This is a genomic window from Niallia sp. FSL W8-0177, from assembly GCF_038006285.1.
GTDB classification, from domain to species: domain Bacteria; phylum Bacillota; class Bacilli; order Bacillales; family Cytobacillaceae; genus Niallia; species Niallia circulans_A.
On the sequence record NZ_JBBOUX010000001.1, the window covers coordinates 2,881,970 to 2,939,640 of the forward strand.

The 57,671-nt window shown below is 36.5% G+C and carries 48 protein-coding genes, 22 tRNA genes, 3 rRNA genes and 1 riboswitch (2 of these 74 running past the window's edge); of the genes, 22 read left to right on the top strand and 51 right to left on the bottom strand.

What is annotated here, in order from left to right:
• The 29 genes from NST77_RS14165 to NST77_RS14305 all read right to left on the bottom strand — a co-directional run.
• A protein-coding gene (locus NST77_RS14165) for a glycogen/starch/alpha-glucan phosphorylase (RefSeq protein ID WP_341123128.1) crosses the window boundary here: on the bottom strand, positions 1-1,561 show its 5' portion. Its footprint begins 842 nt before the window's first position; 1,561 of the gene's 2,403 nt are visible here — the first part of the coding sequence; the start codon lies at positions 1,559-1,561; its stop codon lies off the left edge, out of view.
• Positions 1,551-3,005 carry a glycogen synthase GlgA gene (glgA, locus tag NST77_RS14170; protein WP_341123129.1) on the bottom strand — a complete coding sequence of 485 codons (1,455 nt, stop codon included), beginning with the start codon at positions 3,003-3,005 and terminating at the stop codon, positions 1,551-1,553. Before glgA ends, NST77_RS14165 begins: the two co-directional genes overlap by 11 nt.
• Positions 3,002-4,030: a sugar phosphate nucleotidyltransferase gene (locus tag NST77_RS14175; RefSeq protein WP_095332536.1), complete on the bottom strand. Its 1,029-nt coding sequence runs from the start codon at positions 4,028-4,030 to the stop codon at positions 3,002-3,004. Before NST77_RS14175 ends, glgA begins: the two co-directional genes overlap by 4 nt.
• Positions 4,031-4,053: 23 nt before the next feature.
• Complete coding sequence (locus tag NST77_RS14180) at positions 4,054-5,199, bottom strand: glucose-1-phosphate adenylyltransferase (protein ID WP_095332538.1); 1,146 nt, start codon at positions 5,197-5,199, stop codon at positions 4,054-4,056.
• Positions 5,147-7,087, bottom strand: coding sequence for a 1,4-alpha-glucan branching protein GlgB (glgB, locus tag NST77_RS14185; protein ID WP_095332540.1), 1,941 nt, complete (start codon positions 7,085-7,087; stop codon positions 5,147-5,149). The genes NST77_RS14180 and glgB overlap by 53 nt, the downstream gene beginning before the upstream one ends.
• 619 nt (positions 7,088-7,706) lie before the next feature.
• Positions 7,707-7,778: transfer RNA gene (locus NST77_RS14190), tRNA-Glu, on the bottom strand.
• Between the two features lie 2 nt (positions 7,779-7,780).
• A tRNA-Ser gene (locus NST77_RS14195) sits at positions 7,781-7,871 on the bottom strand.
• A gap of 6 nt (positions 7,872-7,877) precedes the next feature.
• Positions 7,878-7,952, bottom strand: a tRNA-Asn gene (locus NST77_RS14200).
• A gap of 9 nt (positions 7,953-7,961) precedes the next feature.
• Positions 7,962-8,038: transfer RNA gene (locus tag NST77_RS14205), tRNA-Ile, on the bottom strand.
• 5 nt (positions 8,039-8,043) lie between these two features.
• Positions 8,044-8,117 (bottom strand) — tRNA-Gly (locus NST77_RS14210).
• A gap of 14 nt (positions 8,118-8,131) precedes the next feature.
• Positions 8,132-8,207: transfer RNA gene (locus tag NST77_RS14215), tRNA-His, on the bottom strand.
• A gap of 36 nt (positions 8,208-8,243) precedes the next feature.
• Positions 8,244-8,319: transfer RNA gene (locus tag NST77_RS14220), tRNA-Phe, on the bottom strand.
• Positions 8,320-8,327: 8 nt separating this feature from the next.
• Positions 8,328-8,404: transfer RNA gene (locus NST77_RS14225), tRNA-Asp, on the bottom strand.
• Between the two features lie 3 nt (positions 8,405-8,407).
• Positions 8,408-8,481: transfer RNA gene (locus tag NST77_RS14230), tRNA-Met, on the bottom strand.
• Positions 8,482-8,504: 23 nt separating this feature from the next.
• A tRNA-Ser gene (locus tag NST77_RS14235) sits at positions 8,505-8,597 on the bottom strand.
• A gap of 9 nt (positions 8,598-8,606) precedes the next feature.
• Positions 8,607-8,683 (bottom strand) — tRNA-Ile (locus tag NST77_RS14240).
• 13 nt (positions 8,684-8,696) lie between these two features.
• Positions 8,697-8,773, bottom strand: a tRNA-Met gene (locus NST77_RS14245).
• A gap of 22 nt (positions 8,774-8,795) precedes the next feature.
• A tRNA-Ala gene (locus NST77_RS14250) sits at positions 8,796-8,871 on the bottom strand.
• A gap of 15 nt (positions 8,872-8,886) precedes the next feature.
• A tRNA-Pro gene (locus NST77_RS14255) sits at positions 8,887-8,963 on the bottom strand.
• A gap of 8 nt (positions 8,964-8,971) precedes the next feature.
• Positions 8,972-9,048, bottom strand: a tRNA-Arg gene (locus NST77_RS14260).
• A gap of 16 nt (positions 9,049-9,064) precedes the next feature.
• Positions 9,065-9,153 (bottom strand) — tRNA-Leu (locus tag NST77_RS14265).
• A gap of 9 nt (positions 9,154-9,162) precedes the next feature.
• Positions 9,163-9,237, bottom strand: a tRNA-Gly gene (locus NST77_RS14270).
• 22 nt (positions 9,238-9,259) lie between these two features.
• Positions 9,260-9,344 (bottom strand) — tRNA-Leu (locus NST77_RS14275).
• A 24-nt stretch (positions 9,345-9,368) separates the two neighbouring features.
• A tRNA-Lys gene (locus NST77_RS14280) sits at positions 9,369-9,444 on the bottom strand.
• A 6-nt stretch (positions 9,445-9,450) separates the two neighbouring features.
• Positions 9,451-9,526 (bottom strand) — tRNA-Thr (locus NST77_RS14285).
• Between the two features lie 21 nt (positions 9,527-9,547).
• A tRNA-Val gene (locus NST77_RS14290) sits at positions 9,548-9,623 on the bottom strand.
• 9 nt (positions 9,624-9,632) lie between these two features.
• Positions 9,633-9,749 (bottom strand): 5S ribosomal RNA (gene rrf, locus NST77_RS14295).
• A gap of 159 nt (positions 9,750-9,908) precedes the next feature.
• Positions 9,909-12,844, bottom strand: a 23S ribosomal RNA gene (locus tag NST77_RS14300).
• A 355-nt stretch (positions 12,845-13,199) separates the two neighbouring features.
• A 16S ribosomal RNA gene (locus tag NST77_RS14305) occupies positions 13,200-14,747 on the bottom strand.
• Together the 16S, 23S and 5S rRNA genes with 21 tRNA genes alongside form the textbook arrangement of a ribosomal RNA operon.
• Positions 14,748-15,291: 544 nt before the next feature.
• Between NST77_RS14305 and NST77_RS14310 the strand changes: the two genes are divergently transcribed.
• From NST77_RS14310 to nspC, 4 genes are all read left to right on the top strand, one after another.
• Positions 15,292-15,984, top strand: a complete 693-nt coding sequence (locus tag NST77_RS14310; protein WP_095330622.1) for an MgtC/SapB family protein — start codon at positions 15,292-15,294, stop codon at positions 15,982-15,984.
• Between the two features lie 257 nt (positions 15,985-16,241).
• Positions 16,242-16,317, top strand: a tRNA-Ala gene (locus NST77_RS14315).
• A gap of 262 nt (positions 16,318-16,579) precedes the next feature.
• Positions 16,580-17,779 carry a saccharopine dehydrogenase family protein gene (locus NST77_RS14320; protein WP_341123130.1) on the top strand — a complete coding sequence of 400 codons (1,200 nt, stop codon included), beginning with the start codon at positions 16,580-16,582 and terminating at the stop codon, positions 17,777-17,779.
• Positions 17,780-17,789: 10 nt separating this feature from the next.
• On the top strand, positions 17,790-18,929 hold the full coding sequence (gene nspC / locus NST77_RS14325) for a carboxynorspermidine decarboxylase (protein ID WP_123258107.1): 1,140 nt from the start codon (positions 17,790-17,792) through the stop codon (positions 18,927-18,929).
• Between the two features lie 88 nt (positions 18,930-19,017).
• On the opposite strand, the gene NST77_RS14330 is transcribed toward nspC, so the two are convergent.
• From NST77_RS14330 to NST77_RS14345, 4 genes are all read right to left on the bottom strand, one after another.
• Complete coding sequence (locus NST77_RS14330) at positions 19,018-20,739, bottom strand: ATP-binding protein (protein WP_095330618.1); 1,722 nt, start codon at positions 20,737-20,739, stop codon at positions 19,018-19,020.
• 1 nt (position 20,740) lies between these two features.
• Positions 20,741-21,913 carry a beta-ketoacyl synthase N-terminal-like domain-containing protein gene (locus NST77_RS14335; RefSeq protein WP_341123132.1) on the bottom strand — a complete coding sequence of 391 codons (1,173 nt, stop codon included), beginning with the start codon at positions 21,911-21,913 and terminating at the stop codon, positions 20,741-20,743.
• Positions 21,914-22,139: 226 nt separating this feature from the next.
• A complete protein-coding gene (tlp, locus tag NST77_RS14340; RefSeq protein ID WP_047942182.1) occupies positions 22,140-22,373 on the bottom strand; it encodes a small acid-soluble spore protein Tlp in 234 nt (77 codons plus the stop codon).
• Between the two features lie 84 nt (positions 22,374-22,457).
• Positions 22,458-23,453, bottom strand: a complete 996-nt coding sequence (locus NST77_RS14345) for a zinc-dependent alcohol dehydrogenase family protein (RefSeq protein WP_341123133.1) — start codon at positions 23,451-23,453, stop codon at positions 22,458-22,460.
• Between the two features lie 188 nt (positions 23,454-23,641).
• Here NST77_RS14345 and NST77_RS14350 point away from each other — a divergent pair, with 188 nt between their 5' ends.
• Complete coding sequence (locus tag NST77_RS14350; protein ID WP_095330613.1) at positions 23,642-24,424, top strand: SDR family oxidoreductase; 783 nt, start codon at positions 23,642-23,644, stop codon at positions 24,422-24,424.
• Between the two features lie 161 nt (positions 24,425-24,585).
• Positions 24,586-25,335 (top strand): NADPH-dependent oxidoreductase, encoded by a 750-nt coding sequence (locus tag NST77_RS14355; RefSeq protein WP_123260657.1) that lies wholly within the window; start codon positions 24,586-24,588, stop codon positions 25,333-25,335.
• Between the two features lie 253 nt (positions 25,336-25,588).
• Here the strand turns inward: NST77_RS14355 and NST77_RS14360 are convergent, their stop codons facing one another.
• Positions 25,589-25,957: a hypothetical protein gene (locus NST77_RS14360; protein WP_341123134.1), complete on the bottom strand. Its 369-nt coding sequence runs from the start codon at positions 25,955-25,957 to the stop codon at positions 25,589-25,591.
• A 125-nt stretch (positions 25,958-26,082) separates the two neighbouring features.
• On the opposite strand from NST77_RS14360, the gene gsiB reads away from it, so the two are divergent.
• From gsiB to NST77_RS14375, 3 genes are all read left to right on the top strand, one after another.
• On the top strand, positions 26,083-26,454 hold the full coding sequence (gsiB, locus tag NST77_RS14365) for a glucose starvation-inducible protein GsiB (protein WP_123258113.1): 372 nt from the start codon (positions 26,083-26,085) through the stop codon (positions 26,452-26,454).
• 533 nt (positions 26,455-26,987) lie between these two features.
• Complete coding sequence (locus tag NST77_RS14370) at positions 26,988-27,902, top strand: HD-GYP domain-containing protein (RefSeq protein ID WP_338068401.1); 915 nt, start codon at positions 26,988-26,990, stop codon at positions 27,900-27,902.
• A complete protein-coding gene (locus tag NST77_RS14375; protein WP_123260655.1) occupies positions 27,899-28,219 on the top strand; it encodes an 8-amino-7-oxononanoate synthase in 321 nt (106 codons plus the stop codon). The genes NST77_RS14370 and NST77_RS14375 overlap by 4 nt, the downstream gene beginning before the upstream one ends.
• 452 nt (positions 28,220-28,671) lie before the next feature.
• Here the strand turns inward: NST77_RS14375 and NST77_RS14380 are convergent, their stop codons facing one another.
• The 3 genes from NST77_RS14380 to ade form a co-directional block, all read right to left on the bottom strand.
• Positions 28,672-28,815, bottom strand: coding sequence for a hypothetical protein (locus NST77_RS14380; protein ID WP_341122616.1), 144 nt, complete (start codon positions 28,813-28,815; stop codon positions 28,672-28,674).
• A gap of 22 nt (positions 28,816-28,837) precedes the next feature.
• Positions 28,838-30,142 carry an IS91 family transposase gene (locus NST77_RS14385; protein ID WP_083967595.1) on the bottom strand — a complete coding sequence of 435 codons (1,305 nt, stop codon included), beginning with the start codon at positions 30,140-30,142 and terminating at the stop codon, positions 28,838-28,840.
• 188 nt (positions 30,143-30,330) lie between these two features.
• Entirely contained in the window at positions 30,331-32,067 is a 1,737-nt protein-coding gene (gene ade / locus NST77_RS14390) for an adenine deaminase (protein WP_123258115.1), read from the bottom strand.
• 380 nt (positions 32,068-32,447) lie between these two features.
• Here ade and NST77_RS14395 point away from each other — a divergent pair, with 380 nt between their 5' ends.
• Positions 32,448-33,014 carry a chromate transporter gene (locus NST77_RS14395; RefSeq protein ID WP_095330602.1) on the top strand — a complete coding sequence of 189 codons (567 nt, stop codon included), beginning with the start codon at positions 32,448-32,450 and terminating at the stop codon, positions 33,012-33,014.
• A 1-nt stretch (position 33,015) separates the two neighbouring features.
• Entirely contained in the window at positions 33,016-33,555 is a 540-nt protein-coding gene (locus NST77_RS14400) for a chromate transporter (protein WP_095330600.1), read from the top strand.
• A 132-nt stretch (positions 33,556-33,687) separates the two neighbouring features.
• On the opposite strand, the gene NST77_RS14405 is transcribed toward NST77_RS14400, so the two are convergent.
• From NST77_RS14405 to NST77_RS14415, 3 genes are read right to left on the bottom strand one after another with little or no spacing between them, the layout of a single operon-like run.
• Positions 33,688-34,254: a 5' nucleotidase, NT5C type gene (locus tag NST77_RS14405; protein ID WP_095330598.1), complete on the bottom strand. Its 567-nt coding sequence runs from the start codon at positions 34,252-34,254 to the stop codon at positions 33,688-33,690.
• A 20-nt stretch (positions 34,255-34,274) separates the two neighbouring features.
• Entirely contained in the window at positions 34,275-35,375 is a 1,101-nt protein-coding gene (gene ribD, locus NST77_RS14410) for a bifunctional diaminohydroxyphosphoribosylaminopyrimidine deaminase/5-amino-6-(5-phosphoribosylamino)uracil reductase RibD (RefSeq protein ID WP_095330596.1), read from the bottom strand.
• Positions 35,376-35,387: 12 nt separating this feature from the next.
• Entirely contained in the window at positions 35,388-36,125 is a 738-nt protein-coding gene (locus tag NST77_RS14415; RefSeq protein ID WP_095330594.1) for a GTP cyclohydrolase II, read from the bottom strand.
• Positions 36,126-36,410: 285 nt separating this feature from the next.
• On the opposite strand from NST77_RS14415, the gene NST77_RS14420 reads away from it, so the two are divergent.
• From NST77_RS14420 to NST77_RS14430, 3 genes are all read left to right on the top strand, one after another.
• Complete coding sequence (locus tag NST77_RS14420; RefSeq protein WP_047945042.1) at positions 36,411-37,685, top strand: IS110 family transposase; 1,275 nt, start codon at positions 36,411-36,413, stop codon at positions 37,683-37,685.
• 755 nt (positions 37,686-38,440) lie between these two features.
• Positions 38,441-39,316 carry a TetR/AcrR family transcriptional regulator gene (locus tag NST77_RS14425; RefSeq protein ID WP_164464113.1) on the top strand — a complete coding sequence of 292 codons (876 nt, stop codon included), beginning with the start codon at positions 38,441-38,443 and terminating at the stop codon, positions 39,314-39,316.
• 90 nt (positions 39,317-39,406) lie between these two features.
• Entirely contained in the window at positions 39,407-40,396 is a 990-nt protein-coding gene (locus tag NST77_RS14430; RefSeq protein WP_095330590.1) for a potassium channel family protein, read from the top strand.
• A gap of 168 nt (positions 40,397-40,564) precedes the next feature.
• On the opposite strand, the gene NST77_RS14435 is transcribed toward NST77_RS14430, so the two are convergent.
• From NST77_RS14435 to NST77_RS14445, 3 genes are all read right to left on the bottom strand, one after another.
• Positions 40,565-40,897 (bottom strand): four-helix bundle copper-binding protein, encoded by a 333-nt coding sequence (locus NST77_RS14435; protein ID WP_095330588.1) that lies wholly within the window; start codon positions 40,895-40,897, stop codon positions 40,565-40,567.
• A 173-nt stretch (positions 40,898-41,070) separates the two neighbouring features.
• On the bottom strand, positions 41,071-42,417 hold the full coding sequence (locus NST77_RS14440; RefSeq protein WP_095330586.1) for a glucose-6-phosphate isomerase: 1,347 nt from the start codon (positions 42,415-42,417) through the stop codon (positions 41,071-41,073).
• A 199-nt stretch (positions 42,418-42,616) separates the two neighbouring features.
• The gene (locus tag NST77_RS14445; RefSeq protein WP_095330584.1) at positions 42,617-43,780 is read right to left on the bottom strand and encodes an iron-containing alcohol dehydrogenase; all 1,164 of its coding nucleotides are present in this window, start codon (positions 43,778-43,780) and stop codon (positions 42,617-42,619) included.
• A gap of 222 nt (positions 43,781-44,002) precedes the next feature.
• Here NST77_RS14445 and NST77_RS14450 point away from each other — a divergent pair, with 222 nt between their 5' ends.
• Complete coding sequence (locus tag NST77_RS14450; RefSeq protein ID WP_095330582.1) at positions 44,003-44,236, top strand: DUF378 domain-containing protein; 234 nt, start codon at positions 44,003-44,005, stop codon at positions 44,234-44,236.
• Positions 44,237-44,329: 93 nt separating this feature from the next.
• Here the strand turns inward: NST77_RS14450 and NST77_RS14455 are convergent, their stop codons facing one another.
• The 5 genes from NST77_RS14455 to NST77_RS14475 form a co-directional block, all read right to left on the bottom strand.
• Positions 44,330-45,553 carry an ornithine--oxo-acid transaminase gene (locus NST77_RS14455; protein ID WP_095330580.1) on the bottom strand — a complete coding sequence of 408 codons (1,224 nt, stop codon included), beginning with the start codon at positions 45,551-45,553 and terminating at the stop codon, positions 44,330-44,332.
• Positions 45,554-45,769: 216 nt separating this feature from the next.
• The gene (yugI, locus tag NST77_RS14460; RefSeq protein WP_341123136.1) at positions 45,770-46,174 is read right to left on the bottom strand and encodes a S1 domain-containing post-transcriptional regulator GSP13; all 405 of its coding nucleotides are present in this window, start codon (positions 46,172-46,174) and stop codon (positions 45,770-45,772) included.
• Positions 46,175-46,386: 212 nt separating this feature from the next.
• Entirely contained in the window at positions 46,387-47,559 is a 1,173-nt protein-coding gene (locus tag NST77_RS14465) for an aminotransferase (protein WP_095330576.1), read from the bottom strand.
• Entirely contained in the window at positions 47,559-48,059 is a 501-nt protein-coding gene (locus tag NST77_RS14470; RefSeq protein WP_123258119.1) for an Lrp/AsnC family transcriptional regulator, read from the bottom strand. Before NST77_RS14470 ends, NST77_RS14465 begins: the two co-directional genes overlap by 1 nt.
• Positions 48,060-48,204: 145 nt before the next feature.
• Positions 48,205-48,465 (bottom strand): DUF1871 family protein, encoded by a 261-nt coding sequence (locus NST77_RS14475; protein WP_095330572.1) that lies wholly within the window; start codon positions 48,463-48,465, stop codon positions 48,205-48,207.
• A 171-nt stretch (positions 48,466-48,636) separates the two neighbouring features.
• Positions 48,637-48,743, top strand: a riboswitch (SAM riboswitch).
• A gap of 155 nt (positions 48,744-48,898) precedes the next feature.
• Here NST77_RS14475 and NST77_RS14480 point away from each other — a divergent pair.
• The 5 genes from NST77_RS14480 (at position 48,899) to NST77_RS14500 (ending at position 53,736) form a co-directional block, all read left to right on the top strand.
• Complete coding sequence (locus NST77_RS14480; protein ID WP_095330570.1) at positions 48,899-49,912, top strand: methionine ABC transporter ATP-binding protein; 1,014 nt, start codon at positions 48,899-48,901, stop codon at positions 49,910-49,912.
• Positions 49,902-50,579: a methionine ABC transporter permease gene (locus NST77_RS14485; protein WP_061799039.1), complete on the top strand. Its 678-nt coding sequence runs from the start codon at positions 49,902-49,904 to the stop codon at positions 50,577-50,579. Before NST77_RS14480 ends, NST77_RS14485 begins: the two co-directional genes overlap by 11 nt.
• Before the next feature lie 32 nt (positions 50,580-50,611).
• Positions 50,612-51,433, top strand: coding sequence for a MetQ/NlpA family ABC transporter substrate-binding protein (locus NST77_RS14490; RefSeq protein ID WP_341123138.1), 822 nt, complete (start codon positions 50,612-50,614; stop codon positions 51,431-51,433).
• 276 nt (positions 51,434-51,709) lie between these two features.
• Positions 51,710-52,255, top strand: coding sequence for a polymer-forming cytoskeletal protein (locus tag NST77_RS14495; RefSeq protein WP_341123139.1), 546 nt, complete (start codon positions 51,710-51,712; stop codon positions 52,253-52,255).
• A 206-nt stretch (positions 52,256-52,461) separates the two neighbouring features.
• The gene (locus NST77_RS14500; RefSeq protein ID WP_341123141.1) at positions 52,462-53,736 is read left to right on the top strand and encodes an Nramp family divalent metal transporter; all 1,275 of its coding nucleotides are present in this window, start codon (positions 52,462-52,464) and stop codon (positions 53,734-53,736) included.
• 162 nt (positions 53,737-53,898) lie between these two features.
• Here the strand turns inward: NST77_RS14500 and NST77_RS14505 are convergent, their stop codons facing one another.
• A complete protein-coding gene (locus NST77_RS14505; RefSeq protein ID WP_341123142.1) occupies positions 53,899-54,414 on the bottom strand; it encodes a superoxide dismutase family protein in 516 nt (171 codons plus the stop codon).
• Positions 54,415-54,542: 128 nt separating this feature from the next.
• On the opposite strand from NST77_RS14505, the gene NST77_RS14510 reads away from it, so the two are divergent.
• Entirely contained in the window at positions 54,543-54,932 is a 390-nt protein-coding gene (locus NST77_RS14510) for a kinase-associated lipoprotein B (protein WP_047942213.1), read from the top strand.
• A gap of 43 nt (positions 54,933-54,975) precedes the next feature.
• Here NST77_RS14510 and kapD read toward each other — a convergent pair whose 3' ends face one another.
• On the bottom strand, positions 54,976-55,593 hold the full coding sequence (gene kapD / locus NST77_RS14515) for a 3'-5' exonuclease KapD (protein ID WP_047942214.1): 618 nt from the start codon (positions 55,591-55,593) through the stop codon (positions 54,976-54,978).
• Between the two features lie 381 nt (positions 55,594-55,974).
• Complete coding sequence (locus tag NST77_RS14520) at positions 55,975-56,181, bottom strand: hypothetical protein (protein ID WP_095330561.1); 207 nt, start codon at positions 56,179-56,181, stop codon at positions 55,975-55,977.
• A 226-nt stretch (positions 56,182-56,407) separates the two neighbouring features.
• On the opposite strand from NST77_RS14520, the gene NST77_RS14525 reads away from it, so the two are divergent.
• Positions 56,408-57,671, top strand: partial view of a Na+/H+ antiporter subunit A gene (locus NST77_RS14525; RefSeq protein WP_163187782.1) — the 5' portion only. 1,127 nt of this gene lie beyond the right edge of the window; only the first 1,264 of its 2,391 coding nucleotides appear in the window; it begins with the start codon at positions 56,408-56,410; its stop codon lies off the right edge, out of view.

Consider the following 57,671-nt stretch of genomic DNA (forward strand, 5'->3'; position numbering starts at 1 on the left):
TCTTCTCCTTAATTATCTTTGCAAGTCTTTCCTTATTACTTTGCTTAATTACTGCGAGATTTTCTTGTAAATTAGCATCTTCTTGATAATTTAATAATTCCCTTAATAATTCTGGCTGATCGACCCATTTATCACCAATTGTATTAGAAATTAAGTTTGTAAGCTTAGGATTAGCCTTTATTAGCCACCTTCTATGTGTAATTCCATTCGTTTTATTATTAAACTTTTCTGGATAGAAGGTAAAAAAATCAGCCATTTCTCTTTTCTTCAAAATCTCAGTATGGATTTCCGCTACTCCATTTACACTATAGCTACCAACTAATGCTAAATGAGCCATCTTAATCATGCCGTGGGCAATTATCGCCATTTTTTCAATTTTCAAAAAATCTCCAGGGTACTTTTTCCATAATTCCATACAGAAACGTTCATTTATTTCATCGATTATCATATAAATTCGGGGTAACAGGGGTTGGAAGATATAGATTGGCCATTGTTCTAATGCTTCAGATAACGTGGTATGATTGGTGTAAGAAATAGTATTTGTAGTAATTTTCCAGGCTTCATCCCAGCCTAATCCTTCCTCATCCATTAATATTCTCATTAGCTCCGGGATTGCCAAAACGGGATGTGTATCATTTACATGGATGCTTATATAGTGATGCATTTCACTAATATTTTTATATTGTTGCTTATAATTTCGAATAATGGATTGCAAGCTTGCAGAAACTAAAAAGTATTGTTGTTTTAACCGTAAGATCTTTCCCTCATCATTGGAATCATCTGGATATAAAAAGCCAGATATCGATTCTGTTTCTCTTTTGTAACGCATTATATCCTTTACATCTTTTGCGACTAAGGACGATGGTTCAGCATTCCATAGCCTTAATGTATTAACAGTCGTTGTATGATAGCCGATGACCGGTACATCATGGGGAACTGCTGTTACAGTTTCGGCATTTAGATGCCGAAACTGTAACTTTCCATTCTTCTCATACATATCAATATTTCCCCAGAAATAAATATCAACAGCTAAGTCTTCCTTTCGAACTTCCCAAACCTGGCCTTGCTTTAGCCATTGTTCTGGCAATTCAAGTTGGTATCCATCAACAATTCGTTGTTCAAATAAACCATGTTTATAACGAATCCCCATACCATGCCCTGGTAAGTCTAATGTAGCTAAAGAATCCAAAAAGCATGCTGCTAACCTTCCTAATCCACCATTGCCTAATCCGGCATCGTGTTCCATATCTTCCACTTCAAAAAAGTTAATTCCAAGATCTCCCAGACCTTCGATAACAACTTGATCAATACCTAAGTTAATTAAATTATTATGAAGCAATCTTCCTAATAAAAATTCAATAGAAAGATAATATACCTGTTTCCCGTTATTGTTACGACTTTGTTCATTCGTCTGAATCCAATTTGAGCTTACATATTCTCTAATCATATGCCCTAACGTTTGAAAATGATCACTACTTGTTGTATCTTCAAAGGTCTTTCCATAAGTCATTTCAAGCCTTTGTAAAAAATATCTTTTAAAGCGTTCTTTATTAGAAAACATGGGATTCACTCCTCGAAATAAGCTCTGCATATAACTGATTATATTTAAATGCAGATTGAGCCCAGCTATTATCCATCGACATGGCATTCTTCATTAACTTATGCCATACCTCTTTTTCCTCTTTATAAAAATGAATGCCTCTCCTAATCGTGTATAGCATATCATGGGCATTGAAATTGGTGAAACTGAATCCATTTCCTTCCTCTGTCCATTCGTTATAAGAGAAAACAGTGTCATTCAGCCCTCCTGTCTCTCTCACAATAGGGATATTCCCGTATCGTAAAGCAATTAGCTGCCCTAATCCACAAGGCTCAAATTTGGAAGGCATTAAAAACAAGTCTGCACCTGCGTACAGCTGATGGGCTAAATTTTCATCAAAGCCAATATAAGCTTTACATTTGTCAGAATACGTATATTCCATCTCACGGAAAAAGTTCTCAAATTCAGGATCTCCTGTTCCTAATACGAGAAACTGTACATCTTCTTCCATTATTTCATGAAATATATGTCTAACTAATTCTAATCCCTTTTGACTAGTTAATCTAGTAATCATACAAATGATTGGAATTTCTAGATCTTCCTTCAATCCAAATTTTTGTTGGATGAATCGCTTATTTTCTTGCTTTTTATCTAAAGTAGTAACAGTATAATTTGCTGCAATTACCGGATCTGTTTCTGGATTATATGTTTCTTCATCAATCCCATTTATAATTCCATATAAATCCGGCTCTCTCTGCTTTAATACATTATTCAGCTTCTCACCATAATATTCTGTTTGAATTTCGTTTTTATAGGTAGGACTTACTGTCGTTATCTTGTCAGCAGCGATAAGTCCCCCTTTCATCAAATTAACATTTCCGTAGAATTCAAGATTATTTGTTGTGAAGTAATAATCGTTTAGATTGAATAAATCACCAAGAACCTCTCTTGGCAATATTCCTTGAAACTGAAGATTATGTATGGTGAATACAGTCTTAATATTGCTATATTCTTTTTTCCACTTATAGTCTACATCCAATAAGAAAGGAATCATAGCTGTATGCCAATCATGGCAATGAATAATATCAGGATAGTCAGCTAAATAGGGTAAACTCTCTAGTACGGCTCGATTAAAGAATGCAAAGCGTTCTCCATCATCACCATAACCATATAAACCACTTCTCTTAAAATACCATTCATTATCAATGAAATAAAAAGTAATTCCATCTACTTCTAATTCTTCAATTCCACAGTATTGATTTCGCCAACCTACTTGCACAAAGAAATAGCATCTTTTCTTAACATTAGCAAGTAAATGGGCTGGAATATCTTGATACTTTGGCATAATTACTGCTACATCCGTACCTTGCTTCTTTAACTCTTTAGGAAGAGAACCAGCTACATCTGCCAGTCCCCCTGATTTTATAAATGGTACACATTCTGAAACTGCAAATAATACTCTCACGAATTCATCAACGCTCCTTGCACTGTTCCTTTTCTAACTACAAAGGGAGAACTAGCAGTACCAATCATCACAGTACCACTTTCTACAACCACATCTTTATCTAAAATAACCGAGTCTAGGTCACAATTTTCCCCAATTGTACACTTTTGCATAATAATACAATTTTTCAAGCTTGAACCTTTTCCAACCTTAACCGCTCGAGAAATAACACTATTTGTAATATCGCCTTCAATAAAACATCCATTTGCTATCATGGAGTTTTTCACTTCACCTGTACTTGTATATCGTGTAGGTGGTTCATCTTTAACTTTTGTAAATATTGGTCTTTCTTTTATAAAAAGCTGATTCCAGACTTTGGCTTTTAATATATCTTTACTTACATGAAAATAACTAGATATTGAATCTATTTTTTCGGCATAGCCGTTATATTCATATTCACATATTTTTAGCTGATTATTCATATCTAACACAACATCATTCATACATGTATAACCTGTAACTGCTCTTGTTTCTATTAAATCAATTAGCTTTGATTTCTTAATTAGATATATTTCTAATGAACTTCCATTATTCGTAATCTCCGTTATATCACAGCCAGAAGAGAGATGCCGCTCTAATACAGGATTAAAATTCATATTAAACACAGTAAAACAATTTGCAACTAGAGCATATTCTTGCTTGCTTCTCTGAAAATAATCCATATTTGCCGCAAAATGATTAAAAGAACCTATTCCATCTGTATTTGTTTCGGTCAAAGATGCCGGGAAAAAGAACAATCCATCTCTCTTTCTATCTAAATCCCAGTTTTTTCCCGATCCTAAATGATCCATTAACGAGCGATACTGATACTTTGGAAAAATTGCAACACTACCTATTCCAGAGTTCACCATATTGGAAAGGACAAAATCTATTAAACGGTACCGTCCGCCTATCGGAAGTGCAGCAAGTGTGCGATGTGAAGTTAATTCTTCTAAATCTTCCTTATGTGTTGTTGCATCAATAATGCCCAGCATAGATCTTATCATCTTAATCCCTCCTATCTAGTTTGTTAGGAAATCACTTCATTAACCATTTCTTCTGTTACAAGGACTACTTCATTTGAGTCTTTTTTTGGTTTAATGACCATTCCATCTGGTATGGTTATGTCAGAAGGGACAATAGCCTTTTCAATATAAACATTATTACCAATCTTCGCATCTGGCATGATAACTGAACTCCGAATAATTGTCCCTTCTCCTACAGTAACACCTTGAAAAACAATTGTTTTCTCTAAATTGCCACTAATAATACACCCTTCATTCACCATCGACTCTTTCACATGTGCATCACTAGAAATATACTGTGGTGGATGATTGGGATTTACTGTATAAATTCTCCAATTATAATCAGATATATTTAATTCACAATTATCATCCAATAAATCCATATTTGCTTCCCATAGACTTTGAACAGTTCCAACATCTTTCCAATACCCTTTAAATGGATAAGCAACCACCTTTTTCTGTTTTTCTATGAGTAAAGGAATAATATCCTTTCCAAAATCATGGGAAGAATTTTTATTTAAATTATCTTCTACAAGTAATTCCTTCAAAACACGCCATTTAAAAATATAGATTCCCATCGAAGCTAAATTATTTTTTGGATGTTTAGGCTTCTCTTCGAATTCTACAATGTTCATCTCTTTATTTGTATTCATAATTCCAAATCTACTCGCTTCTTCCCATGGTACTTGAATCACAGAGATAGAAGCGTCTGCTTTTTTATCTATATGATATTCAAGCATCTCTTCATAATTCATTTTATAAATATGGTCTCCTGACAAAATAAGAACATATTCAGGATCATATTGAGACAAGTAGTTCTGATTTTGATAAATAGCACTTGCTGTTCCTGTATACCATTTCACTTCTGATGACTCACTATATGGAGGTAATACGGTTACTCCTCCATTAACACGGTCTAAATCCCATGCACTTCCTATTCCAATGTATGAGTTTAAAACAAGCGGCTGATATTGCGTTAAGACGCCAACAGTTTCTATTCCCGAATTGGAACAATTACTTAAAGTGAAATCGATAATTCGATATTTACCTCCAAAAGGGATTGCTGGCTTTGCTAGACTTTTTGTTAAGGAATAAAGTCTACTCCCCTTTCCTCCTGCTAATAGCATTGCGACGCACCGTTTCTTTCCCATTTCCCTTTCTCCCCTTCCGGTGTTGAACTGGACGTAAAATGATTATACTGAAAGCTGGTATCGTTAGTTGAACAGAATAAGGTTTTCCATGAAACTCTACTTTTTCTGCTTTTATTACCTTTTTATTTATATAATTAGCTCCACCAAATCTATCAGTGTCACTATTTAATATTTCTCGGAAAGAGTTATTTAAAGGAACGCCGACTCTGTAATTTTCATATGTATGATAAGTGAAATTACAAATGACGACTAAATAATCTTCTTCTTTTTCTGCCTTGCGTATAAACGAGAAGATAGACTGTTCTCTATTATTTACATCAATCCAATCAAAGCCATCATTGATATGATCCAACTGATACAAAGGTTTGGACCTTTTATAGATTTTTAGTAATTCCTTCATATACTCATTTGCTTTTTGATGCATCTCATAATCTAGCAGCATCCAATCTAACTGTTCTTTATCCTTCCATTCAGCAAAATGTGCGAATTCATTTCCCATAAATAATAATTTTTTTCCTGGATGTGCCATCATATATCCTAAGAGGAGTCGGAATTGAGCAAACTTTTGCCAATAATCTCCTGGCATCTTATCTACTAACGATTTCTTTCCATGAACAACTTCATCATGTGAAAATGGTAAAACAAAATTTTCGGAAAAGGCATAATGTAGGGAAAAGGAGACTTTATCATGTACTTGCTTTCGATTAACTGAATCAGTTTCCATATAGGTTAAAATATCATTCATCCAGCCCATATTCCATTTGTAGTGAAATCCAATGCCACCATAATGAACTGGTGCAGTTACTTGAGGCCAATCAGTAGAATCCTCTGCAAACATTAGAACCGTTGGATCGTATTGACAAACTGTTTGATTCAGTTTTTGGAGGAAATCGATTCCAAATTGGTTCACGCTATTTTCATTTGAATTTGGCCAATAAATAATATTAGAAACAGCATCAACTCTAAATCCATCTACATGGAAATATTCCATCCAAAAAATTGCATTTGAAATTAAAAAGCTTTGGACTTCATTTTTTCCTAAATCAAAATTGGCTGTTCCCCAAACATAATTTTCTCTATCCACAGGATTCTTATAATCATATTGACTAGTTCCATCAAATTGATAAAGACCATGCTCATCTTTACAAAAATGTCCAGGTACCCAATCTAATATCACGCCGAGCCCATGTTGATGACATTGATCAATGAAATACATCAAATCCTTTGGCTCTCCAAATCTACTTGTTGCAGAATAGTATCCTGTACCTTGATATCCCCAGGAGATATCGAGTGGATGTTCTACTAAGGGCAGCACTTCCAAGTGAGTAAATCCTTGTTCCACAACATATGGAATTAATTCATCAGCAAGTTCTCTATAGGTATAAAGATCTCCATCCTCATGGATTTTCCATGATCCTAAATGGACTTCATATATAGCAAGGGGTTCATTTAAATAGTTCTTTTTTGTCTTTTTTTGTTTCCATTTTGTATCGTTCCACTTATAACCTTCCAAGGAATAAACAATGGAAGCTGTATTAGGTCTTACCTCGGAAAGAAAAGCATAAGGATCAGCCTTAAGAAATACTCTTCCATCAGGTGCAGTTATTTTATATTTATACATAACACCCGTTAAATCCCTCTCTACATTTAGAAGCCACACACCTTCCTTATTAATTTTTTCAAGGGAATAACCTTCACCATTCCAATTATTAAAATCCCCAACCAATTGAATACTTAGAGCATTTGGAGCCCAAACACAAAAACTGGTATAAATCTCTCCATTTTTATGATGAATATGAGATCCAAATAATCTATAGCTCTCAAATAAGTTTCCTTCGTGAAATAAATGTAGTTGAAATTCTGTTGGATATACTGTCTCCACTGTCATCCTACTTTCTATTACAAATAATATTAAGTGTGTAAATTTTACACTTTGTACATTGCAATTCCCTTTTTTTTTGCTTCTAAAACAATTTACGGTATTCCTTGCTAAAAAATTAGTCATTTAATTTAATTTGATTAATTTTAATATTCTATCAATAGAAGGGAAATCCTTTTTTGTTTTTAAAATTTTATGATACTATAAATCTTTTTATGTTTAATTGACTCATTTAGATTGTGAACTTTTAACATAGTTTTTTTATGAAGAGAATTCTAAAATAAATGTCTAACATAAGGAAGGATAAGGATAATAAGTAAAAGGGAAGAAGAATATTTAAAAGAACAAATAGGGAAAGAAATCAACCTTTTTTTTGAAGCACCAGATAAAAAAATCTAGCAACTGATCTGTTTAGAGGTCCCGATACTGGATTTCTTTCTGACTTTGATTTAAAGAATCCAGGGAATAGATTATTTACAAGTGAGGATAAATGGGAAGAAAATCTAAGGAGCGGAAAATTTTAATTGATACAAACTTATAAGGTCTCCTTAACTATAGAGAATTTATCAAAAAGAACCTTATCTTATAAGAAATAAAAAAACTGATAGCAAATGCTATCAGTTTTTTATGACCCGTACGGGATTCGAACCCGTGTTACCGCCGTGAAAGGGCGGTGTCTTAACCACTTGACCAACGGGCCAATGGCGGAGAAGGAGGGATTTGAACCCTCGCGCCGCTTACGCGACCTACACCCTTAGCAGGGGCGCCTCTTCAGCCTCTTGAGTACTTCCCCAAAAAATGGCTCCGCAGGTAGGACTCGAACCTACGACCGTTCGGTTAACAGCCGAATGCTCTACCACTGAGCTACTGCGGAATATTTTTATGGTGGGCCTAAATGGACTCGAACCATCGACCTCACGCTTATCAGGCGTGCGCTCTAACCAGCTGAGCTATAGGCCCATATATGGAGCGGGTGATGGGAATCGAACCCACGACATCAGCTTGGAAGGCTGAGGTTTTACCATTAAACTACACCCGCATATTTTATTTTAATGGGGCGACTAGTGGGAATCGAACCCACGAGTGTCGGAGCCACAATCCGATGCGTTAACCACTTCGCCATAGCCGCCATTATACATATTATTCATTTTAGATTGCACTAAAATGGTGGCTCAGGACGGAATCGAACCGCCGACACAAGGATTTTCAGTCCTTTGCTCTACCGACTGAGCTACTGAGCCAATTTATATGGCGGTCCGGACGGGACTCGAACCCGCGACCTCCTGCGTGACAGGCAGGCATTCTAACCAACTGAACTACCGGACCAGATTGCGGGGACAGGATTTGAACCTGCGACCTTCGGGTTATGAGCCCGACGAGCTACCAGACTGCTCCACCCCGCGATAATATTATAATTTAATTTTTATGGAGGAGGAAGGGGGATTCGAACCCCCGCGCGGTTTGACCCGCCTGTCGGTTTTCAAGACCGATCCCTTCAGCCGGACTTGGGTATTCCTCCTCAATAATATGGTGGACCTTGTAGGACTCGAACCTACGACCGGACGGTTATGAGCCGTCTGCTCTAACCAACTGAGCTAAAGGTCCATGGTAATATGTATGGTAGCGGCAGAGGGGATCGAACCCCCGACCTCACGGGTATGAACCGTACGCTCTAGCCAGCTGAGCTACGCCGCCATCATATTAAGAATTATAAAATTGGTGGAGCCTAGCGGGATCGAACCGCTGACCTCCTGCGTGCAAGGCAGGCGCTCTCCCAGCTGAGCTAAGGCCCCATGTAATGAGAATAGTGGTCGGGAAGACAGGATTCGAACCTGCGACCCCTTGGTCCCAAACCAAGTGCTCTACCAAGCTGAGCTACTTCCCGAAATATAATGGCGCGCCCGAAAGGAGTCGAACCCATAACCTTCTGATCCGTAGTCAGACGCTCTATCCAATTGAGCTACGGGCGCATTAATATAAAAACAATGGTGCCGAGGACCGGAATCGAACCGGTACGGTAGTCACCTACCGCAGGATTTTAAGTCCTGTGCGTCTGCCAGTTCCGCCACCCCGGCATTGTTTTATGGAGCGGAAGACGGGATTCGAACCCGCGACCCCCACCTTGGCAAGGTGGTGTTCTACCACTGAACTACTTCCGCATGTATTTAACTGATAATAAATTGGTGCGGGTGAAGGGAGTCGAACCCCCACGCCTTGCGGCGCTAGATCCTAAGTCTAGTGCGTCTGCCAATTCCGCCACACCCGCTTAATACTATTTTAAGTTTACTAATGGTGAGCCATGGAGGATTCGAACCTCCGACCCTCTGATTAAAAGTCAGATGCTCTACCGACTGAGCTAATGGCTCATTAGATGGTGCCGGCTAGAGGACTTGAACCCCCAACCTACTGATTACAAGTCAGTTGCTCTACCAATTGAGCTAAACCGGCATATAATAATCGTCAAAATAATGGTGGAGGATGACGGGATCGAACCGCCGACCCTCTGCTTGTAAGGCAGATGCTCTCCCAGCTGAGCTAATCCTCCATATATAATGCCTGGCGACGTCCTACTCTCACAGGGGGAGAACCCCCAACTACCATCGGCGCTGAGAAGCTTAACTTCCGTGTTCGGTATGGGAACGGGTGTGACCTTCTCGCTATCGCCACCAGACTTTTCTCAAGACACATTTTATTATACATGTTTTTGAGACTTTTTCAAGTATAATTTTAGAAAATTATTCCCTGAAAACTAGATTATGGTAAGAAGAAAGAAACAAGTAATCATTTTGTTCAGCTCTAATGCCATAAACAGGCATTTCCGCTTTTCATTTTAGTTAAGTCCTCGATCTATTAGTATCAGTCAGCTCCACATGTCGCCACGCTTCCACCTCTGACCTATCAACCTGATCATCTTTCAGGGATCTTACTAGCTTGCGCTATGGGAAATCTCATCTTGAGGGGGGCTTCATGCTTAGATGCTTTCAGCACTTATCCCTTCCGCACATAGCTACCCAGCGATGCCTTTGGCAAGACAACTGGTACACCAGCGGTGCGTCCATCCCGGTCCTCTCGTACTAAGGACAGCTCCTCTCAAATTTCCTACGCCCACGACGGATAGGGACCGAACTGTCTCACGACGTTCTGAACCCAGCTCGCGTACCGCTTTAATGGGCGAACAGCCCAACCCTTGGGACCGACTACAGCCCCAGGATGCGATGAGCCGACATCGAGGTGCCAAACCTCCCCGTCGATGTGGACTCTTGGGGGAGATAAGCCTGTTATCCCCGGGGTAGCTTTTATCCGTTGAGCGATGGCCCTTCCATGCGGAACCACCGGATCACTAAGCCCGACTTTCGTCCCTGCTCGACTTGTAGGTCTCGCAGTCAAGCTCCCTTGTGCCTTTACACTCTACGAATGATTTCCAACCATTCTGAGGGAACCTTTGGGCGCCTCCGTTACTTTTTAGGAGGCGACCGCCCCAGTCAAACTGCCCACCTGACACTGTCTCCCACCCCGATCAGGGGTGCGGGTTAGAATGTCAATACAGCCAGGGTAGTATCCCACCAATGCCTCCACCGAAGCTAGCGCTCCGGCTTCCAAGGCTCCTACCTATCCTGTACAAGCTGTACCAAAATTCAATATCAGGCTGCAGTAAAGCTCCACGGGGTCTTTCCGTCCTGTCGCGGGTAACCTGCATCTTCACAGGTACTATAATTTCACCGAGTCTCTCGTTGAGACAGTGCCCAGATCGTTACACCTTTCGTGCGGGTCGGAACTTACCCGACAAGGAATTTCGCTACCTTAGGACCGTTATAGTTACGGCCGCCGTTTACTGGGGCTTCAATTCAGAGCTTCGCACTAACGTGCTAACCCCTCCTCTTAACCTTCCAGCACCGGGCAGGTGTCAGCCCCTATACTTCGCCTTGCGGCTTCGCAGAGACCTGTGTTTTTGCTAAACAGTCGCCTGGGCCTATTCACTGCGGCTCTCGCAGGCTTGCACCCGCAAGAGCACCCCTTCTCCCGAAGTTACGGGGTCATTTTGCCGAGTTCCTTAACGAGAGTTCTCTCGCTCACCTTAGGATTCTCTCCTCGCCTACCTGTGTCGGTTTGCGGTACGGGCACCCTAAATCTCGCTAGAGGCTTTTCTTGGCAGTGTGGAATCAGGAACTTCGGTACTATATTTCCCTCGCCGTCACAGCTCCGCTTATGTGGTAATGGGATTTGCCTCATTACCAGCCTAACTGCTTGGACGTGCTAATCCAACAGCACGCTTACCCTATCCTCCTGCGTCCCCCCATTGCTCAAACGATTTAAAGGTGGTACAGGAATATCAACCTGTTGTCCATCGCCTACGCTTTTCAGCCTCGGCTTAGGTCCCGACTAACCCTGAGCGGACGAGCCTTCCTCAGGAAACCTTAGGCATTCGGTGGATGAGATTCTCACTCATCTTTCGCTACTCATACCGGCATTCTCACTTCTAAGCGCTCCACCAGTCCTTACGGTCTAGCTTCAACGCCCTTAGAACGCTCTCCTACCACTGACATCAAAGATGTCAATCCACAGCTTCGGTGATACGTTTAGCCCCGGTACATTTTCGGCGCAGAGTCACTCGACCAGTGAGCTATTACGCACTCTTTAAATGGTGGCTGCTTCTAAGCCAACATCCTGGTTGTCTAAGCAACTCCACATCCTTTTCCACTTAACGTATACTTTGGGACCTTAGCTGGTGGTCTGGGCTGTTTCCCTCTTGACCACGGATCTTATCACTCGTAGTCTGACTCCCAAGAATAAGTATTTGGCATTCGGAGTTTGTCTGAATTCGGTAACCCGATGGGGGCCCCTAGTCCAAACAGTGCTCTACCTCCAATACTCTAAATCTTGAGGCTAGCCCTAAAGCTATTTCGGAGAGAACCAGCTATCTCCAAGTTCGATTGGAATTTCTCCGCTACCCACACCTCATCCCCGCACTTTTCAACGTGCGTGGGTTCGGGCCTCCATCCAGTGTTACCTGGACTTCACCCTGGACATGGGTAGATCACCTGGTTTCGGGTCTACAACCACATACTATTTCGCCCTATTCAGACTCGCTTTCGCTGCGGCTCCGTCTCTTCAACTTAACCTCGCATGTAATCGTAACTCGCCGGTTCATTCTACAAAAGGCACGCTATCACCCATAAAAGGGCTCTAACTACTTGTAGGCACACGGTTTCAGGATCTATTTCACTCCCCTTCCGGGGTGCTTTTCACCTTTCCCTCACGGTACTGGTTCACTATCGGTCACTAGGGAGTATTTAGCCTTGGGAGATGGTCCTCCCTGCTTCCGACGGGATTTCTCGTGTCCCGCCGTACTCAGGATACACTCAAGAGGGAACGAAGTTTCGACTACAGGGTTTTTACCTTCTACGACTGACCTTTCCAGATCGATTCGTCTACCCCGTTCCTTTGTAACTCCATATAGAGTGTCCTACAACCCCAAGAGGCAAGCCTCTTGGTTTGGGCTAATCCCGTTTCGCTCGCCGCTACTCAGGGAATCGCGTTTGCTTTCTCTTCCTCCGGGTACTTAGATGTTTCAGTTCCCCGGGTCTGCCTTCAGTACCCTATGTATTCAGGTAAAGATTCTATCCCATTACGGATAGAGGGTTTCCCCATTCGGAAATCTCTGGATCAAAGCTTACTTACAGCTCCCCAAAGCATATCGGTGTTAATCCCGTCCTTCATCGGCTCCTAGTGCCAAGGCATCCACCGTGCGCCCTTTCTAACTTAACTTAGTTTCGACCAAAGATAAGCGGCGTATCTCTTCGTCAGCTTCTTCACTCTGCTCCTCACGTACTGTCGTACGCTCTGGTGCTCGTTCGGTCGCTTCCTTGACCTACTTGCTTCTCTTTGCTCTCCAATCTTTGAAGGAGTATTCGTTTAATACGACTACTTTCCAAAGAAGTAATTCTCTAAAATAGAGAATCTAAGATGGCGATTACTCGGTTTCTTTCTTGGTTCTTACATAATCTAGTTTTCAAGGAACAATCAGGCTTATTAAGCCTTTCATTTTGAGGAATTGCTCCCTCAAAACTGAACAACAAATCGTCAACAATCTTTGATGGAATGTAAATTCCATTTTCCTTAGAAAGGAGGTGATCCAGCCGCACCTTCCGATACGGCTACCTTGTTACGACTTCACCCCAATCATCTATCCCACCTTAGGCGGCTGGCTCCAAAAGGTTACCCCACCGACTTCGGGTGTTACAAACTCTCGTGGTGTGACGGGCGGTGTGTACAAGGCCCGGGAACGTATTCACCGCGGCATGCTGATCCGCGATTACTAGCGATTCCAGCTTCATGTAGGCGAGTTGCAGCCTACAATCCGAACTGAGAATGGTTTTATGGGATTTGCTCGACCTCGCGGTTTTGCTGCCCTTTGTACCATCCATTGTAGCACGTGTGTAGCCCAGGTCATAAGGGGCATGATGATTTGACGTCATCCCCACCTTCCTCCGGTTTGTCACCGGCAGTCACCTTAGAGTGCCCAACTGAATGCTGGCAACTAAGATCAAGGGTTGCGCTCGTTGCGGGACTTAACCCAACATCTCACGACACGAGCTGACGACAACCATGCACCACCTGTCACTCTGTCCCCCGAAGGGGAACGTCCTATCTCTAGGAGTGTCAGAGGATGTCAAGACCTGGTAAGGTTCTTCGCGTTGCTTCGAATTAAACCACATGCTCCACCGCTTGTGCGGGCCCCCGTCAATTCCTTTGAGTTTCAGCCTTGCGGCCGTACTCCCCAGGCGGAGTGCTTAATGCGTTTGCTGCAGCACTAAAGGGCGGAAACCCTCTAACACTTAGCACTCATCGTTTACGGCGTGGACTACCAGGGTATCTAATCCTGTTTGCTCCCCACGCTTTCGCGCCTCAGCGTCAGTTACAGACCAAAGAGTCGCCTTCGCCACTGGTGTTCCTCCACATCTCTACGCATTTCACCGCTACACGTGGAATTCCACTCTTCTCTTCTGCACTCAAGTCCCCCAGTTTCCAATGACCCTCCACGGTTGAGCCGTGGGCTTTCACATCAGACTTAAAGGACCGCCTGCGCGCGCTTTACGCCCAATAATTCCGGACAACGCTTGCCACCTACGTATTACCGCGGCTGCTGGCACGTAGTTAGCCGTGGCTTTCTGGTTAGGTACCGTCAAGGTACAAGCAGTTACTCTTGTACTTGTTCTTCCCTAACAACAGAGTTTTACGATCCGAAAACCTTCATCACTCACGCGGCGTTGCTCCGTCAGACTTTCGTCCATTGCGGAAGATTCCCTACTGCTGCCTCCCGTAGGAGTCTGGGCCGTGTCTCAGTCCCAGTGTGGCCGATCACCCTCTCAGGTCGGCTACGCATCGTCGCCTTGGTGAGCCGTTACCTCACCAACTAGCTAATGCGCCGCGGGCCCATCTGTAAGTGACAGCGTAAACCGTCTTTCAGCTTTTCCTCATGAGAGGAAAAGGATTATCCGGTATTAGCTCCGGTTTCCCGAAGTTATCCCAGTCTTACAGGCAGGTTGCCCACGTGTTACTCACCCGTCCGCCGCTAACTTTAAAAGCAAGCTTTTAAAGTCCGCTCGACTTGCATGTATTAGGCACGCCGCCAGCGTTCGTCCTGAGCCAGGATCAAACTCTCCAATAAAGAGTTGATTAGCTCATTGCTAAACTCTAGCTTTTTGTTACTTTTTGTTCTATAACGTTAGTTATAAAACGATTATTGTTGACGTTTGTTTGTTCAGTTTTCAAAGAGCAATTTAGTTAGTCACTCAAGAAGCGACTTTCCTAATATAACATCTATCAACTTTCATTGTCAATAGTTTTTTTAAAATCTTTTTCGTCATTTACTTTAACATTTCGTGTTGTTTCAGCGACGGATATTAATATAACATTGTTTGAATTTAACCGTCAATACTTTTTTAAAAAATATTTCATAATTAAAAAGAAGTATCATTTCTATAAGAAGAATGTTTTTCTTCAAATAACATACACTTTATTAATATTTAGTGTTTACAATAAACCATTATAGGATATTATACTTTAGGTTTTTAAAAATCGTAAGATTGTATTTCGATTTTTTTCCCTTGCACATTGTAGCCTTGTTTAATTTCCTGTTCTTTATATAGTGAGAATTAATAATCAACCACGACACTTGACTACAATAAATAAATACAGGAGAGGAAACATAGATGGATATCAATATAGATTTTTTATTAAAAATAGGTATTTCAGCTGGTCTCGGATTGATCATAGGATTAGAGCGAGAAATTAAACGTAAACCTGTTGGTCTAAAAACCAGTCTTGTAATAAGTATTGTTAGCTGCTTATTAACTATTATTTCGATTGAAGCAGCCTATAAATTCCCTGGTAGTGATCAAGTTAACATCCAAATGGATCCCTTGCGTTTACCGGCTCAAATTGTTTCTGGGATCGGTTTTTTAGGTGCTGGAGTTATACTTAGAAGAGGAAATGATAGTATTTCCGGATTAACTACAGCAGCATTAATATGGGGAGCAGGAGGCATAGGTATTGCCGTTGGAGCTGGTTATTATGTAGAAGCTTTAATTGGTGTCGCTCTTCTATTAATTAGTGTTAAATTCATACCAATTTTTATGAGTATGATTGGTCCTCGTCAGCTGAGAGAAAAAGAAATTAAAGTAAAACTAAAAGCTGATCAAAAAGAAAACGTCTCAACTATTATTAAAGCGATACGTAATTTAAGAACAGGAATAAAACATATACGAATTAAAGACTTAGAAACGGGAGAACATTCAATTTACCTTATTATCATAGTTGATCAAAAAAGAGAAATAACTGATGTTTATAGAGATATTTCTGAAATTCATGGTGTGAAGGAAATTGAAATAGAGAGTTTAAATTGATTCAATCATTAAAAAGAAGAAGGTTCATATACTCCTCATTTGAACCATCTTCTTTTATCCAGCCTATAATAGTAGGTAATAGACATACCCTTACATATATTCCTTCATTATATTGAAATTTTTCAGCTCTATAATTCTAAATAAATCTAAGCTAATCGATTAGATTAATATAGTGTTCTATTCATTCCAATTCAATAATTCATTCAACCACTTGAAGTTTTTATTTAATTTTGTATAATGTATATAGATATTATTATGGGGGCTTAGCTCAGCTGGGAGAGCGCTTGCATGGCATGCAAGAGGTCGTCGGTTCGATCCCGATAGTCTCCACCATATTTTTCATACTCTAACGACGACAATAGTCGTTTTTTTTATTTTCTTTTCACAAAAGGGGAAAAGTATCCTCTTGTTCCCACAATAAATCATTTGCTAAAGCCCTTCTATTCTCTCCTAACTTTACAACTGGATTTCCAGTCTATAAATTTTCATTAAATTTTTTTTATATTTTACTGGATTATATAGATTATTTGACGCACATTATGTATAATCAGCCTTATTGAAATTTTTTAGGTAGTATTAAAGGAGGTTATTCATGTTGGGAAAAGCATTAATTATTGGTGCTGGCGGAGTGGCAAGTGTTGTCGCACATAAATGCTGTCAAGTACCGGATGTATTCGAAGAAATTTGCATTGCAAGCAGAACACTTTCAAAGTGTGAAGCAATTAAAGATAAAATTGATGGTGGCAATACAAAGGTTTCTGTTGCCCAAGTAGATGCCGATAAAACGGAAGAAGTAATTGAGTTAATCAATAGCTTTAAACCAGAAATCGTAATCAACGTTGCCTTACCATACCAAGATTTAACTATAATGGATGCGTGTCTAGCTACAGGGGTACATTACTTAGATACTGCAAACTATGAACCACCTGAAACAGCTAAATTTGAATATAAATGGCAATGGGAATATAAGCAAAAATTTGAAGAAGCTGGCTTAACTGCTCTTCTTGGAAGTGGGTTTGATCCAGGAGTAACAGGTGTTTTCACGGCTTATGCACAAAAACATCATTTTGATGAAATTAATTATATTGATATTGTTGATGCTAATGGTGGAGACCATGGCTATCCATTTGCTACAAACTTTAATCCAGAAATCAACATTCGTGAAATTACAGCGAACGGAAGATATTGGGAAAACGGCAAATGGATCGAAACACCACCGCTTTCTGAAAAAAGAGAATATGATTTAGACCAAATTGGTCCTAAAAATATTTATCTTTTATACCATGAGGAACTAGAATCATTAGCAGTAAATATTAAAGGACTTAAGAGAATCCGTTTCTGGATGACTTTCTCTGATAATTATCTAAACCACTTAAAGGTTCTTGAAAATGTTGGAATGACATCTATTGAACCAATCAATTATGAAGGAAAAGAGATTATCCCATTACAGTTTTTAAAAGAAATTCTTCCTGATCCTGCATCACTTGGACCAAGAACAAAAGGAAAAACTAATATTGGCTGTATCATTCAAGGTACAAAAGATGGAAAGCCTAAAACTTATTATGTATATAATATTTGTGATCACCAAGAGTGTTATCGCGAGGTAGGATCTCAAGCAATTTCATATACAACTGGTGTTCCAGCGATGATTGGTGCCATGCTTATCATGAAAGGTCAATGGAAGCGTCCAGGCGTATACAATGTAGAGGAATTTGATCCAGATCCATTCATGGATGCTTTAAATAAATATGGATTACCATGGCAGGAGAACTTCTCTCCAACTCTTATAGATTGAGAGGAATGAAATGAAAAAGATTGATTTTACACAAGCTCCATCACCAAGTTACGTAGTGGACGAGCGTCTTTTAACAAGAAACTTAGAAATTTTACAGTCTGTACAGGAACGTACAGGAGCAAAAATTCTACTTGCATTAAAGGGTTTTTCCATGCATTCTGTATTTCCTCTAGTAGGTAAATACTTAGCAGGAGTAACATCCAGTTCGTTATTCGAAGCTAGACTTGGCTATGAGAAAATGGGAAAAGAAGTACATGCGTATGCACCTGCATATGCCGAAAGCGAGTTTGATGAATTACTTCAATATACTGACCATATCGTCTTTAATTCGCATAGTCAGTGGAATCGGTTTAAAGATAAGGTGCAAAATGCTGAGAAGAAAATTGATGTAGGTCTTCGAATCAATCCTGAATACTCAGAAATTGAGACACAGCTTTATAACCCATGTGCTCCATACTCTCGATTCGGTATTACCTTGGATAACTTTAATCCAGAAGAATTAGATGGAATAGATGGACTTCATTTTCATACGATGTGTGAGCAAAATTCGGATACTTTAAAACGCACGATAAAAGTAGTCGATGAGAAGTTCGGCGAATATATAAAAAAAATGAAGTGGATTAATTTTGGTGGAGGACATCATATTACTCGTCCAGATTATGATATTGAAACTTTAGTTGAATCCATATTATTTATAAAAGAAAAATATAATGTAGATGTTTATTTAGAACCAGGTGAAGCTATTGCTTTGAATACAGGTTACTTAGTATCCACTGTCCTTGATATTGTTCATAATGGAATGGATATTGCTATACTTGATACATCAGCAACCTGTCATATGCCAGATGTACTTGAAATGCCCTATCGACCTAATATTATTGATGCTGGAGAGCCTGGCGAAAATGAATATACCTATAGACTTGGCGGCATGACCTGCTTAGCCGGAGATGTTATTGGGGATTACTCTTTCAAAGAGCCACTAAAGCCTGGCGATAAAATTGTCTTCTGTGACATGGCCCACTATACAATGGTTAAAAACCATATGTTTAACGGTGTTAATTTACCTTCTATTGCTTCTTATAATGAAGAAGAAGGCTTAAAAGTTATTCGCCAGTTTGTCTTCGAAGATTACAGTAATCGCTTATCTTAATTGAAACGATTCTAAAAGCGGATGTTTAAAAGAGGTTTTCTCCTTAAACATCCGCTTTTTATTTGTTACTTCAACTCTCTATACCACTTTAAAGAAAACAAGGTAAGACAATGGTAACTGCGGTTCCCCATCCTTCTTTACTTTTCACTACCATATCTCCCTTATTTTGCTTGAGAAGCTTTAGACATATCGTTAAGCCTATTCCAGTTCCTTTTTCTTTGCTTGTATAATATGGTTCTCCAATCCTAGCTAGCCTTTCTTTACTTATTCCGTCTCCATTATCAATTATTCTAATTCTACAAAAATCATCTTTTTGGTCGAGTATCGCTTTCACTTTCCCTGTTTGAGGTGCAACTGCCTCTATACTATTTTTCAATATATTTAATAAAACTTGTTTAAATTGAGAATTATCAATAGAAGCTATTAATTCTTTATTCTCCCTATTTTCTAAGATGATCTCTTTATTTTGTTCATTAGCCAGAGCATGAAATAGGACTTTTAGATTTTTTAATTCTAAAAATACTTTTGTACTCGGAAGAGCATTATTATCATTTGCTTTCGCCTCAGGCTTACTAAGTATAAGCAACTCTTTTAAGACTTCATTAATCCGATCAATTTCATCTAGTAATATCGTTTCATAACCCGATGCATCGTTTTTTTCCTTCAAAAGCTGGATAAACCCTCTAATAGTTGTCAACGGATTTCGAATTTCATGGGCAACACTAGCAGCCATCTCTCCTACCACTTTTAATTTTTCAGAAGAAATCATTAGTTGTTCATTATGCTTCTGATCCGTAATATCATGTCCAAAATAAATATGATATTCTTCTCCAGTACTATGTATAAGTTCTTTTTTCCCCCAAGTAATAAAATAGTTCTTCCCGCTGCTATCGACAAATCGATGTGGTTCGTCTGTCTCCATATTAATACGTTTTTCTATATAAGAAAATGGACGCCCTAACCAATTATTGTTTTCAAGCGATAATAGTTCTAAGAAGGACGGATTCATCTTTACTATTTGTTCCTTCTTATTTTTAACTAATAAATAATTCGGGTTTATATCCATAATAGCTTCGAGTAACTCACTTTGCCTCGATAACTCTGCATTCATATTATTCAAGTGTGTCGATTGCATTTGAAAAAAGCTTAAAAATAAAATAACGGCCGCGATCAAAGAGTTAAAACTAGAGAAAAATAATGGAATAAAAATAAAACCACTAAATACACCATTAATATAGATGATTAAAACAGCGATTACAAATTTGATATAAAAGCTTTTATAAATGGGATCCCTAATTTTAAAGGAAATCACCAATAAAATGATAGTGTTCAAATATAATAAAACAATATTTAAGATGAATAATACATTCCACTTTCCGTAAATCGGGAGAATATACTTAGATGAAAGTAAATTTCCATCCATTATAATAAAATCCTTCACACCAAGGCTAGTAAAATTAATAAAATAGGCAAATAAACTATATAAAATTAAAACGTATAAAAATGGTTTATTAAACAATACTCTAAATCGTTTAAACTCTTTATGTTCACTTACTAAATAATATGAAAAATAATACATAACTGGCATTATACAAATGGTTCCTAGCCGGAATATTTTAAATAAGAGTTCGATTGTCCCCTGACTTAAGAAATCTCCTGCATATAAAACTGCGATATCCATTTGCCAGAAGGAGAGCATACATAAGAAAAGAGATAAGGCTTTTGTTAATTGAGACTGTGAATAAAAAATAATAGTCACAGAAATAATGAGTGGAACTAACGAAACCATCAATAATAATATAGCTTCCACTTTATGCTCCTCCTTTTGTTATCATCGCGCACCCATTATTTCCTCCATATCCATGTGCTGTTACTAAAACGCGATCAACATCTTCTGTAATTAGCTGTGTCACTATTGGATAATCTCGATAATAATCATTTATTTCCTGACTTATGGTTGCAGGAATAAAGCTTTTTTTGATACTTATTAAAGAAGCTATTATTTGAAAAAGCGGCGAAACTCCCATAGCATGCCCGACCGTTCCCTTAATGGATGTAATAGGAATCTTAGATCCTTCAAAAAACCTCTTATATACACCGATTTCAATATGATCATTTTCCATTATTCCTAAAGCCTGACTATTTATGTAGGTTGGCATATTCTCCTGTAAACATTCAGCAACTGCTTTTTCCATAAGCAAACCTGTTGAGTCTGACTGAAAAGGAGAGATAGCGTCCTGTGTTACACTTGTAGCTTCTACTTTTCCTAATATGGATGCATGACGCTGAATGGCAACTTGCTCATTTTCAACAATTAAAACACCTGCTCCTTCCGAAATCGAAAATCCTTTCCCACCTGAAAATGGCCCAAAAGAGGGTTGAGGTTTATTTCCAGCTTGTAAAACACGATGTGGAAGGAACCCTTTTATTATAGGAACACAAATTGATTCATCACTAGCACCAACTATGCAAACATCAATTTGGTTTGACTCAATTAATATTCTCGCTAAATTTAATGCATCTATACCCGATGTACAACTATTTGCCAATGATAATGCTATACCATTTAACTGCAAATAAGCACTAATACTAGAAGATAGAGAATTAGCATTCATATTTCCAATAGTATAAGGAGAAAGCCTCTTGCCTTTTTCCAAAGAAAAAGTAGCTTTACTGATTTCTGCTAAGCCACCAGCCGAAGAACCGACAATGACTGCTGTTCGATAGTCTCTAACGCTTATATTGGCCTGTTCTATTGCTTCTTTACATGCATGGAGAATCATTCGAACAGGTTTAGACATTTTTTCTTGCCTTTTATGTACCTTGTTTATTTGCTCTTCCTTCACTCTACCTGTGTATATGTATTTCCCTTCATATTTCTCCTGTTTCAACATACTTTTATTACTTTGAAGCACTGTCATAAACTCTACTATATTGGAAAATCCTGCTCCTATTATTCCCATTCCAGTAATAACTGCTTTCATCTTAATTCTCCTATAAAAGTATTCATATATATATTACTATGAAAATCGTTTTACAGCAGTAAATTCCGAGAAATTTCTAAATTGCCACAAAACAAATAAAAAACTGCACGAAAGCATTTCCACCTTATAAGATAAATTGGCTAATTTCTTCAAGTACAAAATAATTAGCTTTATTCTATCTTATAAAGTTAAAATCTAACGTGCAGCCTATGCTAATCCTTTTTACTTACTGATACCCATTTTCTCTATCAGATGCTTCATCTTGGATTTCTTCTCTAAACGACTGAACTGCAGCTTCTCTTCTTTTATTCTTTTGTTGAATCATTTCTTTTTCATCAGAACTAGCATTTACCAGCGTTTCTTCCGCTTTATCAATATTTTCTAACGTGTTTTGTACCATGTCCTGTAATTTTTCTACATTATCAGAACGATTATCAGGGTTGGGCTTTTGATAACTCATGATGATTCCTCCTTCCTAATACACTACGTATGTATTTTGGTTATCTACGGAATTTTTTATACAAAGCTTCTCAACAAATGTAGCCTACCATTTATTTACAACCACTACTTTTCCGACAGCATTGCCTGATTCTAGATATTCATGCGCTTTACTTATTTCCTCGAAAGAAAATGTTTTTTTATCAAGGAAGGGCTTTAACTTATTTTCTTCTACTATCTTCGTAATATTGCGTAAAATATTCCCATACTCTATTCGCGAATCCTCATTAAGCATCTTGAGAAGCATAAATGTTACATGTAACGAAAGCCCTTTCGAATGTAAAGGAGTTAAATCATGTGTGGATCTAGCAGCAATTGTTAGAACACTTCCATTTAAAGCAGCTGCTTCAAATGAATGGTCTAGATTTCTACCGCCGACAGTATCAAAGATCAGCGGATAGCCTTTTCCAGCTGTATATTTATCAACATATTCTTTCACTGATACTTCTCGATAATTAATAATATGGTCTGCACCTATTTTTTTAACAATCGCTTGTTTTTCCATGGTTGAAACGGTTGTAGAGACATCGGCTCCAACCCATTTAGCGAGCTGAATGGCGATATGACCTACTCCGCCTGCTCCACCGTGAACAAGGATTTTATCTCCTTTCTTTAAACAACCTTTAGTAAATAAAGATTCCCATGCTGTTATCCCAACAAGGGGGATTGCAGCTGCTTCTTCCATGGTGATATTTCTTGGTTTATGTGCTATGAGTCGATAATCAGCAATCATATATTCAGCCAATGCACCTTGCATTCCCTTAAAACCGCCAGCACATCCATATACTTCATCGCCAATTTGAAAGGATGGTACTGCCTCTCCTACTTCTTCAATAACACCCGCTACATCTCCGTGTAAAATAGCGGGAAAAGCCGGAGAAACTCCCGGTACCGCTCCACCTCTCACTTTAAGATCAATAGGATTGACACTGGTAGCTTTTACCTTTATACGTACTTGATCTGGCAATAAATCAAGTGTTTCTATTTCCTTCAGCTTAAATACCGTAGAATCACCAAATGCTTCAATTATCATCGCTTTCAATGAAAATCATCTCCTTTCTCTCCATATTACCGAATCCAATCAATTTTTTTGAAAATTTAGTATTAAAATTTTTATTATTTACTTACCAACTCATAAAACGTTTCTATTTCATTAAAAATGGATATTAGTATCTTATATCTATCATAATAACAATATCATTAGCGATATTGATCGAGGAGGATACTAAAATGAATGACCTTGAAAATAAAGTAGCAATAATTACCGGTGCAGCTTCGGGGATTGGAAAAGCAGCAGCCATCTCACTTGCAAATAAAGGAATGAAAGTAGCGCTAGTGGACTTAAATGCTGATGATCTAGAAGAAGTGAAAGCAACAATTAATAAAAAAGGTCAAGAAGCGATCTCCTTAGAAGCGAATGTCGCAGAGCCTCCTTCCATTCAACAAGCTATTGAGGAAACCGTAAAAAAGTGGAATAGAATAGATACGGTTTTTATTAATGCGGGAATTAACGGAGCTGTGTCTTCTATCGAAGATCTTACACCCTCTGAATGGGATACAACCATTGAAACAAATTTGAAAAGTACTTTTTTAACTGTTAAATATAGCATTCCCCATATGAAAACCCATGGGGGCAGTATTATTATAACAAGCAGTATTAATGGAAATCGCATTTTTAAAAACTTCGGAATGTCTGCTTATAGTACATCGAAAGCTGGTCAAGTCGCATTTGGAAAAATGGCAGCATTAGAATTAGCTCAATACAAAATAAGAGTAAATATGATATGCCCTGGAGCAATTGATACAAATATAGAAAAGAATACTTTTAAAGATGAAGAACACTTAAAAGAAATAACCATCCCTGTTGAATATCCAGACGGGAACCAACCATTGGCCCAGCAATCCGGAAGCGCTCAGCAAGTAGCTGATCTAGTTTATTTCTTAAGTTCTGATTTATCTAATCATATTACTGGAACAGAAGTATATATAGATGGAGCTGAATCTCTCTTATAAAATTCCTAAAACCTACCTATTATCTGGTAGGTTTTTTTATAGGTTAAAAGCTATTTATCCATCTCATATGTAGATATCATGACTCTACCGAACTCAAAGAGACATTTTTTCTTTGTGCTATGCTAGAATAAAGAAAATGCGAAAAAAGGGAGAATTTATAGATGAATGAAATCATACAACATTTAAAAAAACATCGATCTTATCGTAAATATCAAGATAAAGAAATAAGTTTAGAAACACTGCATTCAATTATAGAAGCAGCACAAAGTGCCCCTTCTTGGACTAATGGACAGCATGTTACAGCTATCTTGGTTCGTGATGGGGATAGAAAGAGACATTTAGCTGAATTATGCGGGAATCAAAAGCATGTTGAAAATGCTCCAGTATTTCTTATATTTTGTGCTGATTTCTATCGAGCAAAGCTAGCTAGTGAAATGGAAGGAAAAGCATTTAAAGCAATTGAAGATGTTGATACACTCTTAATTGGGGCGACAGATGTTGGCCTGGCTATGCAAAATGCCATTACTGCTGCCGAATCACTCGGGTTAGGAACAGTTCCCATAGGTGGTATACGACGAAACTCTTTGCAGGTAATTGACTTCTTGCAATTACCTAGCTATGTCATTCCAATTGCCGGACTTTGTCTTGGATACCCTGATGGAGATCCAGGATTAAAGCCTCGACTACCTTTGGAAGCTGTTCTTCATGAAGAAAAGTATGATAGAAATCAACAGGAACTGCTTGAAAAATATAATGAAACATATAGCGAGTATTTAAAGAACAGAGGGGAAACTCCAGCGGGATGGACCAATCGCATTGCAAACTTCTATGATAAATCCTACTACCCAAGTAATGCTAAAATGATTAAACAACAAGGATTCCTAGCGAAAGATATGCAAGATAACAATTAAAATGAAAGTAGCTATTATTAAAATGGTTCTCATATACCCGTTTTGTAATAGCTATTTTTTTATTTTATTTAGGAAAACTTATTTCAAAAGTAGCCCTTTTTCTAACATACGCACCATCCATTTCGCGATATAGAGTCAAAAACTTCTTAATTATCCCTTGAGATACTATCCTTTTCTTCCATCTAAAAAAAGCAGTTATTCCTCTCCTTCACTAAAGGAAGAGGAATAACTGCTTCTCTTTTTTTGTATCAGCTTAGATTACTTCTGGAAGAATAAAATAATTCGCTAGTTTAGCATTTACATGTGTCTGCCAATGATGTAACGGCACTGCATTCTTCTCTAATATTTTATAGGCATGAACCCATGCACTCATCTCTGCATTTACACGATAAGACCAATCATGCAACCACTTATCATGATCAAGGTCGCCATTCACATAATCAATAACATGGCCAATTTCATGTGCAAGTGCATAGATATTTTCCAATGAAAATTGATAAGGAACTGTTATATACATATTTGTATTAAAACTAATTTTTTTTGTCGAATCATATTCAACCTTGCACCCTAATTCTTCCGCAACCTTTACTACGTTCATAAATTTTTCTCTCGTAACTTTCATTCACATTTATCCCCTTTACCAAAATTTTCTACACTAAAAAAATATATATTTATGTTTATTATGTTCAAATTCGGCTATATAACCAATGTAACGTTAATTAAAAATCTTTAATAGGAGTGATAGAAATGGCAGACAACAAAATGAGCAGAGAAGAAGCAGGTAGAAAAGGCGGAGAAGCTACTTCTAAAAATCACGACAAGGATTTTTATCAAGAAATCGGACAAAAAGGTGGACAAGCTACTTCTGAAAACCACGACAAAGAATTCTACCAAGAAATCGGTAAAAAAGGTGGAGAAACCACTTCTGAAAACCATGACAAGGAATTCTACCAAGAAATTGGTAAAAAGGGTGGAGAAACCACTTCTGAAAACCATGACAAGGAATTCTACCAAGAAATTGGTAAAAAGGGTGGAGAAGCTACTTCTGAAAACCACGACAAAGAATTCTACCAAGAAATTGGTCGAAAAGGTGGAAATTCACGTAACGACAATAATTAATGGATACAGTAATATCCACTCACCCATAGTAGGATATGGGTAACAATCAAATAGAAATTCCACCAAAACAAGTTAATTAACTAAAGTAATGAAGGATAAAAACTGAGCAACAACCATTTAAGGGGCTGACCTGTACAAGATCAAATCTTTGTATTAGGTCAGTCCTTTTACATTATTATATTATATCATATTTTATTCAGAAAAGTTATTCAAAAGATTTGATTTTGATATTTGTTAGCACTTAATAAATATCAAAAAACGCTTTTCCCATCCTTTTCTTTTCCATATTATATCTTTGTTCAGGAAATTTGTAATTTAATGCTATTATTCCCATAAAACATTTGATAAAATATTTTTGTTAAGTTTTACAAAATTCGTTGATCACTCCCTTTAACACGATAAATATAATATAATCTAATATACCTATTAAAATAACATTATTTATGATTTAAAATAACTATAATTGAGATTTTTATAGATTATATTAATCTATTTTATTGTAAATAGAGAGAGGGAGTAAAATCGTGGGCATCATGAATGCAGGTGAGTTTATAGAAACCGTTTATTTTAAAGGTCTCCAAATTTCGTTAATGGCCGCTGGAGATGGGACCGAAGTAATCTATCATAGATTACAACCCGGTTCTAGTTGGGCAATGACTCCTGAAGATAACTGGGATGGTTTTGAGTATTTTTATATACTTTCTGGTAAACTATCCCATCGGACTGATGAAAATATTATTGAAATGAAAGCAGGTCAAGCATTTTTTGAGAGCCCAATTCAAAAATATAGTATTTTTACCGCTGAGGAAATTACTGAATTTATATATATCACAAGTCAACCAGTTTTTCATTATTATAGTCAATGTTCCAAAGATTTAATGGAACTTGCTATTTCCATAGAAGAAAAAGATGGTTATACAGTAGATCATTGTGAAAGAATTAAAAACTATTCAATGTTAGTAGGAGAGGCATTAAACCTTAATCGAAAACAGATAACAAGATTAAACTTAGCATCTTTTTTTCATGATGTAGGTAAAGTTAGAGTTCCTTTAGAGATTTTACAAAAACCTACTAAACTAACAGAAGAAGAATGGGAAATTATGAAGAAACATACCACATTTGGTAGAGATTTATTAGAAGAAACAAAGATACCTGTTCTTTGTGAGGTTGGATTAATTGTGGAACAACACCACGAAAGATATGATGGAAAAGGTTATCCGAAAGGTCTGAAAGAAGATGAGATTACCATCGAATCTGCAATTATATCGGTTGTTGATTCCTTTGATGCAATGACTACAGACAGAGTATATAAAAAAGGTAAATCTGCCGAAGAAGCTTTTCAAGAAATTTTAAATAACCGGGGTACTATGTATCACCCCAAAGTGGTCGATACTTTTATAGCACTAAAAGAAGAAATAATTAAATATGAAAAGGGAGAGAGCTTATGAAAAAATTAGTATGGAGTTTATTAGCTGTTGTATTAATTGTATCCTTTCAAGTAAAGCCTGCTCAAGCTGCTTACTTACCTGAGTATGACAAATACATCGAAGTCTCTTATGATCAAGCAAGACAAATTGCAGATGCACTTGGACTTAAAAATGTACCACTAGGTGAACAGACTGCCCAGATTTCTTTTGACGTTCAAGAAAAAGTAATCGCAAAAATCGAAAAAATCCTTGGTAAAGAAATTGACCGTTACTATATATGGTTAACTGTTGACGGTGAAAAAGTTTTAGGAATCGACCCTCCACTTCCGCAAGCTTAATACAAAAAAGCATCGAAAGCATAATTAGTTTTCGATGCTTTTTTATTCATTTCTTATCCTTATATCCTAATAGCCTTTACCTAGACTTCCATATTTACGTAAAATTAATAAGTAACTTTAGCCATCCAAAAAATGAAACCCATAATGGGATACTAATAATGACTCCCCATTTAAGTCCATTAAAAAAGTTTGTTTGTTCTTCCATCGTTATCCACTCCTTATTAGTAAGTAGATCTATACATTTATTATATCAGAAAACGCTTTCATTATTACTGATTTTCTTATAAGTTCCTTGCTTATATTATTAATTTGTATACCTTTATAAAATTATTCTCTTTTTTTAGCAATTTTAAACATGCAATTTATAATTACTCATGGAAAGTATCGTAATTTTTACCCCGAGTTAAATTTAAGTATAAGAAAAACCGGGCATAGCCCGGTCCTTTTCATGGTTAGAGAATATCCGATAATTTGTACTCTATGCCATGTACCCCTTTATAATACTCAGGATACATTTCACCCCCACATTTTTCACATGCAAACATAGGAGGAGTTGTCGGATCTCCATCATCCATTAAATCGAAATCCCTTACCACGTTAATAGGAATCTCTTCTTTCTCATGACACGCCAAACAAACATAGCTGACGCTCTGTTGCTTGGACTGGTTTAGGCTTATGTTTTTCTTCTTTTTCTTTCCCTTTTTGCGGGTTTTTGATACCGGTGAGATCGTTAATCATCCTTTCTAAATAAGCTCTTGTAGTTTTGCATAAGGCTACCTTTATTTCTAATTTACCATTTTCAAGGCAGACTTCTCCCTTGTATTCATAGTAACATTCACACCTCTGACAAACGAGAGGGTCTTTCTTGCCACTGGCTACTATTCTTTCACGCCACGTCTGGCGACGTAAGGTTTTCTTAACTTTTACAACCCAACGTCTTGCTTTTTGTTGCCAAGTACTCAACACTTTTTTACACAAGTTTTTTGATCTTCTTGAATACATACCGTAATGCCGAATAGTTTTAAATTGCTCGTCTGGGATATGGCGAATTAAACGTGAAATAAATTCTTCGACACTTACGGTTTCGGATTTGTCTTTTCCGTCAGTTTTATCCTTATATTTGAACGTAACGAATTGCCCATCATATGCCTCAATCCGATTGATTCCAATCGCTGGTCGACGAATATAACGGCCAATATAACGAAGTTGTTCTTTTATTTTTCCCCTCTGTTTAGGTGCATACACATAGAAGCCTTCGCCATTATTGGTGAACGCCTTTTGAAGTCTTGGTTGGATTCTTTTCTTTTCTCTTGGTGAAACTCCGTTTCTAATTAATTTTAATACGACCGTTTGCCATTGTTTACGAAGCATCGTAAATGGCAAGAAATCATACTGCTTCCATTCTCCTTTTTCTGTTAATCCACCCATTGTAACTAACATATGTACGTGAGGATTGAAGTTGACCCTTGAACCAAAAGTGTGGAGTCCAGCAATAATCCCAGGTGTTACCTTTGCTTTCTTTTTGAAGAAGTCAGTAAGTAGTCTTGCAGAAGCATCCATTAAATCTTTTAATAGATGTCGGTGAAGGAGAAATACATCTCTTAGTCCTTCATCAATCGTAAAAATTACGTGCCGATGATTAACCTGAAGAACATCTTCAGTAAGTAACCTACTCCATTCTTCACTTTCTCCAACAGAGCACGTGGTACAAAATCGACCTTTACATCGGTAAGGAACCTTTCGCACATCATGACAACCTTCACACACAAATAACTTAAATCCATTTTTGATATCCCCACAATCTCGAAATTTCTCAACCTCCTTAATTACGATAGGGCGGATTTTAGCACCGTGTTTTCTTTTGAAAGCTTCCCAATGTTGGTGTTTATCAAAAAATATTCTTCTCAATATATTGGTCTCCATAAAATGAAAATACCACAGCTTAAATGACTGTGGTAGACCCAAATTTTTATACTTTCTTATCTTTTGAAAAAAACCCGAAATCTCTTTCGGGTAAAATATATTTTAAGAGGGGAAACTCTTAACCTGTTTATAGAATACCGAATAATTATGAACAAATAATGAACAAAAGATTAAAAAATAAAAAACTATTATAGATTAAGAGATACATCTTTATAGGAAAATGATTGAAAGTCAAATAATCCTTTATCCGTTAATTTCAAGGCAGGAATTACAGTTAATGATAAAAAGGATAAGGTCAAGAATGGATTAAAAGTATCATACCCTTGCAGAATTTGGACCTTATGATTTAATATTTTTAGTTGTTCGTACACGGTTAAATAATCTTGATCAGAAATCAATCCAGCTATTGGTAAGGGAAGGGCCGCAACTACTTTACCTTCTGATACTACAACTATTCCTCCCTTTATTTCTTGTAACTCATGAATAGCAGAAAGTAAATCCTGATCATTTGTGCCAACTGCAACAATATTATGGGAATCGTGAGAAATGGTCGTGGCAATTGCACCTCTTTTAAAGCCAAACCCTTTCACAATCGCTTTTCCTATATTCCCCGTTTGATGATGTCTCTCTACTACTACAAGTTTTAGTTGATCCTTTTCCAATGATGGCTGAAAATAGCCATCTACCATTTGTACCTTTTCGATTACTTCCTTCGTTACAATACTATTAGGAATAATTTCAATTATATGGCAGCTTTCAGAAGTTAATGGCAGCTTTAAGTCAGCTGATGACAATTTTGCACAATTTATCGTCGGTAAATTCGTATCCAAATAGGATGACTTAAAGTGTTGAACTTCTCTTCTTAATTTTCCCTTTTCCACCACACATTGACCGTTTCTATATACACTATGAATGGAAAATTCCTCAAGATTATCTAAAAGTAGAAGATCTGCGCGGTAACCTGGAGAAACTGCCCCAATTGAATCTAACTGAAAACATTCGGCAGCGTTAATGGTGGCCATTTGAATAGCAATAATCGGATCTAATCCTTCTTCTATCGCTAATCGTACGCTATAATTCACACTCCCCTCTTCCACTAAATCATCTACCAATTTATCATCTGTTACAAACAAACATCTTCGTGAATTTCTAAGGGTTATCGCAGGTAATAAAGCCTTTAAATCTTTCGCAACCGTTCCCTCTCTTATCATTAGGTACATCCCTAAATCTAGCCGATCTTTTGCTTCTTGCAGTGTCGTTGCTTCATGATCATTTCTAATTTCAGCTGCGCTATATACATTTAATTTCTCTCGCTCAATTCCAGCAGCATGACCATCCATTAAACGATTATGTTTTTTTGTCAGAATAAATTTATCTATCATATCTGACTGCGTTTCATATACAGAGGGAAAGTCCATTATTTCTGCTAATCCAAGTACTCTATCATGTGAATAAAATGGTGCTAAATCCTTTGCATATAACGTCGCTCCATTTGAGTCCTCTGGAACTGCAGGAACACAAGATGGTAACATGACGCGAATATCTATTGGAAGATCTTCCGAGGCATCCAACATATATTGAATCCCAGCTGCCCCTGCCACATTTGCAATTTCATGTGGATCTGTTATAACAGTCGTTACACCATGCAATAATAATATTTTGGTAAATTCCTGCGGTGTAAGCATACTACTTTCTATATGTACGTGGCCATCAATGAGGCCTGGAACGATATATTTACCTTCGGCATCAATTATTTGTTTTCCTTGATAGCTCCCAATTCCTGCTATTCTGTCATCTGCAATTGCTACATCCCCGTCCATTAGTTCACCTGTAAAAACATTAACAATTTTACCATTCGTAATTACTATATCAGCTGGCTCTTTTTTGGCAGCAATTCTAATTCTTTTTTCCAATTTAGCTCTCAAGTCTGAATCCCCCTCATTTTTATTCTGAATATTCAAATTTTTATCATTAATACATTACCTCTTAAAAAGAGATGAAACTATTTTATATTTTCTTAAAAACTCTTTCACAAACTTACTTTAAAAGAACTTTAATTCCTGAAGTAAATCAAAGAATAACCAAAATAGAAAGGGTATAATGAAGAATTATTTACGAAAGCTAGATGATAATAACTTAAATATATTTTTATTATTTTAATATATGTTGGTTTAAGTTTCAATGAGTAAGAGTAATAAAACATATACATGCTTTCTATATTCCTTAAACAAAATATAAAATTAGTGGTAAGATAATTACGTGTCGTTACTATCGTTAGAGTTGTTAAGAAAGGAGATATATCTTTATGTATAAAGATTTAATTCTAGGCATGCTTCGGGCTGGCATTTTCGGCTTTGGTGGTGGTCCTTCTGTTATTCCTCTGTTTCGTCACGAAGCAGTAACAAAATATAAGTGGATGGCTAATGATGAATTTGGGGATGCTTTAGCAATTGCGAATACACTTCCTGGACCTATTGCCACAAAATTAGCTGCCTATATAGGTTATCATCAAAAAGGGATAATCGGAGCAATTGTAAGCGTAATTGCCCATATACTACCGACTTGTTTAGCAATGGTATTCTTATTTTCCTTTATATCTATCCTCAGTCATTCACCAATAATAACAAGTATGATTGGAGCAGTCGTTCCAGTTATTGCCGTTATGCTTGGCTTAATGGCATATGAGTTTGGAGAAAAAGCGGTCAAAGGCTTAGGAATCTATGCTGGAATTGGATTAACACTTGTCTGTCTTCTTTTACTACAAGTATTTGCCATACATCCAGGTATTGTTGTACTTATTTTTCTTATCTATGGAGCATTTCATTTTAAATTAAAAGATAAACTTCTACATAAAAAAGAAAGAGGCATATAAGATGATTTTTGTAAGTATTTTCCTCAGTTTTCTTGTGGCAAATTTATTAGGTTATGGCGGTGGTCCAGCTTCCATTCCTTTAATGTATGAGGAGATAGTTAATCGATATAATTGGTTATCCAACATTGAATTTTCCAATATGCTCGCTTTTGCTAATGCTCTGCCGGGACCAATTGCTACCAAAATAGCTGCATATGTAGGCTTTGGAGTTGGAGGATGGGCTGGGTTTATTGTTGCTTTATTGGCCACTATTCTCCCTTCGGCAGTTGCTCTTATTTTCTTATTAAAATTAATGAAAAAACATCAAAATTCGAAGATTGTCAAAGGCATGACGCTTCTTGTACAGCCTGTAATAACAGCATTAATGCTAGTTTTAACCTATGAAATGTTTCAAGATTCCTATCATTCCATCGGTATCATTCAATCTGTTTGCATTGCTGTCATTGCCTTTTTATTACTGCAGAAGTGGAAGGTGCATCCTGCCCTAGTTATAATAATAGCCTTTCTATACGGAGGATTTATTGCTCCTCACATAAGCTAAAGGGTAGGGCATTTACCAAAATTACCAAAAGCAAAAAACTCTTTAAAAGAACCATATGATAGAATACATGAGCTATGAAAGTAAATTAATATACGAAATAGCCTGAAATGAGGCACTCAGGCTATTTCTTTCCTATTTACTTTCATACAAAGCTCGTAACTGTTTCCAGTCCTTTATTCTATTCAACTCTAAATGTTGATTATAGGGATGATCCTTCACATAAAGCCGTGTGGGAGACCCTTGAAGAGTTTCTAGAACAGCGGGTTTGTCATCAAAATAGTAGTTTAATTGAAGCTCCTGAATGATACAAACTTTCTCATGATCTTCCATCCCACAAAAAAAATGACTATCAATTACCGGAAATCCTACTTTCTTCATCCAATCTTTCGTCTTTTCGGCAAATTGTTTTTTCCGTGCTGTAATATAATAAACGTCATGACCATTACTAACAAGTTCATTTAGCACTTCAATGGAATCTGGAAAAGGAGGACAATTTGTAAAATAAATTTCTTCCCTTAGAGTGTTCCAAAGCTGCTTTCCTTCAGTAGCATTTAATCCAAATGGTTCGTGAATTTCAACCGTTTTTAATGCATGGAAGTTTTCTAATGCAATATTTTTCTGTAACTTATGATTATAAAGTTCAAAAGCATGTTGTCTTAAATTGATAAGTGTATCGTCTATATCAAAACCAAACTTCATTATTTCCTCCACAGAAAATACTAATTAATTATATCGGGATAAGCTGTTATTTTCATATCCTTGCCCACCCATTCCGTCTTTTCAAATCTTAAGGGAACTGCTTCATCTACTGTATCAATATCTTCTCCTTTAAATGGTGTATAGGAATTGGCACCGCCTACTATTTTAGGAGCAATATATACTAAATACTTCTGAATAAGCCGTTGACGCATAAAGCTTGCATTTACTTCACTTCCGCCTTCCAGAAGAATATCTGTAATTCCACGTTTATATATTTCCTTTAAAACTATCTCCAAGTCTAATTTTCCCTGAATAGAAGGAACTGTGAATAATTCTACACCCTTTTCTTTTAAAGCAGCTGCTTTCTCTGATTGAAGGGTAGCACTTGTAGCAATGATTGTTTTTGCTTCCCTACAATCAGTAATATTAGCCTCTAGAGGTGTTCTTAAATTGGCATCCAAAATAATCCGAATTGGATTCTTTGCTGGTCCCTCTAATCGAGTTGTCAATTTAGGATTATCAGCGAGCACAGTACCAACACCAACTAAGATTGCATCTACTTCATTTCTTAAAAAGTGCACTTCTTTTCTTGCTTCTTCTCCTGTAATCCATTGACTATGTCCTGTATGGGTAGCAATTTTGCCGTCTAATGTCATTGCTACCTTAGATATAACAAAAGGTTTTTCATGTATCATATTATGAATAAAACGTTCGTTTAATTGCTGGGCTTCTTTTTTTAGAACACCAACTTCAACATCAATTCCTGCTTCCCTCAAGATGTTAATACCTCGTCCTGCAACTTGCGGATTGGGATCTTCTGTCGCTACTACCACTCTTTTGACTCCAGAGTCTTTCACTAAAAGTGCACAAGGTGGTGTTTTCCCATAGTGTGAGCATGGCTCTAGCGTCACATAAAGAGTTGCATCTTTTGCGTGGTCTCCAGCCATTTTAAAAGCATGGACCTCAGCGTGTGGCTCTCCTGCTTTGCGATGGAGACCAGTTCCGACAATTACGCCGTCCTTTACAATGACAGCTCCGACAACTGGATTGGGATTTGTCTTACCAAGTGCAGATGCTGCAAGGTCTAATGCGAGTCTCATGTAATCTTGATCATGTTTCATACCTTATTCTCCTTAAATGGTCACTGTATTTTTCAAGGGAATATGACCAGATTTATTCACTTTCGTGTTTAAATAATTCTCATTATAGGATGAGACATCCCCCCATAAGGGAATATTTTCTTCTGCTGTAAGACCAAGTTTTTTTAGTGCATCAAGCTTCTTTGGATTGTTAGTTATTAATTTAACTGGTTTTTGTCGTAGTGCTTGAAGAACTTTAATCGGTGCTTCATAACTTCTTAAATCATCTGGGAAATCTAATGCGAGATTTGCCTCCACAGTATCTAGACCATTTTCTTGTAAAAGGTAAGCAAGGGATTTAGTAAATAGCCCAATACCTCTTCCTTCATGATTAGCTAAATAAAAGAGAGCTCCATTTCCATTCTCTACAATCATACGCATCGATTCTTTTAATTGATATCCGCAATCACAACGTTTACTACCAAAAATGTCGCCAGTATGACATATACTATGCATACGTATTAATGCATTTTCTGCATTTTTAAAGTCACCGTATACTAAAACAGAGGATTGTTGATAATCCGCTAAATGTAAATTCGGTAAAGAGCGAAGCACTTCCTCTTTCGTTTCATCCTTCTTTATCGGTAACCATGTGTACCATTGGAATGTCACAACTTGATCGTCCAATTGAACTGGCAATTTTACTGGTCCGACTAAACTTAAATTCTGTTCTTCATTAAATGCGATTATTTCCATCTTATTTTGAAGAAGATCGATAACATTTTGATCCATTACAAAATCTCCTTTATCTTCTGTTATATTCTTACTTATATTTCTTATCGGTATAAAATTTTAGATTATAAAACGATAGACAAACCTCTAGATATTAGAAATAGCTGTTTATTTATGATCTATTTATTTAATCTCTTCGAATCTAATTGCTTTCCGTGGGGCTCACGGTAATCCCACAGGAGCATTCCTGTGGGATTAGTTTCTGTGGTATTGCACAAAAAAAGATCCTCCTTTATGATGCTAATATTGAGACCAATCAACACAGCGTCAGAAGGAGAATCTATTATGAATAATACCCGTAATCACCGTTTAAATCAAGTGTCTACTTCCACTTTAATCATTGGAATTGACATTGCTAAAAATACACACTATGCATGTGCGGTGGACGATCGAGGGGTTGAGTTAAGTACCTCTTTTTCTATCCACCAGTCTCATCATGGTTTTCATCAATTTTATCTCAAGCTTCAAAATCTAAAGGCAATTCATCAAAAGGATGATTTATTGATTGGATTCGAGCCTACTGGGCACTATTGGATGAATTTAGCTGCTTTTCTTACCCAAAATGATATTCGTTTTGTCATGGTCAATCCTCTACATGTGAATCGTTCCAAGGAGTTGGATGATAACTTACAAACGAAGAATGATAAGAAGGATGCGAGAGTCATTGCTAAACTAATAACCAATGGATACTTTAGTGATCCTCGTCAAATAGAAGGAATAGAAGCAGAGCTTAGAGAAGGTTCCTCTATTCGGTGGAATCTGAAAAAGGACATTTCGAAAGTGAAGAATCGTATCATTCGCTGGACGGATCGTTACTTTCCTGAATTTAAAGTAGCATTTAAAGATTTAGGGCTGAATGCATGTGCCATATTAAAACATACCCCTTTACCAGTAGACTTAATGGAAAAAGAAATCGAGGAGTTAGTCCTTTTATACTTGGAAAAGGAAAAACTAAAGTATCCAGCAAGACCTAAAATAGCACAACTAAAGAGAGTGGCGGTACAATCTATTGGATTAACAGAAGGCTCCAATATGGCTCGTATAGAAATTTACTCTTTAATTACTCAATACGAACTTCTGACAAAGCAATTAGAACAGGTAAATGAAAGTTTAAAGACACTAGCAGAGCAACAAGCGGAATATCATTATTTATTATCAATCCCTGGCATTGGGGAAACTACCGTTATAGATTTACTAGCAGAAGTGGGTTCTCTCAAGCATTATAAACATCCACGCCAACTTATTAAATTAGCGGGATTAACCTTACGAGAGAACTCTTCTGGAAAGATGATTGGACAAAAGCGAATCTCCAAAAGAGGGAGAAGAAAGCTGCGAGCCCTTCTCTATCGTGCTGTCTTGCCTTTGATTAGAAATAATGAAACCTTTTATGATTTATATCAGTATTATATCTCTAGAAAAGAAAACCCTTTGAAGAAGAAAGAAGCATTAGTCGTTCTATGTAATAAAATGTTAAAGATTTTTCATGGACTTTGTCAGCAAGAAGTACTGTTTGATAAGGAGCGAATGAGACAAGATCTCTCTATCCTCCAACCCAAATAAAAATCTATAAGACGGTTATATTCAAAAAGATGACAGGAAAGCTGGCTTTTAGAGAGACTTACGACTTAGAGTCCATACAGGAGCATGATGCCAGCCTCTGCCTTATGATGAGACCAAACGAAGGAATGTAAGCGCGCGACGCTAAGAGACATGGGAGGGTACGTCCTCATAAGAAGAGTAGAGATACCGGATGCATCTAATAGTGTATATTTGTCAATAAATCCCTATTGGCTCTAGCGTCGCGTCCACTTACTTACCAAATATTATAATTAATGGAATAGTTAGTTAAAATATGATTCAAAGAGTTTTCCTAAAAAAATATTGGACTAAAAAAATAACGCTGTAAACGTTGGTATATCAACTTTCCTCGAGGGAGTCTCCCCCTTTTCACTTCAAGCAACGCATAAAAATGTACCTTTCCTTTTTAAATATCTTTTTGACAATAAACTGATACTTACGATACGTAAGTAAGTTTATTATCATAAGATACGCTCGTCAAGAAATCAGCTCGATTTAATTAACATAAACCAATTGGATTACTCAACTTTCAACCTTCATCTTTTTATGATTATAATCATATAGTAAATCCCTTTTTCGCACAATTCGCAACTACTCCCTTCAGTCAAGAAGAAGCAAAGCTCTATACATTGATTTTTCCCTTCATTTACTATATAATTTGACTGATTAGTCATATATATTAGAAAAAGATGACCAATAAGTCAAGGTGTACTCCCATACGTCCAGGAGGAAATTACGTGAAAGAAAAAGAAAAAATAATTATAGATTCTGCCATAAAATTTTTTGCTCAAAAGGGATTTTCTTCTACCTCAGTGCAAGAAATTGCCAGTGATTGCGGTATATCAAAAGGAGCCTTTTATTTATACTTTAAATCGAAAGACTCTCTTCTTTATACAATTATGCAATATTACTACGATGAATTGATTACCGCTATGGAAGAAATAAGTCAAAAGCGAATCCCTGCTCGTGAAAAATACATGGATCAACTTACCTTTATGTTTAATCATGCTTTAAAACACAAAGAATTTATTATTATGCAATCAAAAGAACAAGCTATTCCCTTAAATAATTCTATCAAAGATCTGTTAGTAAAAATGCAGTCAGAGCTTCAAAGTTATAATCTCAAAGGACTCCATTCTATTTACGGGGAAGAGAAAAAGCAATACCTTTTAGATTTGCTTATGATCCAAGATGGTCTTATTCATTCTTTTTTAAAACTTGTGATTTTAGAGCCTATAAATGTCTCAACAAGGGATATTTCCATCTACTTATTAAAAAGATTAGATTCCATCATAACGGATATGGACAAAAATAATGAGAATCCACTCTTTTCTACTTCTTTTCTAAAATATATCATTAAAAAGCCTAAAATTAACTTTATGGAACATGGTCATCAAGATATACTAGATGCTATCGCCTCTATCCAACGTAAGAGTGAGCATGTAGCGAATAAACAAGAGATAGAAATAACACTAGAAGTATTAATGACAGAGATTCATGCTGATGAACCAAGATTACCCATAATTAAAGGCATGCTCTCTAACTTGAACGACTATAAAAACTTTGAAGAAGAACAAAAAACAATTGCTTCATTTTATCATATCCAACTTTAAAAATATCCTGTTAAAAAACTTTCATTGATTATGAAAGTTTTTTTATTGGTCAATAATGCAAAGGATAACAACTAATAGGAGGTGTTTACTTTGCCTAATTCTATCCTTTCAAGATTTTTAAGATTACCATTAAGTATTCGTGTTTTATCGATTTCCCTAACTATTATTATCCTATTCGGTTGCTTTATCACATTAGTTGAACCAGAAACATTTCCCACTTTATTTGAAGGAATTTGGTGGGCTATTATTACTACCTCTACCGTTGGATACGGGGATTATGCACCTATTACCGTTATTGGGAGAATAACCGGCATGCTATTAATCTTAACAGGAGTAGGATTTCTCTCTACCTATTTAGTAACATTGGCAACAGCAGCAGTAGCTAAACAAAACGCATATTTGGAAGGGAAAACCACTTATAGAGGACAAAACCACTTGATAATTGTCGGCTGGAATGAACGGTCCAAACTAATCATTCATTCCATCATTAAAGATCGCGAAAAGATTCCGATCACTTTAATCGATGAGTCCTTAGCAACAAATCCAGTTCCAGAAACTATTCATTTCGTAAAAGGAAATTCTAATTTAGATCATGTCCTGTTGAAAGCGAATATCATGACTGCTAGTAAGGTCATCTTAACAGCTGATCAAACCAAAGAAGAATTACAAGCAGATATGCACTCTATTTTGACTTTACTTGCTATTAAAGGACTAAACGCAAAAGTACCGTGCATCGTTGAAATACTTACTGCTGAACAAATACAAAATGCTAAAAGAGCTGGTGCCGATGAGATAATTGAAACAAACAGCCTTACGAGCTTTGTTATGCACAACAGCTTAAATTCACAAGATACGATGATTGCATTTTTAGAACTTTTGCATCAATTGAAGGATAAAAAGCTTCAGTTTATTCCTTTGAAAAATATTCAGGAAGAATTAGTTGATTATCTGACTTTAAACAATTTTTTATTAGCAGAGGGTAAATTACTATTAGGAGTCAAACGTGGGGGCACTAGTTATCTAAATCCAAAGCCTTCATTTGAGTTTGAAGAAAAGGATGAGTTAATAATTATTACTTAGAAACCTAGTTAGCTGATGAGTACAGAAAGTAGTCATGAAAGCGGAGAAGAAAAATTCTTCTTTTAAAATTATGGTTTTTCGAGGCGGTCGCTCGCATAAGTTTATTTCGAGCTGCCCCCTCGAAAAACCAATTTTCCCTCTCTTCAAACAAGCCTTTATAACAACCTACTATGATTCTAAAAATATTTTACATGCTTCTATACATTCTTTACAAATTTCTGCACAATAATGACAATGACGATGGTCGTGTTTCTTACATTCATTTGCGCAATCCTCACAAACAGAAAGGCAAATTTCTGCAAATTCCTTTGCATATGGAGATTTTCTAATGATTGCCTGCTCTAAGTAACTACAAAATTGAATACATTCCCTATTCATATGAATACAATCAAGCATTGGTGCTACCCGCTCTTCCGCTAAGCATTCATTTAAGCAATGATTACAAACAATCATGCATTCCTGTAATGATTTAATCAATAATTGTTCTTTTTCAACAAGCATTCCTATTTCCTCCTTCTATTACCCCTTTCTCTTTATTTAACCTCTCTCTAAACCTTTAAACATCTTGGATTAAAAATGAATAGAGTTGTATATTTTCCTAAAAATTCAAAGAAAAATAAAAAAGCTGTCGAATACTCAAATACGAGTATATCGACAGCTCAATCTATTCTAACTTATAAACGACTTTCTAACTCTGCTTTTTTCTCTTCAAAGCCAGGTTTACCTAGTAAAGCAAACATATTTACTTTATATGCTTCAACCCCTGGTTGATCAAATGGATTTACGCCTAATAAATATCCACTTATCGCACAAGCTTTTTCGAAGAAATACACAAGATATCCAAATGTATATTCATTCATTTCTGGTATTGTTACAACTAGATTTGGCACACCGCCATCTGTATGTGCAAGTAACGTACCTTCAAATGCTTTATTATTAACAAAATCAACAGTTTGTCCAGCTAAGTAATTTAGTCCGTCTAAGTCATTTTCTTCTGCTTCGATAACTAATTCATGACGCGGTTTGTCAACTTTAACAATTGTTTCAAAAATATCGCGACGGCCTTCCTGCACATATTGTCCTAAGGAGTGAAGGTCGGTTGAGAAGTTAGCTGAAGAAGGATAAATACCTTTTTGGTCTTTCCCTTCACTTTCGCCAAACAATTGCTTCCACCACTCAGAGAAGTATTGCAATCCTGGCTCGTAGTTAATTAACATTTCAATTGTTTTTCCTTTGTTATAAAGAACGTTACGAACTGCAGCATATTGATAGGCAATGTTATTTTTTAATTCAGATGTACCGAAATCTGTTCTAGCTGCTGCTGCCCCTTCCATCATTGCTGTAATATCAGCGCCGCTGACAGCGATTGGTAATAAACCAACTGGTGTTAAAACAGAATAGCGTCCACCAACATCATCTGGGATAATAAATGATTCATAGCCCTCTTCTGTAGCTAGAGTTTTTAAAGCTCCTCTTGCTTTATCAGTAGTAGCATAAATTCTCTTTCTCGCTTCTTCTACTCCGTACTTTTGTTCCAGTAATTTACGGAAAATACGGAAAGCAATCGCCGGCTCTGTAGTTGTTCCAGACTTAGAAATAACATTAATAGAGAAATCTTTATCTCCAAGGAAGTCAATTACATCACTCATATAAGTGGAACTAATATCTTTTCCAATAAAGATAATTTGTGGTGTTTGTCTCTTTTCTTTTGATAAAGAATTATAGAAGCTATGATTTAACATTTCAATTGCAGCACGTGCTCCTAGGTAAGAACCACCAATACCGATTACAAGTAAAACCTCTGAGTCGCTTTTAATTTTTTCTGCTGCTTTTTGAATTCGCGCAAATTCTTCTTTATCATAATCTACAGGTAGATCAATCCATCCTAAAAAATCACTTCCTTGTCCAGTTTTTTCATGCAAGGAATGATGGGCAACTTTAACTGCATCTTCTAAATATGTAATTTCGTGCTCTCCAAAGAAACTTAATGCCTTTGAGTAATCAAAACGAACGTGTGTCATAAATGATCCTCCAATATATTTAATTTATACTCCTCTTCCACTTTATCGGAAGTAGAAAAAGTAATCAAGAAAGAACTTGGTATGAAAACGGATACAAACTATTTTTTTTAAATTTATTCACCAATTATTCCATTTCTTCTCTATTGCAGAAAGACGAACAAACAATTCATACGAACTGTTTGCTCGTCTTTCTGCATTTTTATAATGATGCTTTATAAATTGCTAAAACATCCTCTGCATCTAACATTTTAAATTGGCCAAATCCACCATTCGTCATTGCTTTTTCAACCATTAACTCCAGTTTACTATCATCAATGTCGTAATCAGCTAAACGAGAAGGTGCACCTAGCTCATTCCAGAATGCACGTAATTTCTCAATTCCTTCTAGACCAGCTTCTTCCGCTGTTTTTCCTTCTGGATCTACTCCAAATACGCGAACAGCTAATTGCTTAAAGCGTTCTGGTTTTACAGCTAAATTATGCTTCATCCAATTAGGGAAAAGAATAGCAAGTCCTCCACCATGGGGAATATCATATACTGCAGAAACTGCATGTTCAATGTTGTGGGTAGCCCAATCACCACGATATCCCATATTGAGCATACCATTAAGAGCCATCGTTCCACAATATAATATCGCAGCACGATATTCATAATTTTCTAAGTCATTTACAAGTTTAGGACCAAACTCTATGACCGTTTTCAATACAGATTCACACATATAATCTTGTAATTCTGTGTGTTCTTCTAAATGGAAATAATGTTCAAACACATGTGACATCATATCCACGATTCCATATATTGTTTGATCTTTAGGAACTGTATATGTATTTTCGGGATCTAAAATAGAAAATACCGGAAATGTAAATGGACTACCCCAGCCAACTTTCTCTTGTGTTTCCCAATTAGTAATAACAGAGCCAGAGTTCATTTCAGAACCAGTTGCCGCAAGTGTTAAAACTGTTCCAAACGGTAACGCTGCTTTAGGCGCTGCTTTTTTCGTGATGAATTCCCAAGGGTTCCCATCAAATTTAGCTCCTGCGGCAATGGCCTTGGTACAGTCAATAACACTTCCTCCACCAACTGCTAAAATGAAATCAATTCCTTCTGTCTTGCATATATCAACTCCACGTTGTACAGTAGTTAATCGAGGATTTGGCTCTACACCAGATAGTTCAAATACTTCTTTTCCATTTTCCTTTAAGATGGTCATTACATTATCATATAGACCGTTTCTTTTAATACTTCCTCCTCCGTACACTAAGAGGATTTTTTTGCCATAGGAAGCTAATTGATCTTTTAATTGTGCCAATTGCCCTTTACCAAAAATAAGTTTTGTCGGGTTATAAAAAATAAAGTTTTCCAAATGAATGCCTCCCATTCTGTTTTTACATTAGTAAAAAAAATACTAATTGTACGATTATTATTAATCAAAATTACAAGAAAATCAAAGGATTGAGCTTAGTGCTGGCAAATAGTATATGTTTTCTCCATCATTCATTATTCGTTTATTTTTCTAAATGTATACTTTCGTGAATTCTACTAAAAATAAGAAAGATTTCCACTATATTTTTAAGGAGGACATAAAATGAGCGTAATCCAAAGAATTGCATTAATATTAACGATTATAGGAGCAATAAATTGGGGATTAATAGGCTTCTTTCAATTTGATTTAGTGGCAACACTATTTGGCGGCCAAGGATCCGTTATTTCTCGTATTATTTACGGTTTAGTCGGAATTGCAGGTTTAATAAACCTTGGTTTATTATTTAAACCCTTTTCCGCTGCTGAAAGGGAGTCTATGCCAAAGACAGCTAGATAGATAAAAATGGATAAACAAAAATAAAGCCGAACAATTCCACTTGCTGATTGTTTGGCTTTTTTGTAAGGAATGATTTTTTTTAGAGTTATTTATTTAGTTTAGCCCTGGGCTATCCTCATTTAATACTTGCTTTATACGCTCTATCGCCCAATCTAACTCTTCCTTCGTAATCGTTAATGGTGGAGCAAAGCGAATGACAGAATCATGGGTTTCTTTGCATAACAATCCTACTTCTTTTAATTTTTCACAATAAGCTCTAGCCTCAACCTTTAATTCAACCCCTATAAACAATCCTCTTCCCCGTATTTCTTTTATAATTGGATTTGTTATTTCCGATAACTTTTGAAGAAAGTATTCGCCTAATTGCGCCGAACGATTGGTCAAATCCTCTTCTATGATTACATCTATAGCTGCAATTGATACAGCGCACGCCATTGGATTTCCTCCAAAGGTTGATCCATGAGAGCCTGGATTAAAAACACCTAATACATCTTTATCTGCCACAACACCTGAAATAGGAAAGACTCCTCCTCCAAGCGCTTTTCCTAAAATATACATATCTGGCACAATACCGTACCACTCACTCGCAAATAATTTACCTGTTCTTGACAGTCCTGTTTGAATTTCATCGGCAATAAACAAAACATTATTAGCCTTACATAGTTGATAGGCTTCTTCCATAAAACCTTGAGGTGGAATGATAATACCAGCCTCCCCCTGAATTGGTTCTACAATAAATGCCGCTGTATTTACTGTAATTGCTTCTTGTAATTGATCAATATCTCCATAGGGAATCGTTTTAACCCCCGGTAACAATGGTCCAAATCCGCGTTTATATTCTTCATCAGAGGAAAGAGAAACGGCTCCCAATGTTCTTCCATGAAAATTCCCCTCACACACAATGAGTTCTGCTTTGTCCTTTTCTATTCCTTTACGGTCATATCCCCATCTTCTTGCTGCTTTGATAGCAGTTTCTACGGCTTCAGCACCTGTATTCATCGGGAGGATCATCTCTTTTTTGGTTAGGGAGCTAATCTTTTCATACCAGGGACCTAATTGATCATGATGAAAAGCTCGAGAAGTCAAGGTTACACGATCCGCTTGTCTCTTCAATGCTTGAATTATTTTAGGATGGCGATGACCTTGGTTTAATGCTGAATAAGCACTTAGCATATCCATATATTTATTTCCTTCAGGATCAGTAATCCAGACACCTTCTGCTTCTGAAATGACAATTGGCAGTGGATTATAGTTTTTTGCTCCATATTTCTCCGACTGCTCCATTAGTGAGATAGATTTATTAACTTCATGTACCATTCAATCATCCTTTCCAATTTAATGTATAATGTAAGTAAATATCTATACTATTCACTTTAGCTGATTTTTCTACGGATGGATAGAATTTTATTTGTATTTTCTAAAAATTCATTCTTGGCATAATAAACCCTAACTTAGCCAAATTAGTTCTCCCTATGAAAACGCAAAAAAGGCTGCCCTATGTGTAATTCACATCGGACAGCCCTTTATAAGAAATTATTTTTTAATTAAATCGTCGCGGTTAGATTGATCAATCCACTCTTGTAATTTATCTTTTAACGTATTAAATCCTTGTACGTTTTCTGTTTCAACTACAGCAGCTGTTTGACGTTTAGGACGAGGTTTTTTTGCTTTAGCAGCTTCTGGTTGTGCTGGTGCTTCTTCTGTTGCACGGATAGAAAGACCAATTTTACCAGCATTTTCGTCAATGGAAAGAACTTTAACGTTCACTTCATCGCCAACTTTTAAAAACTCATTAATATCTTTTACATAACCATGGGTTACTTCTGAAATATGAACTAAACCTTGTGTATTTTCGTCTAAAGAAACAAACGCACCGTAAGGTTGAATACCTGTTACCTTTCCTTTAAAAACACTTCCAACTTCAATTTTATCTGACATGAGAACACTCCTAATTGTTTATATTAATTTTCCTTTTATATGCATTATAAGATTATATCACAATATCGCCATATTTACAAAAGGATTTATTTCACTGTTATAATTCCCGTTAATCTTTTGCTGAAACTATGACTTTTACGAACCTGCTTAAATAAGAAAGAGGCATTTGAAAGGATGGGATTCCCATCTATTCGAAACACCTCTTTTAGCCTCTATTTAGAATATTTTTCGACAAAACGCTTCATTCGTTTCATAGCTTCTTGTAATTGTTGCAATGATGTAGCATAGGAACAACGAACGTGTCCTTCGCCACTTTCACCAAATACACTTCCTGGAACAACTGCTACTTTTTCTTCCATCAACAGTCTTTCTGCGAATGTCTCAGCATTCATTTTTGTTGCTGTTATATTAGGAAACGCATAAAAAGCTCCACCAGGAATATGACAAGTTAACCCCATATCATTTAAAGATTGAACGATAAAATTCCTTCTGCGCCGGTAGCTTTTCTTCATTTCTTCCACATCGTTTTCACCACTTCTCAATGCTTCTAGTCCCGCATATTGAGCCATCGTTGGTGCACACATTAAACTATATTGATGAATCTTGAGCATTGCTTGAATTAATTCCTCTGGTCCACAAACAAACCCTAGTCTCCAGCCAGTCATGGCAAATCCTTTTGAAAAACCAGAAAGGAGAATAGTACGTTTCCACGCTCCCTCTATTGCTGCTGTACTTGTATATTCATCATCATAGCAAAGCTCTGCGTATATTTCATCGGAAAGAATAAGCAAGTCATGCTTTTCTGCTACTGCCACAATTGCTGCAAGCTCTTCTTGAGAAAGTGTGGATCCCGTAGGATTATTCGGCGAACAAATCATAATTGCTTTTGTTCGTTCCGTAATTACTTCTTCTAATTGAAAAGGCTTGATTTTAAAATCATTCTCCTTTAAGCTTTGAACCGCAATTGGAACCCCTCCTGCAAGCGTTACTAACGGTGCATAAGAAACGAAGCATGGTTCAACAACAATAACCTCTTCTCCTTGGTTCAGAATGGCTCGTAAAGCGATATCGATTGCCTGACTAGCTCCAACAGTTACAATGATTTCTGAAGATGGCTTATAGGATACCGCAAATCTTTTTTGCATATAATGACTAATTTCCTCTCGAAGCTCGATTAAGCCTGGATTCGCCGTATAAGAGGTATACCCTTGCTCTAGTGATAAAATCGCTGCCTCTCTTGTTGACCAAGAGGTAACAAAATCTGGCTCTCCTACCCCAAGGGAAATAACTCCTTCCATACCGGATGCTAAATCAAAAAATCTGCGTATTCCAGATGGTTTCATTTCCTCAACCTTTTGTGCAATATAACTTTTTGTTTGTTTCATTACGGTGACACCACAATTCTTTTGTCTTCATCCGATGGTTCAAATATTGTTCCATCATGCTTATATTGTTTTAAAATAAAATGAGTCGTTGTTGAGATAACTGAATCCAATGTAGAAAGTTTTTCCGAAACAAATCTCGCTACTTCATTCATCGATTTGCCTTCAATAATAACTGATAAATCATATGCTCCGGACATTAAATATAATGATTTAACTTCTTTAAAGCGATAAATTCTTTGAGCAACCTCGTCAAAGCCTACCCCTCTTTTAGGTGTTACTTTAACGTCAATCATTGCAGTTACGCCTTCATGACCTTCCACTTTTGACCAATCTACTATAGATGTATAACGTACCACTACATTTACTTCTTCTAATTTGGCAATCATTTCTTTTGTCTTTTCTAAATCTTCCCCAATCATCTTAGCTATATCTTCATCAGAAATCCTTGCATCTTTTTCTAGAATTTCTGCAATTTCAATTTCTTTATTTGTTAATTTCATGTCCATCCTCCTGCTCGCCTTTTAAATATTCTCATTATATCAAATTATCACTAAATTTAATGTACTAATTTCATTTTTCAACAGCAAATTTGTATGCAATTTATTTGCTGTATTTTCTATATAAAGAAAAAATTTATTTGACTCTCTAAAAAGAGCAAGAACTGTTTCGTTTTAGCGATAAAAGTTTACGCGAGATTGCCATGCAATCCTCTAAAGGGAGTTTTTCTTCAAAAGAAAATTCAAAGATAGCTTGGATAGAAGCTGCCAGATCATCTTCCAAATCAACATCATGCATCGCTTGAAGAATATCCGCAATTTCAGTATCGTAATTGCCCTCTCCTATTGAAAATGGGTCCCATTCATTTAATAAACGCACACATTCAAAATTAATTTCCTGACTATTCATCCGTTGTCACCTTTCGTTCCATTTGTTCAAAAACCATTCTATCATATTTCCTTCTGAAGAAGATAACAGAAATAAAGAGCACCCCCTCCATTCTCACCATTTAAAAAGGTAAATTTTTATTGACAATTCAGTATTTTAGCTTTATTATTCATTTAGTGAAAATTCCATAATTACTTATCAAGAGAGATTGAGGGAACAGGCCCGATGACATCCAGCAACCTCCTTTCCTAAAGGAAGGTGCTAACTCCTGCAGAATGACTTATTCTGAAAGATAAGATCGGTATAATTAATACGATACTTCTTTCAAAATGAAAGAAGTTTTTTTTATTTCCCAGACTTAACGAAAGGAATTTTCGCCAATCTTAACTGATAAAGGTTTTAAAATAATGTTACAAAATATTGCGTTTTTAGCAAAGGGGGATAGTATTTTCTAATGATACAAGTAAATGATTTGGTCAAAATATATAAAACAAAAAAAGAACAAGTTATTGGTGTTGACCATGTTTCTTTATCAATTAAAAAAGGCGAAATATTTGGAATTGTCGGCTATAGCGGAGCTGGTAAAAGCTCTCTGCTTCGCTGTCTAAATTTATTAGAAAAGCCCACCAGTGGAGAAATTATCATCGATAATATTTCTTTAACAAAGTTAAATCAAAAGCAATTAAGAGCCGCTCGCTTAAAAATCGGCATGATTTTTCAACATTTTTACCTTGTTAGTAGTAAAACGGTATATGAAAATATTGCTTTTGCTCTTAAAGCAGCTAATTTACCTTCTAAGAAAATACATAAACGGGTATTAGAGTTGCTTGATATGGTGGGGCTGGCAGATAAGAAAGATGTCTTTCCTGCCCAATTAAGTGGAGGACAAAAGCAAAGAGTGGGAATCGCTAGAGCCCTTGCAAATAATCCAACCGTGCTTCTTTGTGATGAAGCAACGTCTGCACTTGATCCAACTACAACAAAATCCATTCTTGCGTTATTAAAAAAAATTAATAAGGAACTTGGTTTAACCATCGTTCTAATCACCCATGAAATGGAGGTTGTAAAAGATATTTGTGATCGAATGGCTGTCATGGAAGCAGGGAAGGTAGTGGAAGAAGGTTCAGTTTACGATATGTTTGCAAACCCAAAACAGGAGCTTACTAAAAACTTTGTAAATAGCATTCTTCAATTTGAATTACCTAACCACCTATTAGAAGAAAGAAAAGGGAAAATCATTAAGGTTACCTTTCAAGGTGCCATCGCGGAAGAGGGAATTATCTCGGACGCCTTTCAGCACTATCAGGTGAAGGGAAATATACTTCATGGAAAAATCGAATATATTCAAAATAATCCCCTTGGTATTTTTATCATGGAATTAACAGGGGAAGAAAATGAAATTGTAAAAGCGATACAGTATATTAAAGATCGCACCCAAAATGTGGAGGTGATATATCATGCCTCTTAGTCTGGATTGGAATTATTTGATCGAGTTACTTCCTGACTTAAATTCAGCGTTTTTTGAAACCTTATATATGGTTGGCATTTCTATTGTTGTGGCTATTATTGTGGGTTTACCGATCGGAATCCTCTTATTTGTAACAGATAAAGGATTGTTTCTCGAAAACACACTATTAAAAAACACGGTAGGCTTTGTTGTAAACATGGTGCGGTCTATCCCTTTCATTATCTTACTAATCGCCCTTTTACCATTGGCAAAATGGATTACTAACACAACGATTGGTCCTACTGCTGCTTCTGTTTCCCTATCTGTTGCTGCGATTCCTTTTTTTGCGAGAATAGTGGAACAAGCATTTCGCGAAATTGATAAAGGAGTTATTGAAGCTTCTGTCGCTATCGGTGCATCCCCATGGATGATTATCTGGCAAGTCTTGATACCAGAAGCAAGACCTGGAATTATTCAAGGAATCACTATTACCATTATCAATTTAATTGCCTATTCTGCTATGGCTGGAATAGTCGGCGGCGGCGGTGTAGGTGATCTTGCCATTCAATATGGCTATTATCGCTATGATAATACTGTCATGATTACGACTGTCGTTGTTCTCATTTGCTTGGTTCAAATCATTCAATTCTTTGGGGATAAAATATCCAAGACATTGGATAAGCGTTAATAATCACTTTAAGTTAATAGGAGGAAAAGACAATGAAAAAAATACTTATAGGAATTCTATTATTATTATCATTTACTGTACTTAGTGCTTGCGGACAAGACAAAAACAATGCAGATACAGGAGAGAAAAAGGAAATTAATATTGGTGCAACTTCTGGTCCCTATGCAGACATGGTTAAAAAGGCTATTAAACCTATTTTGGAAGAGAAAGGCTATAAAGTAGAAGTTACAGAGTTTACAGATTATGTGCAGCCAAATAAAGCACTAGCCGACGGTAGTATAGATGCGAATCTATTCCAACATAAAATTTATATGGAATCTTTTGCTCAACAAAATAACATAGAGTTATCTGAACTAATTTCTGTTCCAACTGCACCAATGGGTATTTATTCGAAAAAGTTCAAAAGCATGGAAGATATTACAGATGGGGCAACAATTGCTATCCCTAACGATCCGACCAATGCGGCTCGTGCCTTCTTAATTTTAGAGGAAGCAGGCTTAATTAAAATTGATCAAGCTGCGGATCCACTTACTGTGTCTGAAAAAGATGTGACAAAGAATATTAAAAACCTAAAATTTGAAACAATTGAAGCGGCACAATTACCTCGTGCAGTTGACAGTGTAGATTTATCTGCTGTACCAGGCAACTTCGCCCTAGCAGCAAAAATGAACTTATTAGATGCACTAAAACTAGAAAATATGCTCGATCAATATCGTAATCGTGTTGTTGTTAATACAAAAGACATAGATGCTCCATTCGCTAAAGATATCAAAGCCGCTGTTGAATCAGCAGAATTCGAAAAAGTAATTGATGAGGATTTTAAAGGCTTCGGTAAACCAGAGTGGATGAATTAATAAATTGATGTTACGCAGTTATAAAGAAGCGAGGTTTGTTGGGAATTTTCCCCTGACAAACCTCGCTCTTTTTTTATGCAAAACGAGTAACTGATGGAAGTAAAAGCCCGTTGTTAATTTTCTGATTATTAAAATAAAGTCACATATTCACCATATTTCTTTCACAAATTAGTCACACCTCTCCCCTCTACAACTACAAACTGTATGTTAATATAATGTTGTATTGTGAATCCATTCACATAAAAACATAAAGAACATTTATAGGGGGAACTAATCATGAAAATTTCACCAAAAGTTTTACTAGCTTCCATCTTAGCAGGAGCACTTTTAACTGCTTGTGGAAATACAGACACAGAACCAAAGAAAGAAGAGAAAAAAGCAGAACAATCAGCTGATGTAGTAACAACAGCTTCAATCGTAAATGAAGCAGATCCACTAGTGAAAGCATTAAGTGCTGATGGAACTTGGATTGTTGCAACACTTCAAGATTTAAAAGTAGACAGTGATATCTTAGTAGCTGGTGAATTCCACGATAAAAATGATGCTGCTAATCCAATCTATCGTAAACTTGCTCTTTATACACAAGATGAAGACCATAATATTATTGATTCCTTCACTTTAACAGCTCCTAAAATGACTGTACAAAGTGAAAATTTCAAAATCCAAGGCGGTACTTTTGTCGGTGATGTTTACGTAGAAGCTAATGGATTTACTGTTGACGCCACTGCAAAAGTAGATGGTAATGTTTATTACAAAAGTGATGCATTTAAATCTTCTGCTGTAATTGATGGCGAAGTAACTGGTACACAAGAAGTAAAATAATAGCTTATAATACCTAGCTGGAAATTCAGCTAGGTATTCTTTGTATTTCCTGTCTTCTACACTCCCATACTCCCTCAACAAATTAACAAACATTCCTATAAATTAATAACACAAATAGATTGACAATTTTCTAATTTAGGAATATCTTTTATATAAAAGTTGCATTAACGAAACTTTTTAAACCAAAGCAAAATCAGGTGAGGAAAATGGACAGAAATCGATCTTTAGAAAAAATTCATTCTAAAACAGCAAAAAGTGTGTTTAGCAAGGAAGTTAAAAGTTGGAAAAAAATCCTTCCGTTTCTAGGACCGGCATTCATTGCGGCAATTGCCTACATTGATCCAGGAAACTTCGCAACGAATATTGCTGCTGGATCAAAATATGGATACTTATTATTATGGGTTATTCTTTTTTCTAATATTATGGCGTTAATTATTCAATCCTTATCAGCAAAATTAGGTATCGCTACCGGTAAAAATTTAGCAGAGATAGCACGAGAGGAATTTCCCAAGCCTGTATCTATCGGCTTGTGGATACAAGGTGAGCTTGTCATTATGGCAACAGATTTAGCAGAGTTTATTGGTGCAGCACTTGGTATTTATCTTCTCTTTGGTATTCCTTTACTGGAAGCTAGTCTGATTGCTGCTGTAGGATCTTTTGCTATTCTTGAATTACAAAGACGGGGATACCGTTCTCTAGAAGCAGGAATTACTGCGATGCTATTTATTGTTGTCCTTTCTTTTATTGTACAAATGTTCTTTGCGAAGCCAGATGTTCCATCTTTATTACATGGGTTATTCACTCCACAATTTGATGGATTAGATAGCGTAATTTTAGCTGCTGGGATCCTTGGGGCTACAGTAATGCCACATGCGATTTACTTACATTCTGCATTAACACAAAATAGAATTGTTGGGGAAACGGATAAAGAGAAAAAGCAAATCTTCCGCTTTGAATTTATCGATATCCTTATTGCCATGTTGATTGCAGGATTTATTAATGGGGCAATGCTTATCGTCTCTAGTGCATTATTCCATAAAAATGGATTATTTGTAGAAGATTTAGATGTAGCTTTTAACTATTTTGGACAGTTAGTAAATCCCGTTTCAGCAACTTTATTTGGACTTGGTTTATTAATTGCTGGATTATCCAGTTCATCTGTAGGAACGATGTCTGGAGATGTTATTATGCAAGGATTTATTCATTTTCGCATTCCTTTATATGTAAGAAGATTTATTACAATGGTGCCTCCTATTGCTGTCATTGCATTAGGTATTAATCCAACAACTGCACTAGTAATAAGTCAAGTAATTTTATCATTTGGAATTGGTTTTGCTCTTATTCCATTAATAATGTTTACTAGTTCAAAACGTATCATGGGAAACCTAGTCAATACAAAATGGATTACGATTATTTCATGGGTTATGGCTATTTTAATTGTTGGATTGAATATTTTTATTCTCGTACAAACATTTCAGTAAAACAGGAATCTTATAAAGGCGAATCTAAATCTTTTTCGTATAAAAGAAGCAGAATAACAACACTAAAAAATCCTAAAACATTTTTTGTTTGTCCCAGCTTCTTAGAAATGAACCAAAGAAACAACAGGCGATCCTAAAAGTCGCCTGTTGTTTCATATAGAATTATTTCTTTTTAATCGATCCACATGCGATTCTTTCTCCTGAATCCCCTGCTGGTTGAGTCATTCCGTCATCTTGTTGTTCGGTAATAACGATTGAAGTCCCTTTTTTGCTGAATAAAGAATTTTTTCCATCTCTAAGGGTTACTTGTGGTGCCATTAGCTCAGCTTTTGCAGTTCCATCTTCCTTTACCAAGATATTAGGTAAATCACCCGCATGGGCACCTTCTGGGTGAAGTAAACCATGTTCTTTATTATCTGGATTAAAGTGATTGCCTGCCGATTGAAAATCTGGAGCATCACATTTATTTGTTTCATGTATATGAATACCATGGATTCCTGGAGTTAGACCTTTTAAGTTTAAAGATAATTTTACTCCGTCAGCCTGCTCCTGCAATTTAATTGTTCCTAAAGAGTCTCCCACATCATTAAACATTTCTACCTCTGCTTTTGTCACTTCCCCCTCCGCACAGCCGGTTAGGAAAATGGTTATCAGCACTAATAAACTCAGTTTTTTCATCTTTTTTCCTCCATGGACGGTTTGGTATTAATATTTGAAAAAAGACTCCTTATTATGCAGTTATTCTCGTTTATCAAACTATAGCCTTTATGATACTATAAAAGGAAAGAAAATCTGGAGGGATTAGATTGTCAGAACTAGCTATCGGTTCCATCGTCACCGCCTTTTATAAAACTGGAAAATACATCGGGGAAATTACAGAGATTCGTCCTCAAAGTTATTTAGTACGGGTTCTTGCGGTCTTAAAGCATCCGATGCAAGGAGATTTGCATCAGCCAAAAGAGGCCATAGTTGATATTTTCCATGAAAGAAAAGCCCTTTCTTACCGAGAACAGATGAATGCTCCAAAGAAAATGGTCAAGCTATATAAAGAAGACTCCATTCCTTCTTATAATGATTCTCTACAAACTGCTATCGAAAAAATGCGTAAAGAGCTTCAAGAAGATGATTCTGCTTTCGCTATTCAAAGTTTAAAAAACTTGGAAATACTTAATGCAGAATACTATAAAATCGTTTAGATGAAAATAACAAAAAAGACGAGGAATGTATTCTTCGTCTTTTTTATGCAAACTTATTAAATAATTTAGACATATCAATTAAGTCTCCAATGGTTGGTTGATTAGATTTCCCCAAGTACTTCTTATCTTGCTCAACGAGTTTAAAAATATGATAAGTGGTTAAGGCATCATCTAAAGCACGATGATGTTTCCCAGTTCCCTCTCTGCCATATTCCCTAACTGCTTTCCATAAGCCTGTTTGGTTTTTATCACCAAAAAACCGCTTATATTCCATCGATAAATCAACTTCTTTACAAGATAGTATAAAGGGAAGTTGTGCTTTATGACAATTATCCTTTAGCACTTTCATATCCATGTTTCCCCATGTAACAATAATATTTTGGTATCCGTTACAAATTGCCTCAAGCTTTTTCATTAGATCGTATAAAGATATCCCGTTATTTACTTGTTCTTGTGAAATATGTAGAAAAGATTTGCATCTCCTTGAAAGGGTTGAAAACTTACGGGGTACTACATATGAAGAAAACTGTTCCCTTATGGTATCACCAACAACGGCTACTATACCAACCTCAATAATTTCTGGATAAAACCCCTTAAACTTACTACTTTTCTCTGGCATGGTGAATTCAAAGTCAATAAATAAATACTGTTGCTTTTCCATTCTTTCACCTTCTTTTTTATCGATATTTCACATGAATCATCCTGTCTAAACCGTTCTTCCTTCTATTCATCTCGATAAGCTAGCTGTTTTATATATATCTATATTATAACAGAATATCACTTAACCTTTTTAATTTTCTGTATTTTATCTTTATTTTTTTTCATTAATTTATCAGATCCATTTATTGATTCTATGCAGAAATGCAACGTAAAAAGCTACAGGATGGCTCTCCTTTTTAAATATAGTTTGGGAATACGAAAGACTGCTTCCATTTGGATATTTACGAAATAAACAAGTTTTCCCCTTACACATATTTTTCCTTCTACTGCAGAACATAAAAAAAGAACAACCATTAATAAACGGCTGTCCCTTTTCGCTGCATTATTCTTCTGCGATTATCCTGATATATTCTCTTGGTTGAAAAGGAATCATCGTTTCATCAAAAAAAGGAGAGTTTGCCTCTTCTATGAAAAGAAGTTCCTCCAGTGAATAAAACTCTCTTTTTTGGAAGTTGTCCAATAAAATTCCAACAAAAAGACCTAGAGAAAATAGACATATGGAAATATAGACCTTTGTTTTTAAATGCATGTATATACCACCTCACCATTAGTTTGAGCAAAAAGGTGGGTGTTTTACACAAAAAAATAAAAAAATTTTTCCTATTTTAGACCATGTTTCTACCTATTTAATAGAAAGGTTGATCCTTAACTTAATTTCTTGTTTCCTGTATGCAGAGCGTTTTTTTTTGCGTTATACTTTAACATGTTCAGTTATTTTCAAGCGTTTATTTAGAAAAGATTAAGGAGGGGTTAAATTGTCTATACTTCACTGGGTTGTACTTGCACCATTTTTATACACCCTATTAATACCTATCACATTTAAATTTATGAAAAAAATACATACTGGATGGTTTGTTCTTCCACTTCCTTTGCTATTGTTTATTTATTTTTGCCGAAACATTGGGACAACCTCAAATTTACATACAAAAGTAGAATCAATCCCATGGATTCCATCACTAGGAATTGATTTTGCCGTAAAATTAGACGGTCTCGGCATGCTATTTGCATTATTAATAACTGGAATCGGTTCTCTTGTTATTCTCTATTCCATTTATTATTTGGATAAAAACAAAGAGAAGGTCAATCATTTCTATGTATATCTTCTATTATTCATGGGAGCAATGCTCGGTGTTGTCTTATCTGATAATCTCATTGTGCTTTATATGTTCTGGGAAATTACCAGTATTTCTTCGTTTCTTTTAATAGGTTTTTGGAATAATCGAAGTAACTCGCGATATGGCGCAATCAAATCAATGGTTGTTACCGTATTTGGTGGTCTTTCCTTATTAGCAGGAATTGTTCTACTTTACCTAATGACCGGATCCTTTACTATTTCAGAAATAATTACTTCTGTTCAACAAGATTCTATTATGTCTCATCCATTATTTATTTTAGGGATGATTTGTATCTTACTTGGTGCATTTACAAAATCTGCCCAATTTCCATTCCATATTTGGCTGCCTGATGCAATGGAAGCTCCAACACCTGTCAGCAGTTATTTGCATTCCGCTACAATGGTTAAAGCTGGTATATATCTTGTGGCCCGTTTAAGTCCTGTCTTTGCAGTGTCTGGTTATTGGCTGTGGATTGTATCACTTGTCGGGATTGTTACTCTAATATATGGATCTTTTATGGCAATAAAACAAGTAGACTTAAAAGGTCTTCTAGCATACTCAACAATCAGTCAGCTCGGAATGATTATGTCTTTACTAGGGATTGGAGCTGCTGGTGTCCACTATGACAATGAAAGTGTTTATTACATTGCCACAGCTGCTGCAATCTTCCATCTTGTCAACCATGCAACCTTTAAAGGAAGTTTGTTTATGATGGTTGGAATTGTTGATCATGAAACTGGGACAAGAGATATTCGTCGTTTAGGCGGCCTGATGAAGATTATGCCAATCACATTTGCTATCGCATTAATTGGCTCGCTGTCTATGGCTGGTATCCCGCCATTTAATGGATTTCTGAGCAAAGAGATGTTCTTTGCAAGTATGTTAAATATTCTTGACTTCCAAA

Coding starts and splice junctions, on each gene's coding strand:
- NST77_RS14175 (WP_095332536.1), bottom strand. CDS start 4,030: ATGATAAGATCTATGCTGGGCATTATTGATGCAACAACACATAAGGAA.
- NST77_RS14180 (WP_095332538.1), bottom strand. CDS start 5,199: ATGGGAAAGAAACGGTGCGTCGCAATGCTATTAGCAGGAGGAAAGGGG.
- glgB (WP_095332540.1), bottom strand. CDS start 7,087: ATGACAGTGGAGACAGTATATCCAACAGAATTTCAACTACATTTATTT.
- NST77_RS14310 (WP_095330622.1), top strand. CDS start 15,292: ATGGATATCAATATAGATTTTTTATTAAAAATAGGTATTTCAGCTGGT.
- nspC (WP_123258107.1), top strand. CDS start 17,790: ATGAAAAAGATTGATTTTACACAAGCTCCATCACCAAGTTACGTAGTG.
- NST77_RS14335 (WP_341123132.1), bottom strand. CDS start 21,913: ATGAAAGCAGTTATTACTGGAATGGGAATAATAGGAGCAGGATTTTCC.
- tlp (WP_047942182.1), bottom strand. CDS start 22,373: ATGAGTTATCAAAAGCCCAACCCTGATAATCGTTCTGATAATGTAGAA.
- NST77_RS14350 (WP_095330613.1), top strand. CDS start 23,642: ATGAATGACCTTGAAAATAAAGTAGCAATAATTACCGGTGCAGCTTCG.
- NST77_RS14355 (WP_123260657.1), top strand. CDS start 24,586: ATGAATGAAATCATACAACATTTAAAAAAACATCGATCTTATCGTAAA.
- NST77_RS14360 (WP_341123134.1), bottom strand. CDS start 25,957: ATGAAAGTTACGAGAGAAAAATTTATGAACGTAGTAAAGGTTGCGGAA.
- gsiB (WP_123258113.1), top strand. CDS start 26,083: ATGGCAGACAACAAAATGAGCAGAGAAGAAGCAGGTAGAAAAGGCGGA.
- NST77_RS14370 (WP_338068401.1), top strand. CDS start 26,988: ATGAATGCAGGTGAGTTTATAGAAACCGTTTATTTTAAAGGTCTCCAA.
- NST77_RS14375 (WP_123260655.1), top strand. CDS start 27,899: ATGAAAAAATTAGTATGGAGTTTATTAGCTGTTGTATTAATTGTATCC.
- NST77_RS14385 (WP_083967595.1), bottom strand. CDS start 30,142: ATGGAGACCAATATATTGAGAAGAATATTTTTTGATAAACACCAACAT.
- NST77_RS14395 (WP_095330602.1), top strand. CDS start 32,448: ATGTATAAAGATTTAATTCTAGGCATGCTTCGGGCTGGCATTTTCGGC.
- NST77_RS14400 (WP_095330600.1), top strand. CDS start 33,016: ATGATTTTTGTAAGTATTTTCCTCAGTTTTCTTGTGGCAAATTTATTA.
- NST77_RS14405 (WP_095330598.1), bottom strand. CDS start 34,254: ATGAAGTTTGGTTTTGATATAGACGATACACTTATCAATTTAAGACAA.
- ribD (WP_095330596.1), bottom strand. CDS start 35,375: ATGAAACATGATCAAGATTACATGAGACTCGCATTAGACCTTGCAGCA.
- NST77_RS14415 (WP_095330594.1), bottom strand. CDS start 36,125: ATGGATCAAAATGTTATCGATCTTCTTCAAAATAAGATGGAAATAATC.
- NST77_RS14420 (WP_047945042.1), top strand. CDS start 36,411: ATGAATAATACCCGTAATCACCGTTTAAATCAAGTGTCTACTTCCACT.
- NST77_RS14435 (WP_095330588.1), bottom strand. CDS start 40,897: ATGCTTGTTGAAAAAGAACAATTATTGATTAAATCATTACAGGAATGC.
- NST77_RS14440 (WP_095330586.1), bottom strand. CDS start 42,417: ATGACACACGTTCGTTTTGATTACTCAAAGGCATTAAGTTTCTTTGGA.
- NST77_RS14450 (WP_095330582.1), top strand. CDS start 44,003: ATGAGCGTAATCCAAAGAATTGCATTAATATTAACGATTATAGGAGCA.
- NST77_RS14455 (WP_095330580.1), bottom strand. CDS start 45,553: ATGGTACATGAAGTTAATAAATCTATCTCACTAATGGAGCAGTCGGAG.
- yugI (WP_341123136.1), bottom strand. CDS start 46,174: ATGTCAGATAAAATTGAAGTTGGAAGTGTTTTTAAAGGAAAGGTAACA.
- NST77_RS14465 (WP_095330576.1), bottom strand. CDS start 47,559: ATGAAACAAACAAAAAGTTATATTGCACAAAAGGTTGAGGAAATGAAA.
- NST77_RS14470 (WP_123258119.1), bottom strand. CDS start 48,059: ATGAAATTAACAAATAAAGAAATTGAAATTGCAGAAATTCTAGAAAAA.
- NST77_RS14475 (WP_095330572.1), bottom strand. CDS start 48,465: ATGAATAGTCAGGAAATTAATTTTGAATGTGTGCGTTTATTAAATGAA.
- NST77_RS14480 (WP_095330570.1), top strand. CDS start 48,899: ATGATACAAGTAAATGATTTGGTCAAAATATATAAAACAAAAAAAGAA.
- NST77_RS14485 (WP_061799039.1), top strand. CDS start 49,902: ATGCCTCTTAGTCTGGATTGGAATTATTTGATCGAGTTACTTCCTGAC.
- NST77_RS14490 (WP_341123138.1), top strand. CDS start 50,612: ATGAAAAAAATACTTATAGGAATTCTATTATTATTATCATTTACTGTA.
- NST77_RS14495 (WP_341123139.1), top strand. CDS start 51,710: ATGAAAATTTCACCAAAAGTTTTACTAGCTTCCATCTTAGCAGGAGCA.
- NST77_RS14500 (WP_341123141.1), top strand. CDS start 52,462: ATGGACAGAAATCGATCTTTAGAAAAAATTCATTCTAAAACAGCAAAA.
- NST77_RS14505 (WP_341123142.1), bottom strand. CDS start 54,414: ATGAAAAAACTGAGTTTATTAGTGCTGATAACCATTTTCCTAACCGGC.
- kapD (WP_047942214.1), bottom strand. CDS start 55,593: ATGGAAAAGCAACAGTATTTATTTATTGACTTTGAATTCACCATGCCA.
- NST77_RS14520 (WP_095330561.1), bottom strand. CDS start 56,181: ATGCATTTAAAAACAAAGGTCTATATTTCCATATGTCTATTTTCTCTA.